This window comes from Pseudothauera rhizosphaerae (assembly GCF_004801305.1).
In the GTDB taxonomy this organism is placed as follows: Bacteria; Pseudomonadota; Gammaproteobacteria; order Burkholderiales; family Rhodocyclaceae; genus Pseudothauera; species Pseudothauera rhizosphaerae.
In genome coordinates this window covers 1-45287 of the sequence record NZ_SSOD01000024.1, presented here as the reverse complement: position 1 = coordinate 45287, position 45287 = coordinate 1, and the positions used below count along the sequence as shown (strand labels likewise).

General features: G+C 67.5%; 43 protein-coding genes and 2 pseudogenes. 18 read left to right on the top strand and 27 right to left on the bottom strand.

Annotated features, from left to right (window positions below; all coding sequences use genetic code 11):
* Positions 1 to 225 precede the first annotated feature (225 nt).
* The 10 genes and pseudogenes from E6O51_RS20905 to E6O51_RS20865 all read right to left on the bottom strand — a co-directional run.
* Entirely contained in the window at positions 226 to 510 is a 285-nt protein-coding gene (locus E6O51_RS20905) for a DUF3325 domain-containing protein (protein WP_136386970.1), read from the bottom strand.
* Entirely contained in the window at positions 507 to 2120 is a 1614-nt protein-coding gene (locus tag E6O51_RS20900) for a PepSY-associated TM helix domain-containing protein (protein WP_136386969.1), read from the bottom strand. Before E6O51_RS20900 ends, E6O51_RS20905 begins: the two co-directional genes overlap by 4 nt.
* Positions 2117 to 2425, bottom strand: a complete 309-nt coding sequence (locus E6O51_RS20895) for a DUF3649 domain-containing protein (RefSeq protein ID WP_136386968.1) — start codon at positions 2423 to 2425, stop codon at positions 2117 to 2119. The genes E6O51_RS20900 and E6O51_RS20895 overlap by 4 nt, the downstream gene beginning before the upstream one ends.
* Positions 2422 to 2598, bottom strand: coding sequence for a hypothetical protein (locus E6O51_RS21975; protein ID WP_168735358.1), 177 nt, complete (start codon positions 2596 to 2598; stop codon positions 2422 to 2424). The genes E6O51_RS20895 and E6O51_RS21975 overlap by 4 nt, the downstream gene beginning before the upstream one ends.
* 25 nt (positions 2599 to 2623) lie before the next feature.
* Positions 2624 to 5152 (bottom strand): TonB-dependent receptor, encoded by a 2529-nt coding sequence (locus E6O51_RS20890; RefSeq protein WP_168735357.1) that lies wholly within the window; start codon positions 5150 to 5152, stop codon positions 2624 to 2626.
* Between the two features lie 182 nt (positions 5153 to 5334).
* Positions 5335 to 6333, bottom strand: coding sequence for a FecR domain-containing protein (locus E6O51_RS20885; protein WP_136386966.1), 999 nt, complete (start codon positions 6331 to 6333; stop codon positions 5335 to 5337).
* Positions 6330 to 6863, bottom strand: a complete 534-nt coding sequence (locus E6O51_RS20880; RefSeq protein WP_136386965.1) for a sigma-70 family RNA polymerase sigma factor — start codon at positions 6861 to 6863, stop codon at positions 6330 to 6332. Before E6O51_RS20880 ends, E6O51_RS20885 begins: the two co-directional genes overlap by 4 nt.
* A 167-nt stretch (positions 6864 to 7030) precedes the next feature.
* The gene (gene ilvC / locus E6O51_RS20875) at positions 7031 to 8047 is read right to left on the bottom strand and encodes a ketol-acid reductoisomerase (protein WP_136386964.1); all 1017 of its coding nucleotides are present in this window, start codon (positions 8045 to 8047) and stop codon (positions 7031 to 7033) included.
* Positions 8048 to 8134: 87 nt separating this feature from the next.
* Positions 8135 to 8626, bottom strand: coding sequence for an acetolactate synthase small subunit (gene ilvN / locus E6O51_RS20870; RefSeq protein WP_136386963.1), 492 nt, complete (start codon positions 8624 to 8626; stop codon positions 8135 to 8137).
* A gap of 33 nt (positions 8627 to 8659) precedes the next feature.
* Positions 8660 to 10381: pseudogene (locus E6O51_RS20865) on the bottom strand (acetolactate synthase 3 catalytic subunit); the annotation flags it as partial.
* A 141-nt stretch (positions 10382 to 10522) separates the two neighbouring features.
* Here E6O51_RS20865 and E6O51_RS20860 point away from each other — a divergent pair.
* The 3 genes from E6O51_RS20860 (at position 10523) to pepN (ending at position 16555) form a co-directional block, all read left to right on the top strand.
* Complete coding sequence (locus E6O51_RS20860) at positions 10523 to 11038, top strand: RDD family protein (protein WP_136386961.1); 516 nt, start codon at positions 10523 to 10525, stop codon at positions 11036 to 11038.
* Positions 11039 to 11108: 70 nt separating this feature from the next.
* Positions 11109 to 13865 carry a cation-transporting P-type ATPase gene (locus E6O51_RS20855; RefSeq protein WP_136386960.1) on the top strand — a complete coding sequence of 919 codons (2757 nt, stop codon included), beginning with the start codon at positions 11109 to 11111 and terminating at the stop codon, positions 13863 to 13865.
* On the top strand, positions 13862 to 16555 hold the full coding sequence (gene pepN, locus E6O51_RS20850) for an aminopeptidase N (RefSeq protein WP_136386959.1): 2694 nt from the start codon (positions 13862 to 13864) through the stop codon (positions 16553 to 16555). The genes E6O51_RS20855 and pepN overlap by 4 nt, the downstream gene beginning before the upstream one ends.
* A 42-nt stretch (positions 16556 to 16597) precedes the next feature.
* Here the strand turns inward: pepN and E6O51_RS20845 are convergent, their stop codons facing one another.
* Positions 16598 to 17194, bottom strand: coding sequence for a Yip1 family protein (locus E6O51_RS20845; RefSeq protein ID WP_136386958.1), 597 nt, complete (start codon positions 17192 to 17194; stop codon positions 16598 to 16600).
* A 300-nt stretch (positions 17195 to 17494) separates the two neighbouring features.
* Here E6O51_RS20845 and E6O51_RS20840 point away from each other — a divergent pair, with 300 nt between their 5' ends.
* The 4 genes from E6O51_RS20840 to sugE all read left to right on the top strand — a co-directional run bounded on the left by E6O51_RS20840 (position 17495) and on the right by sugE (position 19698).
* Complete coding sequence (locus tag E6O51_RS20840; protein ID WP_136386957.1) at positions 17495 to 18043, top strand: cytochrome b; 549 nt, start codon at positions 17495 to 17497, stop codon at positions 18041 to 18043.
* 16 nt (positions 18044 to 18059) lie between these two features.
* Entirely contained in the window at positions 18060 to 18629 is a 570-nt protein-coding gene (locus tag E6O51_RS20835) for a YceI family protein (protein ID WP_136386956.1), read from the top strand.
* A 35-nt stretch (positions 18630 to 18664) separates the two neighbouring features.
* Positions 18665 to 19246, top strand: a complete 582-nt coding sequence (locus E6O51_RS20830; protein ID WP_136386955.1) for a YceI family protein — start codon at positions 18665 to 18667, stop codon at positions 19244 to 19246.
* A gap of 131 nt (positions 19247 to 19377) precedes the next feature.
* Entirely contained in the window at positions 19378 to 19698 is a 321-nt protein-coding gene (gene sugE / locus E6O51_RS20825; protein WP_136386954.1) for a quaternary ammonium compound efflux SMR transporter SugE, read from the top strand.
* Between the two features lie 82 nt (positions 19699 to 19780).
* On the opposite strand, the gene E6O51_RS20820 is transcribed toward sugE, so the two are convergent.
* From E6O51_RS20820 to E6O51_RS20785, 8 genes are all read right to left on the bottom strand, one after another.
* Positions 19781 to 20227: a CBS domain-containing protein gene (locus tag E6O51_RS20820; RefSeq protein WP_136386953.1), complete on the bottom strand. Its 447-nt coding sequence runs from the start codon at positions 20225 to 20227 to the stop codon at positions 19781 to 19783.
* Between the two features lie 181 nt (positions 20228 to 20408).
* The gene (gene panC / locus E6O51_RS20815; RefSeq protein ID WP_136386952.1) at positions 20409 to 21236 is read right to left on the bottom strand and encodes a pantoate--beta-alanine ligase; all 828 of its coding nucleotides are present in this window, start codon (positions 21234 to 21236) and stop codon (positions 20409 to 20411) included.
* A 20-nt stretch (positions 21237 to 21256) separates the two neighbouring features.
* Positions 21257 to 22072 carry a 3-methyl-2-oxobutanoate hydroxymethyltransferase gene (gene panB, locus E6O51_RS20810; protein ID WP_136386951.1) on the bottom strand — a complete coding sequence of 272 codons (816 nt, stop codon included), beginning with the start codon at positions 22070 to 22072 and terminating at the stop codon, positions 21257 to 21259.
* A gap of 169 nt (positions 22073 to 22241) precedes the next feature.
* Positions 22242 to 22880, bottom strand: a complete 639-nt coding sequence (locus E6O51_RS20805; protein ID WP_136386950.1) for a deoxynucleoside kinase — start codon at positions 22878 to 22880, stop codon at positions 22242 to 22244.
* Positions 22881 to 22895: 15 nt separating this feature from the next.
* Positions 22896 to 23279 carry a DMT family protein gene (locus E6O51_RS20800; protein ID WP_136386949.1) on the bottom strand — a complete coding sequence of 128 codons (384 nt, stop codon included), beginning with the start codon at positions 23277 to 23279 and terminating at the stop codon, positions 22896 to 22898.
* 33 nt (positions 23280 to 23312) lie between these two features.
* Positions 23313 to 23816, bottom strand: coding sequence for a 2-amino-4-hydroxy-6-hydroxymethyldihydropteridine diphosphokinase (folK, locus tag E6O51_RS20795; protein ID WP_136386948.1), 504 nt, complete (start codon positions 23814 to 23816; stop codon positions 23313 to 23315).
* Entirely contained in the window at positions 23813 to 25171 is a 1359-nt protein-coding gene (gene pcnB / locus E6O51_RS20790; protein ID WP_136386947.1) for a polynucleotide adenylyltransferase PcnB, read from the bottom strand. The genes folK and pcnB overlap by 4 nt, the downstream gene beginning before the upstream one ends.
* A 63-nt stretch (positions 25172 to 25234) precedes the next feature.
* Entirely contained in the window at positions 25235 to 26140 is a 906-nt protein-coding gene (locus tag E6O51_RS20785) for a LysR substrate-binding domain-containing protein (RefSeq protein WP_136386946.1), read from the bottom strand.
* A 205-nt stretch (positions 26141 to 26345) separates the two neighbouring features.
* Between E6O51_RS20785 and E6O51_RS20780 the strand changes: the two genes are divergently transcribed.
* Complete coding sequence (locus E6O51_RS20780; protein ID WP_136386945.1) at positions 26346 to 27512, top strand: mandelate racemase/muconate lactonizing enzyme family protein; 1167 nt, start codon at positions 26346 to 26348, stop codon at positions 27510 to 27512.
* Between the two features lie 49 nt (positions 27513 to 27561).
* Here the strand turns inward: E6O51_RS20780 and E6O51_RS20775 are convergent, their stop codons facing one another.
* The 3 genes from E6O51_RS20775 to E6O51_RS20765 all read right to left on the bottom strand — a co-directional run bounded on the left by E6O51_RS20775 (position 27562) and on the right by E6O51_RS20765 (position 29900).
* On the bottom strand, positions 27562 to 28725 hold the full coding sequence (locus E6O51_RS20775; protein ID WP_168735356.1) for a GGDEF domain-containing protein: 1164 nt from the start codon (positions 28723 to 28725) through the stop codon (positions 27562 to 27564).
* A 120-nt stretch (positions 28726 to 28845) separates the two neighbouring features.
* On the bottom strand, positions 28846 to 29172 hold the full coding sequence (locus E6O51_RS20770) for an AzlD domain-containing protein (RefSeq protein WP_136386943.1): 327 nt from the start codon (positions 29170 to 29172) through the stop codon (positions 28846 to 28848).
* Positions 29169 to 29900: an AzlC family ABC transporter permease gene (locus E6O51_RS20765; protein ID WP_136386942.1), complete on the bottom strand. Its 732-nt coding sequence runs from the start codon at positions 29898 to 29900 to the stop codon at positions 29169 to 29171. Before E6O51_RS20765 ends, E6O51_RS20770 begins: the two co-directional genes overlap by 4 nt.
* 229 nt (positions 29901 to 30129) lie before the next feature.
* Between E6O51_RS20765 and E6O51_RS20760 the strand changes: the two genes are divergently transcribed.
* Positions 30130 to 31134, top strand: coding sequence for a TRAP transporter substrate-binding protein (locus E6O51_RS20760; RefSeq protein WP_136386941.1), 1005 nt, complete (start codon positions 30130 to 30132; stop codon positions 31132 to 31134).
* Positions 31135 to 31152: 18 nt separating this feature from the next.
* On the opposite strand, the gene E6O51_RS20755 is transcribed toward E6O51_RS20760, so the two are convergent.
* The 3 genes from E6O51_RS20755 to E6O51_RS20745 all read right to left on the bottom strand — a co-directional run bounded on the left by E6O51_RS20755 (position 31153) and on the right by E6O51_RS20745 (position 34275).
* Positions 31153 to 31989 carry an ankyrin repeat domain-containing protein gene (locus E6O51_RS20755; protein ID WP_136386940.1) on the bottom strand — a complete coding sequence of 279 codons (837 nt, stop codon included), beginning with the start codon at positions 31987 to 31989 and terminating at the stop codon, positions 31153 to 31155.
* Complete coding sequence (locus E6O51_RS20750) at positions 31986 to 33671, bottom strand: nitroreductase family protein (protein WP_136386939.1); 1686 nt, start codon at positions 33669 to 33671, stop codon at positions 31986 to 31988. Before E6O51_RS20750 ends, E6O51_RS20755 begins: the two co-directional genes overlap by 4 nt.
* Positions 33672 to 33816: 145 nt before the next feature.
* Positions 33817 to 34275, bottom strand: coding sequence for an Lrp/AsnC family transcriptional regulator (locus E6O51_RS20745; protein WP_136386938.1), 459 nt, complete (start codon positions 34273 to 34275; stop codon positions 33817 to 33819).
* A gap of 431 nt (positions 34276 to 34706) precedes the next feature.
* On the opposite strand from E6O51_RS20745, the gene E6O51_RS20740 reads away from it, so the two are divergent.
* Both E6O51_RS20740 and E6O51_RS20735 read left to right on the top strand, forming a co-directional pair.
* The gene (locus E6O51_RS20740) at positions 34707 to 35735 is read left to right on the top strand and encodes a PLP-dependent cysteine synthase family protein (protein ID WP_211091480.1); all 1029 of its coding nucleotides are present in this window, start codon (positions 34707 to 34709) and stop codon (positions 35733 to 35735) included.
* Between the two features lie 172 nt (positions 35736 to 35907).
* Positions 35908 to 37041, top strand: a complete 1134-nt coding sequence (locus tag E6O51_RS20735; protein ID WP_136386937.1) for an ABC transporter substrate-binding protein — start codon at positions 35908 to 35910, stop codon at positions 37039 to 37041.
* Here the strand turns inward: E6O51_RS20735 and E6O51_RS20730 are convergent.
* Both E6O51_RS20730 and E6O51_RS20725 read right to left on the bottom strand, forming a co-directional pair.
* Positions 37038 to 37352 carry a hypothetical protein gene (locus E6O51_RS20730; protein WP_136386936.1) on the bottom strand — a complete coding sequence of 105 codons (315 nt, stop codon included), beginning with the start codon at positions 37350 to 37352 and terminating at the stop codon, positions 37038 to 37040. The two genes, E6O51_RS20735 and E6O51_RS20730, sit on opposite strands and share 4 nt — an antisense overlap.
* A gap of 3 nt (positions 37353 to 37355) precedes the next feature.
* Entirely contained in the window at positions 37356 to 37961 is a 606-nt protein-coding gene (locus tag E6O51_RS20725; RefSeq protein ID WP_136386935.1) for a cytochrome c oxidase subunit 3 family protein, read from the bottom strand.
* 390 nt (positions 37962 to 38351) lie between these two features.
* Between E6O51_RS20725 and E6O51_RS20720 the strand changes: the two genes are divergently transcribed.
* From E6O51_RS20720 to E6O51_RS22125, 7 genes and pseudogenes are all read left to right on the top strand, one after another.
* A complete protein-coding gene (locus tag E6O51_RS20720; RefSeq protein ID WP_136386934.1) occupies positions 38352 to 39782 on the top strand; it encodes an aminotransferase-like domain-containing protein in 1431 nt (476 codons plus the stop codon).
* A gap of 129 nt (positions 39783 to 39911) precedes the next feature.
* Positions 39912 to 41288 carry a cytochrome c oxidase accessory protein CcoG gene (gene ccoG, locus E6O51_RS20715; protein ID WP_136386933.1) on the top strand — a complete coding sequence of 459 codons (1377 nt, stop codon included), beginning with the start codon at positions 39912 to 39914 and terminating at the stop codon, positions 41286 to 41288.
* Between the two features lie 292 nt (positions 41289 to 41580).
* Positions 41581 to 42807 carry a glycosyltransferase family 4 protein gene (locus E6O51_RS20710; RefSeq protein WP_136386932.1) on the top strand — a complete coding sequence of 409 codons (1227 nt, stop codon included), beginning with the start codon at positions 41581 to 41583 and terminating at the stop codon, positions 42805 to 42807.
* A gap of 217 nt (positions 42808 to 43024) precedes the next feature.
* On the top strand, positions 43025 to 43348 hold the full coding sequence (locus tag E6O51_RS20705; RefSeq protein WP_136386931.1) for a hypothetical protein: 324 nt from the start codon (positions 43025 to 43027) through the stop codon (positions 43346 to 43348).
* Between the two features lie 62 nt (positions 43349 to 43410).
* A complete protein-coding gene (locus E6O51_RS20700; protein ID WP_136386930.1) occupies positions 43411 to 43917 on the top strand; it encodes a hypothetical protein in 507 nt (168 codons plus the stop codon).
* A 464-nt stretch (positions 43918 to 44381) separates the two neighbouring features.
* Entirely contained in the window at positions 44382 to 44609 is a 228-nt protein-coding gene (locus E6O51_RS20695) for a hypothetical protein (RefSeq protein ID WP_136386929.1), read from the top strand.
* An 8-nt stretch (positions 44610 to 44617) separates the two neighbouring features.
* Positions 44618 to 45287: pseudogene (locus E6O51_RS22125) on the top strand (hypothetical protein); the annotation flags it as partial.

The window sequence follows — 45287 nt, the reverse complement described above, 5'->3', positions numbered from 1 at the left end:
CAAAAACGGAGGGCAACAGCCCGAGGACGACCCGATCGGAAGCGAAAAACGCCATCAAAGTCGAAAGCCCGTCACTGATACGCGCTCGAAATCGGTCCGCGGGCATTTGTTCAGCACTTCCCTAGAGCGGTCCAGGCAGCCCCGGATGCGGGGGATCAATTGCTCTGGAACCTGCTCGAAGCGCGGCCCGGCAGATAAGAACAATCTGGCAAAGTGGAACTATAGTCAGCCCGATGTTCGCCGCCGCTGCCACAGAAGCGCCATGAAAACCATCGCCGCTGCCAGGCTGATATGGCCGAACCACGCGACGCTGCCGAAGCCCGCCCCCAGGAAGATGATCGCCACCGCCAACGCCGACGCGATGAGCAGGAAACCCATCGCCCACAGCAGGCGGCTTCGTGACGGAGACAAGGCCCGGCCACCAAACACTTCCTGCTGATGACGCGCCATCGACAGAGACAGGCAGGCGAATCCCGCCAGCGACAGCAGGAGGACGGCGGCATGGATCATGCCGGTTCCCCCGCCATCGGCCGCGCGCGCTGCCGGACGGCCCTTGGCTTGTGCAGCGCCGTTCTGCGCGCCAGGATCGCAGCGAGCGCCGCGAACGCCCAAATTGCAAGGTCGAAACCCGCGAATACCCAGTCACCGGCGGCAAGGCTGGCGGGCAGGCCGCGCGCCGTCGTCAGCATGTTCAGCAGGGGCAGCAGCGCCAGCGCGGCGGCGGTCGCCCACAGCAGTTCGATCCATGCCCGCCTGGGCGGCCGCAGGCTCGCAAAGGCCAGCGTCAGGCCCCACGCGATGAAGAACAGATGGATTTCCCAATCCGCGCGTCCCGTTAGGCTGGCGGGCAGCAGGCGGTTGCCCCACAGGAAGGCGGCCATGGCGAGCGGCAGGCCGGCGATGGTCGCGATGTTCAGCCGCTCGACCAGCCGGAAACTGAAATAGGGATGTTCGGGATCGGGGAGCTTGGCCCGGCGCTTGACCGTCCACAAGACCAGCCCCGTGCCCACCATCGCGGTGCCCGCCAGGCTCACCAGAAAATACAGCCAGCGCACCGTCGTGTCGGCGAAGCGGCCCAGATGCAGCGCAAACACCACGCCGCGCGTCTCCGCCGCCGGCCCCACGCGATCCTTGACCTGCAGCAGCTCGCCGCTTTTTCCGTCGAACATCAGATACTGCGGGCTGACGGAAATGCGGCCGCCGTCGCCGCGCACGACCATGACCCGCGCGCCCGCATCCCCCAGATTGCCGATCGCCACGCGACCGACGTTGTCGCGGCCCCATCGCTCTTGCGCCACGCGCACCATGTCTGCGACCGGTGCGAGTTCGGCCTGCTCGCCGCTCGGCTTGCCCGGCGGCGTGCGGACGTTCATCTCGGCGGTCAGTGCCTGGCGCTCGGCCGGCGTCTTGAAGGCGGCATCGCTTCCCCAGGGCATGTAGAGCAGCATTAGCGTAATCAGTCCGCTGTAGGTGATCATCAGGTGGAACGGCAGCCCGAGCACCGAGAGGGCGTTGTGTGCGTCCAGCCAGGCTCGCTGGCCCTTGCCCCAGCGGAAGGTGAAGAAGTCGGCGAAGATCTTCTTGTGGACGATCACGCCGCTGACGATGGCCACCAGCATGAACATGGCGCAGAAACCGGCCAGCCAGCGTCCCCACGGCACCGGCATGTAGTGGAACTGGAAGTGGAAGACGTAGAAGAAGTCGCCGCCGCGCGTCTCGCGCGCGTTCAGCCTTTCGCCGCTGGCCGGGTCCAGGACGGCGGTCTCCAGGCCGCGGCGGCCGGGAATCTTCGGGTTTTGCCAGGAGACGCTCACCACGTTGTTGCGCTCATCCGGCAGCCCGATGTTCCATTGCGGGCTGGCCGGGGCAAGCGACGCCAGCGTGCCGGCGACGCGCTGCGCCACCTCGGCGGCGTCGGGCACCGGGCTTCGTGCCGCCAGTTCAGGCCGCATCCACTGCGAGATCTCGTCCCTGAAGTAGCTCACCGTGCCGGTGAGGAACATGGCGTAGAGGATCCAGCCCACCAGCAGGCCCGTCCAGATGTGCAGGTCGGACATGGTCTGGCGCAGGCCCGGCACCTTCCGGGGCGTGGATTGCTTCGTGGGGCTCGACGCATTCATGCGGCACCGTGACCTTTCCACACCGTCCAGGCCGCCAGCAGCAGCGGCACGGCCACCACCACCAGCCCGGCCCAGGCGCGCGTGGCCGAGCGCACGGCGAACACCCAGATCACCGCCAGCGTGTAGATCACGAAGCTCAGCAGCAGGCCGGTGAACACCGCCTCGGTGCGGCTCATGGGCAGCGCCACGGCGGCCACGCTGGTCAGTGCCGCCAGCGCATAGCCGCCGAACACCGCGGCGGCGATGCGCGAGAGGAGCGGCCCCGCCGCGAGGGCCTGGCGCGCCTTGGCGAGGACGACGCTCACTTGTCGGGCGCCGCTGCCGGGCCCGCCGGGATCGGCTCCACGCCGCCCGGCGGGCGGTCGATGGGGCGCATGGCGCCGCCCTCGGCGGGCTGTTCGAGCCAGACCTGATGGGCAGGGGCAACCGAGGAGGCAAAGCCCAGGGCAACGACGATTGCAGACAGATGTTTTTGCATGACGCGATCTCCGGAACAGTGGAAATCAGAAATCAACGGTGGCCGACAGCCGGTAGGTGCGCGGATTGCTCCTCCAGAGGTTGCCGACCGTGTGCAGCACCTTCCAGTAGCTCTTGTCGAAGACGTTATCGACGCCGAAGCGGATGGCGACGGGCTTGGCGGCCAACGGCGACTGCCAGAGGTAGCGCGCGCCCAGATCGACCTGCGTCCACGACGGCACGGTCAGGTCCGGCCGGGCGTTGGAGACCACCACGTCGCTGGTGTAGGTGAGGCGCCCGGTCAGTGTCAGCCCCTCGGCGAACGGGGTGTCCCATTCGCCGCCGATCACCGCCCGCAGCCTTGGGACACCGGCGGCCCGCGCGCCGTCGAAGGTGCCGTTGGCGGTCTTGGTGCGGATGGCGTCGAGATAGGTGACGGCGCTCAGCAGCCGCACGCCCCGGGTCAGTTCGCCGTAGGCATTCAGTTCTACGCCGCGGTTCCTCTGCTCGCCATCGAGCGTCATCGTCGGCAGCCCTCCGGCGGTGCCGGGGACGGCCATGGTGCTCGGCTGGGCGATCTGGAACACCGCCAGGGTCGTCATCACCCGGCCCCAATCGACCTTGACGCCCGTCTCGTACTGCTTGCTCTTGTAGGGCGGAAACACTTCACCGGTATTGGTATAGCCGTTGCCGACGGCCGAGCCCGGCTCCAGATTCTCGATATAGCTGCCGTAGAGAGAGACGCGCTCCCACGGCTTGACGACCAGCGCGAACGACGGCGACCACGCTGAGGTGTCGACGGTCGCCGTCAAGGTTCTCTGGCCGAGGCCCGCCGATTTCACCCGCTGGCGGCGCACCCCGGCGGTGAACTGGATGCGGTCATCCAGCAAGGACATCGTGTCGGCGATGGCGATGCTCGACGCCGTGACCCGGCTCGTGTCCTCGAATTCCCCGGGATCGACCACCATTGGCGCTGCGGGGAAAACCGGGTCATAAATGGAGCCCACGGGGACGCGGGTGCCGACACCGGCGCAGGCCCGGCACGAGGTGGGGGTAGTGCCGAGCGTCCATTGGAGCCGCGACAACTGGAGGTTGAGTACGTGGGCCACGAGGCCGGTCGTCGCCGTGGCCCGCAGGCCGCCCTGCATCGACCGGACGTCGTAGCGGTCGCGGTATGCCTTCGCCCGCAGGCTGATCGCGCCGGCACTGTCGACCAGATCCAGCGCATCGGCATTGCCCTGGGCCTCGTACCGCTGCGCGCCGATGGCGGCATAGGCCGTCACGCGCTCCGAGAGATCGACTTCGCCCTGCACCATGCCCAGCGTGCCCTTGTGCTGCACCTTCCCCCACGATGGCGACAAGGGCGTGCTGTTGTCCGGCGCCTTCGGAACCGCGGCAAGACCGGCCACGGAGCCGATCCGGAGCACGCTGTTGGGCGCGTGGACTTCCGACGACTGGTGCGCCACGTCGGCTGACAGCCGGATGCGCTCGCCGCGGTAGTCGAGGTTGAGCGCCGCCGTGCGGAACTGCGCACGCTGGGTATCCACCGGCGTGTCGCCGTCGTCCAGGGAGCCGTTGAAGCGGATGCCGAGCGTCTTGTCGGCGCCCAGGCGCCGGCCGAGGTCGAGGTGGGCGCCGAACTGCGAGTCCGAGATGTAGCGGGTGGTCAACTGCGTCAGCGGCTCGTCGCCGGCCTTCTTGGTGACCAGATCGACGGTGCCGCCCAGCGCGCCCATCCTCGCCGTGGAGGCGCCCTTCAGCAGGGCGCTCGGCCCCCGCAGCACCTCGACGCGTTCGATGTAATCGGTGGAGGGGAACTGCATCGGGGCCATGCCCGGCAATCCGTTCAGGCTGTTGCTGGCGGTCAATGCCTGATTCATGAACCCGCGATAGGCCGAAAAGTCGTTGGTCGCGCCGCCCTTGCCGCCGGTGATGATCGAAGGTTCATTGGCCAGCACGTCGACCAGCGTGCGCGCCTGCTGGTCCTCTATCGTCTGGTTCGTGTAGCTGGTCATGCTGAACGGTGTGTCCATCACGTCCTTGTTGCCCAGCATGCCCAGGCGCCCGCCGCGCGCCACTTGGCCACCCGCGTAGGATGGCGGCAGATCATTCGGGCGCTCATCCGCCACACCCGTGGCGGTCACCGTCACCGGCGTCAGCGTCGCCTCTCCCGACACCGGCGCCGGCAGCTTGCGCAGGGTGTAGCCGCCGTCGCCACGGCTGACGGCTTCCAGGCCGTTGCCTTGCAGCAGCCGGGCGAAGCCTTCGGCAACGCCATAGCGGCCTTTCAGCCCTTCACTTTGCAGCCCCTGGGTGAGCGCGCCGTCTGCGGAGAGGTGGACGCCGGCCTGTGCGGCGTAGGCGCCGAGCACGGCGCTGAGGCGGCCGGGCGGAATGTCGATGCTGTGCGTCTGCGCTTCCTGGCTGGCCTGAACCGGCTGGGCGAAGGCCGCGCCAACTGGCAGCGTGGGCAGGAGGGCGGCGCAGGCCAGATGGAGGGCAAGCCGGGCCAACTGGGGAGCGGGCCGTCTTGTGGCGGCCATGAGGATGGGGCGGGAAAGGGGCGGATTGGGCATGCCGGTTCCTATTGCACAGTGGATGGAAAGAGAATCATTCCCATCTGCCGGGCGAGATCGAAAATTCGGAACCGAGAAACAAAAAAATTTTTTGCCGTCGGGCCGCCCCAAGGCAAAACAGCCCCCTCGGGGGGCAGCGAATCCGCGACAGCGGGTGAGCGTGGGGGTATTTTTGAGGCGGCTCAGCGCGCTTCCAGCGTGACCCACCAGGGCAGGGTTCTGCGGATGCGCAGGGGCAGCGCGGTGGCGAGCAGTTCCAGCGCGCGGTCGGTGTCGTGCAACGGGTAGGCGCCGACGACCTTGAGGTGGGCGACTGCGGGGGAGCAGCCGAGGTGGCCGCGGCGGTAGCGGCTGAGTTCGGCGAGGAATTCGGCGAGCGGCATTTCGTCGGCGATGAGCAGGCCGTCCTGCCATTGCGGTCGGGGCGGGACGAGGGGCTGGAGCGGGCCGGAGGCGTGGCGGGTGAAGCTGGCCTGCTGCCCGGCGGCAACACGCTGGGTGGCAGCGCCCGTGGCGGCGGGCTGGATTTCCACCGTGCCTTCGAAGACCGACAGGTGAATGTGCCTGTCGTTGTGTCGCACGGAGAAGTAGGTGCCGAGGGCAAGCAGGCGGCCGTGGGGGGTGTCAACTACCAGCGGGCGGCGGGCGGTGTCCGGCGCTGTGCGCACGAGCAGGGCGCCGCCGTGCAGGATGATGCGGCGCAGCTCCGCGTCGTAGTGCACGTCGACGGCGCTGTCGGTGTCCAGCCACAGGTGGCTGCCGTCGGCGAGCGTTTCGCTGAATTGCTCGCCGATGCCAGTGCGGTAGTCGGCACGCCATGCGGCCAGCGTGTGGCGTACCGGGGGCAGGCCGTGGATCAGCTTGCCGCCGAGCAGCAGAGCGAGGATCGCCCCCAGTGTGCCAAGGGTGCGACGCCGCATCCTGACCGTCTTGGTGGCGGTCTGGAGCGCGCTGGCGGCGGTGTGCTGGCCCATCGCCGTGCCCAGGGTGTCAAGGCGCTGGTTGATGCTTTCCACCCTGGCCCAAGCGCTGCGGTGCTCGACCCGGGCGTCGAGCCAGCTTTGCCAGTGCTGGCGCTGCCGCTCAGTGGCCGTGCCGGAGGAAAGCACAGCGAACCATTCTGCGGCCTGTTGCAGGCTGGCGTAGTCGGGCTTAGCTGTACCCGGATCGGGCGTGTTCATGCGTCCCGCGTGCCGGCAGGTTGTTCCACGGCGATGCAGTGGAGCATGGCCTGGCTCATGTATTTGGTGACCATGCGTTCACTGACCTTGAGACGCTGGGCGATTTCGGCGTAGCCCAGTCCTTCGATGCGGGCGAGGATGAAAGTGGTGCGCGGCTTGTCCGGTAGGGCGTCGATCATGGCGCAGATGTCGTACAGGGTTTCGAGCACAATGGCGCAGTGCTCGGCCGAGGGGGCGATATCCGGCGGCGCGCTGATGAGGGCCTCGGCCCAGGCGCGCTCGATGTCGATGCGTCGCCAGTGGTCGATGACGACGCAGTTAGCGATGCGGTTGAGGAAGGCACGCGGCTCGCGGATGGCCTGTAGCGAGTGAAGGGATTGGGCCATCAGGCGCACGAATACGTCCTGGGTCAGATCGGCAGCCTGCTCGGCGTTGCCCAGTTTCCCGCCCAACCGGGCCCGTAGCCAGCCGTGGTGGTCGGTGTACAGGCCGCGGATGATGTGTTGGTGCGGGGCATCTGTGTTGGCCATGGTTGCTGCGGTCGATCTAGATGATAACGATTACTAATTCTATCTCTTGATCAGGACCGCAGCCATGTCCATGATGCCCCGCTGTCCGTGGAGTCCGGGTTTGCCGGGCGAAAAAAAGCCGCGCAGGGCGGATGCCCGTGCGCGGCCTTGGTACGCAGGTAGAAGAATCAGTTCTTGGACTGGTCCACCAGCTTGTTCTTGCTGATCCACGGCATCATGCCGCGCAGTTGCGTGCCGACCTGCTCGATGGGGTGGGCGGCGGTGAGGCGGCGGCGGGCGGTCATGCTGGGATAGCCGGTGCGGCCTTCCAGGATGAACTGCTTGGCGTACTCGCCGGTCTGGATGCGCTTCAGCGCGTTCTTCATGGCGGCGCGGGAAGAATCGTTGATGACTTCCGGGCCGGTCACGTACTCGCCGTACTCCGCGTTGTTGGAGATGGAGTAGTTCATGTTGGCGATGCCGCCTTCGTACATCAGGTCCACGATCAGCTTGAGTTCGTGCAGACACTCGAAGTAGGCCATCTCGGGGGCGTAGCCGGCTTCCACCAGGGTCTCGAAGCCCGCCTTGACCAGCTCCACGGCGCCGCCGCACAGCACGGCCTGTTCGCCGAACAGGTCGGTCTCGGTCTCTTCACGGAAGTTGGTCTCGATGACGCCGCCCTTGGTGCCGCCGTTGGCCGCGGCGTAGGAGAGCGCGACGTCGCGCGCCTTGCCGGACTTGTCCTGATGGATGGCGATCAGCGAGGGCACGCCGCCGCCCTTGAGGTATTCGGAGCGCACGGTGTGGCCGGGGCCCTTGGGGGCGATCATGATCACGTCCAGGTCGGCGCGGGGCACCACCTGGTTGTAATGCACGTTGAAGCCGTGGGCGAAGGCCAGCGCGGCGCCCTTCTTGATGTTGGGCTCGACTTCTTCCTTGTACACCTGCGGGATGTTCTCGTCCGGCAGCAGGATCATCACGACGTCGGCGCCCTTGACCGCCTTGGCGATCTCCTCGACCTTCAGCCCGGCCGCTTCGGCCTTCTTCCACGAAGCGCCGTCCTTGCGCAGGCCGACGGTGACCTTCACGCCGGAATCCTTGAGGTTCTGCGCATGGGCGTGGCCCTGGGAGCCGTAGCCGACGATGGTGACCTTCTTGCCCTTGATCAGGGAGAGGTCGGCGTCCTTGTCGTAATAGACTTTCATGGTTTTCCTTTCAGTTTTCGGTGACGGAGCGAACCGGCGGCGGCAATGATAGCGGCCCGCCGCGCGGCGTAAAAGGCTGTTGGCGGTTCAGAGCTTGAGGATGCGGTCGCCGCGGCCGACGCCGCAGATGCCCGAACGCACGGTCTCGAGGATCAGCGTGTTGTCGATGGCGCCGATGAAGGCGTCGAGCTTGGCCTGGTTGCCGGTCAGCTCGACGACGTAGGAGGCCTCGGTGACGTCGATGATGCGGGCGCGGAAGATGTCGGCGGTGCGCTTGACCTCTTCCCGGTCCTTGCCGGTGGCGCGCAGCTTGATCAGCATGAGTTCGCGCTCGATGTGGGCGGCTTCCGAGATGTCCACCACCTTGACCACTTCCACCAGCTTGTTCAACTGCTTGGTGATCTGCTCGATGATGTCGTCCGAGCCGGTGGTGACGATGGTCATGCGCGACATGGAGGCGTCCTCGGTGGGCGCCACGGTGAGGGATTCGATGTTGTAGCCGCGCGCGGAAAAGAGGCCGGATACGCGCGACAGGGCGCCGGACTCGTTCTCGATCAGCAGGGAAATGACGTGACGCATGGTGTGCTCTTTCCTGGGTTCTGAAGGGTGCGGTTACAGGTCTTCGGCGGAGAGGATCATCTCGGTCAGACCCTTGCCCCCCTGAACCATCGGATAGACGTTTTCGGTCGGGTCCACCTGGAAGTCCAGAAAGACCAATTCATTCTTGTGCTTGGTGAAGGCTTCCCGCAGCGCCGGCTCCACGTCGGCGGGCTTGTCCACGCGGATGCCCACGTGGCCGTAGGCTTCGGCCAGCTTGGCGAAGTCGGGCAGGGAATCCATGTAGGACTCGGAGTAGCGCCCGCCGTGGAACAGCTCCTGCCACTGGCGCACCATGCCCAGGTAGCGGTTGTTGAGGTTGCAGATCTTGATGGGCAGGCGGAACTGCTTGCAGGTGGACAGTTCCTGGATGTTCATCTGGATGGACGCCTCGCCGGTCACGCAGGCCACGGTGGCGCCGGGGTTGGCGAGCTGGGCGCCCATGGCGTAGGGCATGCCCACGCCCATCGTGCCCAGGCCGCCGGAGTTGAGCCAGCGGCGCGGCTTGTCGAAGCGGTAGTACTGGGAGGCCCACATCTGGTGCTGGCCCACGTCGGAGGTGACGATGGCGTCGCCGCCGGTCACTTCCCACAGCTTCTGCACCACGAACTGGGGTTTGATGATCTCGTCGGAGTTCTTGTAGACCATACAGTTGCGGCTGCGCCATTCCTCGACCTGCTTCCACCACGCGGCCAGCGCCTCCGCGTTGGGGCGCGCCTTGCCGGCTTCGAGCTGGCGGATCATCTCGTCGAGCACTTCGCGCACGTCGCCGACGATGGGCACGTCCACCTTGACGCGCTTGGAGATTGACGAGGGGTCGATGTCCACGTGGATGATCTTGCGCGGCTCCTCGGCGAAGTGCGCCGGGCTGCCGATCACGCGGTCGTCGAAGCGGGCGCCCACGGCCAGCAGCACGTCGCTGTAGTGCATGGCCATGTTGGCTTCGTAAGTGCCGTGCATGCCGGGCATGCCCAGGTACTGGCGGTCGCTGGCCGGGTAGCCGCCCAGGCCCATCAGGGTGTTGGTGATGGGGAAGCCCAGCAGGCGGGTGAGCTTGGTGAGCTGCTCGGCCGCGTCGGACAGGATGACGCCGCCGCCGGTGTAGATCATCGGGCGCCTAGCTTCCAGCAGCAGTTGCACCGCCTTGCGGATCTGGCCCTGGTGGCCCTTGACCACCGGGTTGTACGAGCGCATCGAGATTTCCTGCGGATACTCGAACTCGCACTTGTGCATGCTGACATCCTTGGGGATGTCCACCAGCACCGGGCCGGGGCGGCCGGTGCGGGCGAGGTAGAAAGCCTTCTTGATGGTGGCGGCGATGTCGCGCACGTCCTTGACCAGGAAGTTGTGCTTCACGCAGGGGCGGGTGATGCCCACGGTGTCCACTTCCTGGAAGGCGTCCTGGCCGATGGCCGCGGTGGGCACCTGGCCGGAGATGATGACCAGCGGAATGGAGTCGCAGAACGCGGTGGCGATGCCGGTGACGGCGTTGGTGGCGCCCGGGCCCGAGGTCACCAGCGCCACGCCCACTTTCTGCGTGCTGCGGGCGTAGCCGTCGGCGGCGTGCACGGCGGCCTGTTCGTGGCGTACCAGCACGTGGCGGACCTGCTCCTGCTGGAAGAGGGCGTCGTAGATGAACAGTACCGCGCCGCCGGGATAGCCGAAGACGTGTTCGACCTTTTCTTCCTGCAGACACCTGATTACAATTTCCGCGCCCGTCAGCACCATCTCGCTTGCTCGCTCAGTATCACGTTCGAAAACGGGCGACGTTACCGCGCAGGCGGATTTTGGTCAAGGCTGCGCCCTGCCGCACCATGACATCCAGTTGAAGCGGGCGAGCGCCGCTCCCTGCCGCTCCGCCGTCCCAAGGATCATCCGATGACATCCAGTTCCGCGCGCCCCGACGCCCCTGCCGGGACGCCGTCCGCTGCCGCGTCCCCCGCCGTGCCCCGTCTCGTCGTGGAGCCCGCCGGGCTGCGCCGCCGCCTGGCCGCAATGCTCTACGAATCCCTGCTGCTGCTCGGCGTGCTCGCCCTGGTGTTCATGGTGCCGTGGCTGATCGTCGGGCAGGCCTTCGGTTTTGCGCCGCCGGGCGGCCTGGCGTGGCTGCACATCTTCGTTGCCCTGGGCGCCTACTTCATCTGGTACTGGCGGCGTGGCGGGCAGACGCTGGCCATGCAGACATGGCGGCTCGCCATCGTCGATGCGGCGAGCGGGCAGTTGCCCAGCCTGCCCCGGTGCCTGCTGCGCTACGCGCTCGCCTGGCCCTCGGTGCTGCTGTTCGGCGCCGGCCTGCTGTGGGCGCTCATCGACCGGGACCGCCAGTTCCTGCACGACCGCCTGGCCGGCACCTGCATCGTGCTGCTGCCGGGCAACGCGGGCGCGCCCAGATAAGGGAGCCGGGCGGCGCCTTGCCATGGGGCGGCGGTATCATGGGCCCATGCCGGTTTCGTCGCTTCCGACCATGAACGCTCCCGCCGCGGCGCCTCCGCCCGCCGTCAGCCATCACGCCGAATCCGCCGACAGCGTCCTGCGCGCCCAGGGCGTCGTCCGCCACCTCGGGCTGGATGCCGCGGAGGCCGCCGAACGCCTGCAGCGCCACGGGCGCAACACGCTGCCGCAGCCCCCGCGGCGCGGCCCGCTGCTGCGCTTCCTGCTGCAGTTCCACAACGTGCTGATCTACGTGCTGCTCGTCGCCGGCGTGGTCACGGCGCTACTGGGGCATCTGGTGGACAGCGGGGTGATCTTCGGCGTGGTGGTGATCAACGCCGTCATCGGTTTCATCCAGGAAGGCAAGGCCGAGCGCGCGCTGGACGCGATCCGCAACATGCTTTCGCTGCGCGCCCAGGTGCTGCGCGACGGCCGGCGCTGCGAGATCGACGCGGAGGAGCTGGTGCCGGGCGACATCGTCTACCTCGCTTCCGGCGACCGGGTGCCGGCCGATCTGCGCCTGGTGGAGGTGCGCAGCCTGCGCATCGAGGAGGCCGCGCTCACCGGCGAGTCGGTGGCGGTGGACAAGGGCGTCGCGCCGGTGGCGGCCGACGCGGTACTGGGCGACCGGGACTGCATGGCCTATTCCGGCACGCTGGTCACCTTCGGCCAGGGCACGGGCGTGGTGGTCGCCACCGGGGCGCACACGGAGATCGGCCGCATCAGCGCCATGCTGAGCGAGGTGCAGGAAATCACCACCCCACTGCTGCGCAACATGGCGCAGTTCGGGCGCTGGCTGACCTGGGTGATCCTGGCCGTGGCGGCCGCCGCCTTCGCCTTCGGCACGCTGGTGCGCGGCTATTCGGCGGGGGAGATGTTCCTTGCCGCGGTGGGCCTGGCGGTGGCCGCCATTCCCGAGGGCCTGCCGGCGATCATGACCATCACGCTGGCCATCGGCGTGCAGCGCATGGCCGGGCGCCGCGCCATCGTCCGCCGCCTGCCGGCGGTGGAGACCCTGGGTTCGGTGACGGTGATCTGCTCGGACAAGACGGGCACCCTGACCCGCAACGAGATGACGGCGCGGCGGGTGATCGCCGCCGGCCGGGTGTACGAGGTGGGCGGCGTGGGCTACGCGCCCCACGGCGGCTTTGCGCTGGAGCAGGGGGAGGTGGCGGTGGACGCCCATCCGCTGCTGGTGGACGTCGCCCGCTGCGCGCTGCTGTGCAACGACGCCGCGCTGCAGCGCGAAGGCGGCGCGTGGAAGGTGGCGGGCGACCCCACCGAAGGTGCGCTGATCACGCTGGCGCGCAAGGCCGGGCTGGAAGAGTCCTTCGAGCGCGAGGCGCGGCCGCGCACGGATGTGATCCCCTTCGAATCGGAACACCGCTTCATGGCCACCCTCAACCACGACCATGCGGGCCGCGGCGTGGTGTACCTGAAGGGGGCGCCGGAGCGGGTGCTGGAGCTGTGTTCGGCGGTACGCGGTGAAAAAGGCGACCAGCCCCTCGATCTTTCCTGGTGGCAGCCCCGCATGCACGCCGCCGCCGCTTCCGGCATGCGCCTGCTGGCGCTGGCCGTGCGCGAGGGCGAGGACGCGCTGAAGACGTTGACCTTCGCCGACGTGGAGCGCGGCGGCTTCACGCTGCTGGGCGTGCTGGGGCTGTCCGATCCGCCGCGGGAAGAGGCCGTCCGCGCGGTGGCGCGCTGCCTGGAGGCCGGCATCCAGGTCAAGATGATCACCGGCGACCACGTGGCCACGGCGCACGCCATCGGCGAACAACTGGGCCTCGCGGCCGAGCTGGATGCGATCACCGGCACCCAGATCGAGGCCATGAGCGATGCCGACCTGCGGCGCATCGTCGGCGATACCGAAATCTTTGCCCGCGCCAGCCCCGAGCACAAGCTGCGCCTGGTGCGGGCGCTGCAGGCCCGCGGCGAAGTGGTGGCCATGACCGGCGACGGGGTGAACGACGCCCCTGCGTTGAAGCGCGCGGACGTGGGCGTGGCCATGGGCTGCAACGGCACCGAGGCGGCCAAGGAAGCCGCCGAGATGGTGCTTGCCGACGACAATTTCGCCTCGGTGGCGGCGGCGGTGGAGGAGGGGCGCACGGTCTACGACAACCTGCGCAAGGCCATCGCCTTCATCCTGCCCACCAACATCGGCCAGGCGGGCATCCTGGTGGCCGCCATCCTGTTGGGCATGACCCTGCCCATGACGCCGGCGCAGATCCTGTGGGTGAACATGGTCACCGCGGTCACGCTCGCGCTGGCGCTGGCCTTCGAAGCGCCGGAGCGGGACATCATGAAACGCCCGCCGCGGGACCCGGCCGAACCGCTGCTGACGCGCTTCGTGGTCTGGCGCGTGGTCTTCGTCGGCGTGCTGCTGGTGGGTGGCGGGCTGGGCGCCTTCGTCTGGGAGGTGGGGCGCGGCGCCAGCCTGGAGTTCGCCCGCACCGCGGCGGTCAACGCGGTGATGGTGGGCGAGGCCTTCTACCTCTTCAACGTGCGCAGCTTCACCGATTCCATCCTCAATCGCGACGGTTTCCTCGGCAACCGCTACGTGCTGATCGCCATTGCGCTGATGCTCGCGTGCCAGGCATCGTTCACCTACCTGCCGGCCCTGCAGACCCTGTTCGGCACCGTGGGGCTGGATGTGGCCGCCTGGTCGCGTATCCTTGCCTTCGGCGTGCTGATGCTGCTTCTGGTGGAAGCGGAAAAGGCACTGATCAAGACCCTGAACCACGGCCCCGGCAACCGCGGGGGCGGCAACAACAGAAGATCTGCACAATGAGAACCGAACACGCCCCAACCATCCACCGCGCCGACTACGCCCCGCTGGCGTGGACGGTCGCCCGCATCGACCTGCATTTCGCCCTCGCTCCGCAGGCCACCGTGGTCACCAGCCGGCTCGCCTGCGTGCGCAACCCGGATGCCGCGCCCGGCCCCATCGTGCTGGACGGCGAGGAACTGGAAACCCTCGCCCTCACCGTGGACGGCCTCGATCCTGCGCCGGGCACGGTGCGCCGCACGGAGAGCCGCATCGAGATCGACGTGGCAGACCGGGACGAGGTGGCGCTGGAGATCGTCACCCGCATCAACCCCCAGGCCAACACCGCCCTGTCCGGCCTGTACCTGTCCCGCGGCGGCTACTTCACCCAGTGCGAGGCCGAAGGCTTCCGCCGCATCACCTGGTTCCCGGACCGCCCGGACGTGATGGCGCGCTTCACCGTCACGCTGGAGGGCGACAAGGCCGCCTGCCCGGTACTGCTCTCCAACGGCAACCTGGTGGAGGAGGGCGAGCTGCCCGACGGCCGCCACTATGCGCGCTGGGAAGACCCCTTCCCCAAGCCGTGTTACCTCTTCGCCCTGGTGGCCGCCGACCTGGTGGCCCTGGAGCGGCGCGAACTGACCGCCTCCGGGCGCGAGGTGCTGCTGCAGGTGTGGGTGGAAAAGGGCAACCTGGACCGCGCCGGGCACGCCATGGAATCCCTGGTGCATGCCATGCGCTGGGACGAGGAGACCTTCGGCCTGGAGCTCGACCTGGACCGCTTCATGATCGTCGCGGTGAGCGACTTCAACATGGGCGCGATGGAGAACAAGGGCCTCAACATCTTCAACGCCAAGTACGTGCTGGCCAAGCCCGACACCGCCACCGACGTGGATTACGAGCACATCGAGAGCGTCGTCGCCCACGAGTACTTCCACAACTGGACCGGCAACCGGGTGACCTGCCGCGACTGGTTCCAGCTCACCCTCAAGGAAGGGCTGACGGTGTTCCGCGACCAGCAGTTCTCCGCCGACATGCTGGCGTGTGCCGCGGGTGCGGAAGGCGGCTCGTCGGCGCGCGCGGTCAAGCGCATCGACGACGTGCGCGTGCTGCGCAGCGCCCAGTTCCCGGAGGACGCCGGTCCCATGGCCCACCCGATCCGCCCGGAGAGCTACCAGGAGATCAACAATTTCTACACCGCCACGGTGTACGAGAAGGGGGCCGAGGTCATCCGCATGCTGCACACCCTGCTGGGGCCGGAGGGCTTCCGCAACGGCATGGACCTCTACTTCAGCTACCACGACGGCCAGGCGGTGACCTGCGACGACTTCGTGAACGCCATGGCCGAAGCCAACGGCCGCGACCTGGACCAGTTCATGCGCTGGTACGGCCAGGCCGGCACGCCGCGCCTGCGGGCGCAGGGCGAGTGGAACGGGGCGGACGGCAGCTACACCCTGACGCTTTCCCAATCCACGCAGCCCACGCCGGGCCAGCCCGACAAGCTGCCCCTGGTGATCCCGGTGGCGGTGGGCCTGATCGGCCCGGACGGCGCCGACCTGCCGCTGCAACTGGAAGGCGAGCATCAGCCCGGCGCCACCACGCGGGTGCTGGAACTCGCCACCGAAACGCGGCAATGGCGCTTCACGAATCTTGCCGCCGAGCCGGCGCCTTCCCTGCTGCGGGGCTTCTCCGCGCCGGTGATCCTGGAACTGGACGAGGACGACGGGCGGCTCGCCTTCCGCATGGCCCATGACAGCGACGCCTGCAACCGCTGGGATGCCGCCCAGCGCTACGCGGAGCGTGTGCTGCTGCAACTCGCCGCAGATGCCGCGGCCGGCCGCGCACTGAAGGTGCCCGCGCCCTTCATCGACGCCTTTGGCAAGCTGCTGCGCAATGAACTGCTCGATCCGGCCTTCCGCGCCCAGGCCCTGGCACTGCCCGGCGAGGCCTATCTGCTCGAACGCATGGAACCGGCCGACCCCGCCGCACTGCGTGCCGCGCAACTCCACGTGGGCGCCGAACTGGGACGCGTGCTCGCCGCCGACTGGCTGGCGCTGGCCGAAAGCCTGGTGGAGCCGGGCGAGTATCGCTACCACCCCGCCGATGCGGGCGGCCGTGCGCTGGTCAACCTGGCCCTGCGCTATCTGTGCGCGGCCCGGGTCGATGCCGGCGTGGCTCTGGCCGCGGCGCGTTTCGACTCCGCCACCAACATGACCGACCGCTTCGGGGCGCTGGCCGCGTTGATGCACGGTGCCGTGCCGGCCGCAGAGGCGGCGCTGGCAGCCTTCTACCGGCGCTACCAGAACGACACGCTGGTGCTGGACAAGTGGTTCGCGCTGCAGGCCGGCGCCTGGCGGCGGGATGCTGCCGCTGCGCCGGTGCTCGCGCAGGTGCGGGAACTGCTCGCCGATCCGGCCTTCAGCCCGTCCAACCCGAACAAGGTGTATGCGCTGCTGGGCAGCTTCTTCCGCGCCAATCCGGGCGAATTTCACCTCGCCGATGGCAGCGGCTACGAGTTCTGGGCCGAGCAGGTGATCGCGCTGGACGCGGCCAACCCGCAGGTGGCGGCGCGCATGGCGCGCGCGCTGGAGAACTGGCGCCGCTTCACGCCGGCGCTGCAGGCGGCCATCCGCCCGCAGCTCGAACGGGTGCTGGCCGCCGACGGCCTGTCGCCGGACGTCACCGAGATCGTCGAGAAGGCGCTCGCCGCGTAAACGGCAATGACCCCCCGCCTGCGGCGCGGGCGGAGGAGGGGTTCAGCGCAGGCCGACCACCATGCTCAGCATCAGCACGAGCACCACCATCAGCGCCGCCCAGGCGATGATGCCGGCGCCGAGCACGAAGCTGCCCATCAGGCGGGACTTGTTCTCGTCGTCGATGCCGAACAGCGGCTTCACGCCGTGGTAGATCAACGCCGCCGAGGCCACCCAGGCCGCGGCCACGACGATGCCCGCCACCCAGGCCGAGGGGATGAACAGCGCCAGCGCGGAGAGCCACAGCGGAGTCGGCGCAACGGCCGCCAGCATGAAGGCGTCGTGGTAATCGGGCCGCAGGTCCACCACGTCGCCCATCTGCTGGATGATGGAACCCATCAGCGGCACCATCGCCAGTTGCGCGAGATAGAAGGCGACCACCACCGCCAGCATCTCGCCCGGCGTCATCTGCGGCACCAGCGCGGGGAAGATCTCTCCGGGCGTCACCACCATGGCGTAGACGAACATCGCCGGCGGAATCAGCGACATCGGCATCACGTACTGCAGGAACATCTTCTGCACCGAGGGATGGATGCGGATCAGTTCCGGCCAGCCGTCGGTGTAGGAGACCATCATCTTGGGAAGGTCCTGGAGGGTCATGGCATATCTCCTCGTCGGGGGGATCACATCGTTGTCGTGGGCCGGACACCGCCTGTACCTGGACACCATCCCCTGCCGGGGCGGATGCCCGCCGAGAGTCCGGGCGTCCGGCAAGCAATGAGACCGGCACCGCCGGCAAAGGTGCCCGGTGTGGCCGCGAAGTCCCGGGCCGTCATGGAGTGTGGGCTTGATATTGTTGCTCCACGAGCAACAGTAAATTGCGAACTGCCCTCTACTTAATCCCGGTGGTTCGAACTACAGTGGAACCTGAACGCCACCCAGGATTCCACGAGAACCCGTATGACGAAGGACACCCGCTACACCGCCACCGCGATCGCGCTGCACTGGCTGATGGCCGTGCTGCTGTTCGGCCTGTTCGCCGTCGGGGTGTACATGACCGAACTGCCCCTGTCGCCGCGCAAGCTGCAGATCTATTCGTGGCACAAGTGGGCGGGCGTGACCGCCTTCGTGCTGGTGCTGGTCCGCCTGGCCTGGCGGGCGGGCCACCGGCCGCCGCCGCTGCCGGACGGCATGTCGGCCCTGGAACGCCTGGGCGCCACCGCCGCCCATGGGCTGCTCTACCTGCTGATGCTCGCCATCCCCCTGTCGGGTTGGCTGATGAGTTCGGCCAAGGGCTTCCAGACCGTGTGGTTCGGCGTGCTGCCGATACCCGATCTGCTCGGCAAGAACGAGTTCCTCGGCGACCTGCTGCAGGGCGCGCACGTCTCGCTCAACTATCTGCTGTTGCTCGTCGTGCTGGTACACGCCGTGGCGGCGCTCAAACATCACCTCGTCAATCGCGACGACGTGCTGGTGCGCATGCTGCCCGCCGGCACCCCCAGGAACTGATCGAATGGAGAAACCGATGACCCGCAGCCTGTCCGTCCTGCTCGCTTCCCTGTCCCTCGCCACCTTTGCGGGCAGCGCCGTGGCCGCGAACTACGGGCAGGTGCTGGCCGAACGCAGCGCCGTGAGCTTCGTGTCCAAACAGATGGGCGTGGAGGTGGGCGGCAGCTTCGGCAAGTTCGACGCCAGCCTGCAGTTCGACCCCGCCAGTCCGGAGCAGGGCCGCGCCCGCCTGGAGATCGAACTGGCGAGCATCGATGCGGGCTCCAAGGACGCCAACGACGAGGTGGTCGGCAAGGCGTGGTTCAACGTCAAGGAACATCCGCGCGCCACCTTCGAGTCCACCGCGGTGAAGGCCCTGGGCGGCAACCGCTTCGAGGTCACCGGCCAGCTCACCATCAAGGGCCGCACCCGGCCGGCCACCGCACCCTTCACCTTCCGCGAGGATGGCGGCAACGGCGTGTTCGAGGGAGAGTTCACCCTCAAGCGCCTCGATTTCGCTATCGGCGAAGGCATGTGGTCCGACGTCGGCGTGGTCGCCGACGAGGTCAAGGTCCGTTTCAACGTGGTCGCCGCCGCCGCGCGCTGACAGCTACTTTCCCCCAACCCGAGGAGATTCATCGCATGAACAAACGATTCGCCCTGTTCGCTTCCGCCGCCACCCTCGCTGCCGCCCTCGCCGCGCCGGCCCTGGCTGCGCCCGAGACCTACGTCATCGACAACACGCATACCTTCCCGCGCTTCGAGTACAGCCATTTCGGCTTCTCGAACCAGATCCATCGCTTCAACACCACCAAGGGCACCATCGTGTGGGACCGTGAAGCGCGCACCGGTGCGGTGGACATCACCATAGACACCACCTCGGTGGATACGGGCTACGCGCTGTTCGACGAGCATATCCAGGGCGAGGATTTCCTCGATACCGCCAACCATCCGACCATCACCTACAAGTCCACCGCGGTGCGCTTCGACGGCGACAAGCCGGTGGCCATCGACGGCGAGCTGACTATCAAGGGCGTCACCCGCCCGGTCACGCTGACGCTGACCTCCTTCCATTCGATGCCGCACCCGATGGCGCGCAAGCCGGCGCTGGGCGCCAACGCCGTGGCGCAGATCAAGCGTTCCGAGTTCAACGCGGGCAAATTCGCGCCCAACGTGAGCGACGAGGTGACGCTGTCCATCGCGGTGGAAGCGATCCAGCAGTAAGATTCCGTCAGCGGACCTGCCCGCCGGCCGGGGACACCCATCCGGCGGCGGGCTCTCTCTCAGGAAGTGAGGACGACCTCACCTCTCCGTTTCAATCGGGGACGGCCCCGTCTGTTCGAGAGGTGTTCATCATGAACTGGGTCATTCTCATCGTTGCGGGTCTGTTCGAGATCGGCTGGGCAGTCGGGCTCAAATATACCGAGGGTTTTACCCGTCCCTGGCCGACGGCCGGAACGGTATTTGCGATGATCGTCAGCCTCGGCCTGCTCGGCGTCGCCATGAAATCCCTTCCGGTGGGCACCGCCTACGCCATCTGGGTGGGCGTGGGAACGGTCGGTACGGCCGTGCTCGGCATCGCCCTGCTGGGGGAAGCGGCGAATCTTCTACGGCTGCTGAGTCTCGGGTTGATCGTCACGGGCATCGTCGGTCTCAAGCTCGCAACGCCGGCGTGACCGGCAATGCCCGAGCGGGTCGAAGGCCAATGAAAACGCCAGCCCCCGCGGGGCTGGCGTCAGCGCATGAGTGCCTGCAAGCTCAGGTGGCAATGTCGCCCGCGATGTAGTTCGACAGGTGGGAGATCGTGCGGCGCTGCAGGTCGATGATGGACTTCACCACGTCGCCGATGGTGATGATGCCGGCGAGCCGGCCGTTCTCCATCACCGGCAGGTGGCGGAAGCGCTTGTCGGTCATGATGTTCATGACCTCGTCCACGGTCTGCTCGGGGCCGACCGTCGCCGGCGCGGGGGTCATCAGGTCGCCCACACTCACCTCGGCCGAGCGCAGCCCTTTCAGCACCACCTTGCGGGCGTAGTCGCGCTCGGTGAAGATGCCCACCAGCCGTTCCCCGTCGGTCACCAGCACGGCGCCGATGTTGTATTCGGCCATCAGTGCCAGCGCCTCGAACACGGTGACCCCCGGGGCCACGCAATGGACCTTGTGGCCCTTGATGTCCAGAACCTGCCGAACCGTCATCGTGCTCATCGTTCCTTCCTCCTCTTGTCGTCGGTGCCGTTCGCCCGCTGTGTGGTTTTCATTCTTGCAATAGGACGAGGCGGGCGCGGACGCAAGCGCTGGAAACCCCAATGTCCGCGGCCTGCGCAACAGGTTACCGCATGAGATTGAGACATCCCTGCTCCGCAGGTGGTTCGACCGATGCGGACCCTCAGATTTCCAGGTTGTCGATCAGCCGCGTCCTGCCCAGGCGCGCGGCGCCCAACACCACCAGGGGCGCATCCTCGTGGCCGGGCGGCTGCAGGTCGGCGCGGCGGCGGATGCTGACGTAGTCCGGCTGCCAGCCGTGGGCGGCGAGTTCGGCCGTGGCGAAGGCTTCCAGCTTCAGCCAGTCGCGCTCGCCGGCCCGCACTGCGTCGCGGATGCGGGCGATCTGCCGGTACAGGCGCGGCGCTTCGGCACGTTCTTCCGCCGACAGGTAGCCGTTGCGCGAGGACAGGGCCAGGCCGTCCTCGGCGCGGGCGGTCTCGCCCGGCACGATGGTGATGGGCAGGGCGAATTCCCGCACCATGTTGCGGATCACCATGAGCTGCTGGTAGTCCTTCTTGCCGAACAGGGCGGCGGCCGGCTGAACGATGTTGAAGAGTTTCAGCACCACCGTCGCCACGCCGCGGAAGTGGCCCGGGCGGGCCGTGCCGTCCAGCATGTCCACGTGGGCCGGGGCGGGCTCCACGTGGTAGGTCTGGGGCGTGGGGTACATCTCCTTCTCGTCGGGTGCGAACAGGTGGTCCACGCCGGCCGCTTCCAGCCTGGCGCAGTCGTCCCGGAAGGTACGCGGGTATTTGTCGAAATCCTCGCCGGCGCCGAACTGCAGGCGGTTGACGAAGATGCTGGCGACCACGCAGTCGCCGTGGGCGCGCGCCTGCTGCATCAGTCCGATGTGGCCGGCGTGCAGGTTGCCCATGGTCGGGACGAAGACGACGCGGCCCGCGCCGGCCAGGGCGGCGCGCAGGCCGGCGATGGTGGGATGGATCTGCATGATGGACGGGATGGGGGGGCTCAGTAGCAGTGTTCCGGCGCCGGGAAGCTGCCGTCCTTGACCGCGGCCACGTAACGCGCCACGGCTTCCTCGATGCTGGCCGCGCCTTCCATGAAGTTCTTCACGAAGCGCGCCGTCTTGCCGGGATAGACGCCCAGCAGGTCGTGCAGCACCAGCACCTGGCCGTCGCAGTCGGGGCCCGCGCCGATGCCTATGGTGGCCATGGTGGAGAGCGCGGCGGTGACCTCCTTGGCTACCGTGGCCGGCACCATTTCCATCACCATCAGTGCCGCGCCGGCCTGTTCCAGGGCCAGGGCGTCGGCCTTCAGGCGCGCCGCGCCTTCCTCGCTGCGGCCCTGCACGCGGTAGCCGCCGAGCTGGTGCACCGACTGGGGTGTGAGGCCGATGTGGGCGCACACGGGCACGCCGCGCTCGACGAGGAAATGCACGGTCTCGGCCATGAAGGCGCCGCCTTCCAGCTTGACCATCTGCGCGCCGGCGGCCATCAGGCGGGCGGCGTTGCGCATGGCCTGGGCGGGGCTCTCGTGATAGCTGCCGAAGGGCAGGTCGGCGACGATGAAGGGGCGGCTACAGCCGCGCACCACCGACTCGGTGTGGTAGACCATGTGCTCCATGGTGACCGGCAGCGTGGATTTCTGCCCCTGCAGCACGTTGCCGAGGGAATCGCCGATCAGGATGACGTCAATGCCGGTGCGTTCTTCCAGCGCCGCGAAGCTGGCGTCGTAACCGGTGAGCACGGCGATCTTGCGCCCTTCGGCGCGCATCTTGCCCAGTTCGAAGAGGGTGACCGGGCGGGTGTCCTGGAGGTAGCTCATCGACGCTCTCCCATGGGGGTGCGAAAGCAAAGGACGGGAGTTTTCCCCATCCTGGTGCATTGCACAAGCTTGTTTGCGCCAAAAATGCTGAATACCGTTCGGGCTGAGCTTGTCGAAGCCCGATTGTAACTATCGCCCTTCGACAGGCTCAGGGCGAACGGTTGCGGTGCTAGCCGGCGTAGGCGAAGAACTCGCGGTAGCTGCGCATGCTGCGCAGGCGGTCGAGCAGCAGCTCGAAGTCGTCCTCGTGGTCCACCGGGTTCAGCACCTCGGCATCCACGATGAAGAGCGGTGCGGCATCGTACTGGTAGAAGAAGCGTGCGAAGCGTTCGGCCACGCGTTGCACGTAGCTTTCGGAGATGCGCCGTTCGGCGTCCATCCCGCGGCGGCGGATGCGCTCCATCAGCGTCTCGGGGCGAGCCTGCAGGTAGATCACCAGGTCGGGCCTGGGGGGCGCGGGCGGCATCATGGCGTCGTAGATGCGCTGGTAGATGGCCAGTTCGTCGTCTGCCAGGTTCAGGGCGGCGAACAGCGGGTCCTTCTGCAGGATGAAGTCGGACACTACGCGGCGGTTCGGGTCGCCGCCGGCGAATGCAGCGAGCTGGTCGACGCGCTGGAACAGGAAGGACAACTGCGTGGCCAGCGCCCAGCGCTCCATGCCCTGGTAGAAGCGCCCGAGGAAGGGGTTGGCCTCGGGATGTTCAAGCAGCGTCTCGGCCGGCAGGCGTTCGGCGAGGCGGCGGGCGAGCGAGCTCTTGCCGGCGCCGATGGGGCCTTCGACGACGATGTAGCGGGCCTTGTCGAGCATGGGGCGGCGGGGTTCCTAGCTGCGGAAGATGAAGTACACCGCGCCAAGCATACACAAGCCGGCCCAAAGATAGTCAAGCTTGACCGGCTGCTTCATGTACAGCACGACGAAGGGCACGAACACCAGCAGGGTGATGACCTCCTGCATGATCTTCAACTGCGGCAGGGTGAGGGCGGTGGCGCCGATGCGGTTGGCCGGCACCTGCAGCAGGTACTCGAAGAAGGCGATGCCCCAACTGATGGCCGCGGCGACGAACCAGGCCTTGGACTGCAGCCCTTTCAGGTGGCCGTACCAGGCGAAGGTCATGAACACGTTGGAGAGCGTGAGCAGGAAGGCGGTCTGCACCCACACCGGGACGTTGTGTACGGTGGCGGGGAGGGTGTGCAGCCAGGCGGGCATGGTCGGGACTCCTCGAGAGGAGAACGGGTCGGGTCAGAGTCGGGAAATGGTCTGGTCGGCCACGCCGGGCAGCAGCGCGGCCACCGGGCCGTGGCCGGGGATCACCGCCTGGGGGGCGATCTCCGCCAGGGGCAGCAGCACGAAGGCGCGCCGGTGCATGCGCGGATGGGGCACGTGGAGCTGGGGCAGGTGGATTTCGGCGTCGCCGTAGAGCAGCAGGTCCAAGTCCAGCGTGCGCGGCGCCTGGTGGTAGTCGCGCGTGCGCCCGGCGGCCTCCTCTATGGCGAGCAGCGCGGCGAGGAGATCGGCGGCGGGTAGCGTGGTGTCCACGCCGATCACCGCGTTGATGTAATCCGGCTGGCCGCTGACACCCACCGGGGCGCTGCGGTACAGCGCGGAACGGGCGGTTACGCGGGTGCCGGGCAGCGCGGCGATGCGCGTACAGGCGAATTCGAAGGCGGCGGCCGGTTCGCCCAGGTTGGCACCGAAGGCGATGTAGGCACGCACCGGGCCGGAGCCCGGAGGGGAAGGGGTCATGATGCGTCGGCGGTTTCGGCCGCGCCGGCGCCGGCCGGCTTGCGGCGCCGGCGGCGGCGCTTCTTGGCCGGGGCCTCGCTGCCGGCGGGAGCGGCGTTCAGCAGGGCTTCGCGCTCGTCGGGGCCGGCGTGGGCGAAGCGGTCCCACCAGTCCGGCAGTTCCATGGGAATCTCGCCGGACAGGGCGCGCAGGCGCAGGAAGTCCCAGCCGGCGCGGAAGCGGGGCTGCTCAATGAGGCGGTAGGGGGTCTTGCCGCTGCGCCGGTCGAAGCGCGGCTGCAGCGCCCAGATGTCCTTGATGTCGCCGACGATGCGCCGCGTGATGGCGAGCTTGCCGGCCTGGGCGTCGAGCACCTCGTCCATGGCCGAGAACAGGGCTGGCTGGGTGTGTTCGCCTTCGGCCTTCCTGGCCTCCCAGTTGGCCAGCACTTCGTGCCACAGCAGGGTCGCGAACAGGAAGCCGGGCGAGACCGGCTTGTCGGCACGAACGCGCTCGTCGGTGTTCTCCAGCGACAGCCACACGAAGCGCTCGCCCAGGGGCTGTTCCAGGATCACGTCCAGCAGCGGCAGCAGGCCGTGGTGCAGGCCTTCCTCGCGCAACTGCTTCAGGCAGCCCACCGCGTAGCCGGAGAACAGCAGCTTGAGCATCTCGTCGAACAGGCGCGCCGCGGGCACGTTTTCCAGCAGCAAGGCCATCTCGCGGATGGGCTTGCGCGCAGCCGGATCGATGACCAGCCCGAGCTTGGCGCCCAGGCGCACCGCGCGCAGCATGCGCACCGGGTCTTCCCGGTAGCGCGTGCGCGGGTCGCCGATCATGCGCAGGGTCTTCTGCTGCACGTCGGCCACGCCGTGGTGGTAGTCCACGATGGTCTCGGTTTCGGGGTCGTAGTACAGGGCGTTGACGGTGAAGTCGCGCCGCGTGGCGTCCTCGGCCATGGTGCCGAACACGTTGTCCCGCAGCACGCGGCCGTGTTCATCGGTCTCGGCGCTGTCGGCGTCCTGGCTGGCGCGGAAGGTGGAGACCTCGATGGTCTCCGGCCCGCTCATCACGTGCACGATCTTGAAGCGGCGGCCGATGATGCGCGAGCGGCGGAAGAGCGCCCGGACTTCCTCGGGCGTGGCGCTGGTGGCCACGTCGTAATCCTTGGGCGGATGGCCGATCAGCAGGTCGCGCACCGCGCCGCCCACCACGTAGGCCTTGTGGCCGCTTTCCTGCAGCACCTTGCACACCTTGCGCGCGGCGGGCGAGACCTGCCCGCGGCGGATGCCGTGGCGGGCGACGGGGATCAGTGCGGGTTCGGCGGCGGGGGCGTCCGCGGCGCGGCGGAAAACCTTGCGCAGCAATTTGCGGATCATCGATGGGGCGGTTCAGCGTGCGACATAAGCGCGCAATCATAACTCATCATGGGCGTTGCCGATTCAGCTTCCATCGCCCGCGGGACGTTCGAAGGCGTCGAGCAGGGCGTCGATGAAGGCGCGCACCCGGGCGGGCAGGTTGCGCCGTGCCGGATAAACCGCGTAGAGGTCGGCCGGCGGCAGCGTCCACTCGGGCAGCACGGTCTGCAGGCGGCCGCTGTGCAGGTACTTGGCCAGGTCCCATTCGGAGCGGATCAGGATGCCGTGCCCGTCCAGCGCCCAGCCCAGCACCACGTCGCCGTCGTTGCTGGCCAGCGCGCCGCGCACCTTCACGGTTTCCGCCTGCCGCCCGCGGGTAAGCCGCCAGGTGCCCCAGGCTTCGTCGTTCTGCCGGTGCAGGATGCAGGCATGGCGGGCCAGTTCCGCCGGACTGCGCGGCGTGCCGTGGGCCGCCAGGTAGGCGGGCGAGGCGCACAGGAAGCGGCGGTTGGACATCAGCTTGCGCGCGGCGAGCCGGCTGTCCGGCAGTTCGCCGAAGCGGATGCCCAGGTCGAAGCCGCTCGCCACCAGGTCCAGGGGTGTGTCCGTGAGCTGCAGGTGTACCTCCACTTCCGGGTGGCGGCGGGCGAAGGCCGAGACGATGGGGGCGATGGTGGTGCGGCCGAAGCCCAGCGTGGCATTGATGCGCAGCAGGCCCTTGGGGGAGGCGCGCCGTTTGCCGAGGGAAAGTTCCAGTTCCTCGATGTCCGCCAGGATGCGGCGGGCGTGTTCCAGGTAGAGCTCGCCCTCGTCGGTCAGGCTCATGCGCCGCGTGCTGCGGTTGAGCAGGCGCACGCCCAGGCGCTGCTCCATCTGCGCCAGGCGCTTGCTGGCGGCCGGCGGAGTCAGGTTGAGTTCCCGCGCGGCGGCGGTGAAGGAGCCCTTGTCGGCCAGCAGGGCGAAGAAGGCGAGTTCGGAGGCCGCGTCCATTATTAACTTTTTCGACTGAATGATTTGAATATGAGTAGATTCTACGCTTTAAGGAATCCAATAAGCTTCGCCCTGTCCGTTGGCCCCGTAGGAGCGGCCTTGGCTGCGATGCCGTGTCATTTGCACCCGGAACCGCCGCATCGCGGCCAAGGCCGCTCCTACAGGGGACGCTTTCAGATCGTTCCGTTCAGGAGGAGGAAACCCCATGAAAATCGTCGACATCCGCGAAGTCACCAAACCCATCAAATCCAGCATCCGCAACGCCTACATCGATTTCAGCAAGATGACGCTGAGCCTGGTGGCCGTGGTCACCGACGTGATCCGCGACGGCAAGCCGGTGATCGGCTACGGCTTCAACTCCAATGGCCGTTACGGCCAGGGCAGCCTGATCCGCGAGCGCTTCCGCCCGCGGGTGCTGGAGGCCGCGCCGGAATCCCTGCTCGACGAGGCCGGCGACAACCTCGACCCGCACAAGGTCTGGGCAACGATGATGACCAACGAGAAGCCCGGCGGCCACGGCGAGCGCTCGGTGGCCGTGGGCACCATCGACATGGCGGTGTGGGACGCCGTCGCCAAGATCGCCGGCAAGCCGCTCTACCAGTTGCTGGCCGAACGCTACGGCAGCGGTACGCCCGAGCGCCGCATCTTCGTCTATGCGGCGGGCGGCTACTACCATTCGGGGCAGGACCTGGAAGCGCTCAAGGACGAGATGCGCGGCTATCTGGATCGCGGCTACAGGGTGGTGAAGAAGAAGATCGGCGGTGCGCCGCTGGCCGAGGATCTACGCCGCATCGAGGCCATCCTGTCCATCCTGCCCGCCGGCTGCAAGCTGGCGGTGGACGCCAACGGCCGCTTCGATCTGCCCACCGCCATCGAATATGCGAAGGCTCTGAGCCAGTACGACCTCTTCTGGTACGAGGAAGCCGGCGATCCGCTCGACTACGCCCTGCAGGCCGAACTGGCGAACCATTACGAGGGTTCGATGGCCACCGGCGAAAACCTCTTCTCCATGCAGGACGCCCGCAACCTCATCCGCTACGGCGGCATGCGGGCCGACCGGGACTGGCTGCAGTTCGACTGCGCGCTCTCGTACGGCCTGGTGGAGTACCTGCGCACGCTGGACATGCTGAAGGAGCACGGCTGGTCGCCCAAACGCTGCATCCCCCATGGCGGCCACCAGATGTCGCTCGCCATCGCCGCCGGCCTGGGCCTGGGCGGCAACGAATCCTACCCCGACTTGTTCCAGCCCTACGGCGGCTTCCCGGACGGCGTGAAGGTGGTGGACAGCCACATCGAGATGCCGGAACTGCCGGGCATCGGCTTCGAAGGCAAGGCCGACCTGATCGCGGAGATGCGGGCACTGGCGGGTTGAGCGCGGCACGGCGGCGGGAGGGATTCCGGCCGCCATGTTTCCGAAGCGTTCAGGCGGTTTCCGCGATGTCTCCGCTTCCGCTCCAGGCCGCGATGCGGTTGCGGCCTTCGCGCTTGGCCCGGTAGAGCTCCCGGTCGGCCAGGGCGATGGCTTGGGCGGGGGTTTTCGGCTCGCGGCCGTCCAGGGTGACGACGCCCAGGCTTACCGTGACGTGGGGCGCGGTGGCGGCGCTGCGGTGAGCGATGCCCAGGGCTTCCACGCCGGTGCGTATCTGCTCCGCCACCTGCAGGGCGCCCCGGTGGTCGGTCTCGGTCAGGATGGCGGCGAACTCCTCCCCGCCGTAGCGGGCCGCCAGATCGGAGCGGCGGCTCAGCATGGCCTGGAAGACTTCGGCCACCCGCTTCAGGCATTCGTCCCCGGCCAGATGGCCGTAGGTGTCGTTGTAGGCCTTGAAGTGATCCACGTCCATCAGCAGCAGGGAGAGCGGCTCTCCCGTGCGCTGCAGGCGCACTGCTTCCCGCTCCAGCAGGTCGTCGAAGCGGCGGCGGTTGGCGATGCCGGTCAGGCCGTCCGTGTTGGCCAGGTTGGCCTGCCGGTCGTGGGATTGCTGCAGGGCTTCCAGCAGGTCGGTGCGCTCGAAGGTCATTTGCCAGGCGTTGCGCAGGGAACCGTTGAATTCCTTGGCGACGCGCGCGATGAGCACGAACATGATGCTGCTGAAGATGGCCAGCACGGTGCCCGTCGTGTCGCCCTTGAGGGCCAGCGCCCCGATCAGCGGCACCATGGCCGGCAGCGAAAAGGCGTAGAAGGCGACGGGGAAGGCGGCCAGCGTGAGGGCGCCGCCCATGGTCATGGCCTGGATCGAGGTGATGATGACCACCAGGGATTCCGGTGAGGCGTTGTTCAGCACCCCCAGCCCGGCGCATCCCCAGATCAGGCCGGACAGGCCCGTGGTGGCGGCGAAACGGTGGGCCTCGGCGGCCCGGTAGCCGTCCCGTGCGATCCGCGCCTGGCAGCGCCGCACCAGCCAGACCCGGATGGCGATGACCAGGAAGACGGCGGCGACCCATGCAAAGGCCAACGTCTGATGCGCGGTGCCGGCCAGGGATGCCCCGACCAGCAGGCTGGCGGCGCCGCTGCCGACGAGAGGAATCGCCGAGCGGTCCACCAGATGCCGGAACAACGCGGCATCGATGCGGTGTTCATCATTCACCGGAGGGGATGTCATGCGGAAAAGGTATTCCACGCGGAGACGCCGGGCATTGTAGCGCAAAGGGCGCGCTACCCTTGCCGGGACGAGCTGCTGCGGGATTGCCGGCGTCCGGCATTCTCCTCATCCACCCAGCCATTGCAGCAGCCACAGCGCACCCATGCCGGCGACGATGGTGGCCATCACCGAGCGGCTGGCCAGCGCCACCGCGATGGCCACGAGGCCGGCCCACAGGCGGGCGTTGTCCGCGGTGAGCAGCACGCTGCCGTCGCGCACCAGCAGTTCGGGCGCGATCAGCGCGGCGAGCACCGCCGCCGGCACGTAGGCCAGCACCGCATGCAGGCCCTCGCCGCGCGGTAGCCAGCGCTCGCCGGCGATGAAGGACAGGCGGATCAGGAAGGTTGCCAGCCCGGACACGAAGAGGGTGAGCGGCAGCCCCAGGTCGTTCATGGCGTTTGCTCCACGGCCGCGCGGCCGGCGTCCAGCCTCCGGGCCGCCAGCCCGGCGGCGATGCCCGCCGCGGCCGCGGCGAGTATCCACAGTTTGTGGGGCAGCGGCTGGGCGAGCACCGCCACCGCCGCGGCCACCAGTGCCGCCACCAGTTCGCTGCGGCGGTGGACGGCCAGCACCAGCAGCGCGATGAAGGTCAGCGCGATGGAGAAATCCAGCGACCAGCCCGGCGGGATCGCCGCGCCGACCAGCACGCCGCCCACGGTGGCGATCTGCCAGCCGGTCCACAGGGTGAAGCCGGTGCCGAACAGGAACCAGTGCCGGTAGGCGCCCGGCGGCCCGTCGCGGAAGCGCACCAGGGCGGCGGCGTAGGCCTCGTCGGTGAGCAGGTAGGCGAGCACGAGCTTCCAGCGCCAGGGCAGGCCGCGCAGCCATTCGGCCACGCTGGCGCTGTAGAGCGCGTGGCGCAGGTTCACCACGGCCACGGTGGTGCAGATCACCGCCGGCGGGGTCGGCGCCCCCCACAACTGGGCGAACACCACCTGGGAGGCGCCGCCGAAGACGATGGACGACATGGCCACCACCGCCCATGCCGGGAGTCCCGCGGCCAGGCCGAGCACGCCGAACATCAGCCCGAAGGGCACCACGCCGAGGAGAAGCGGCAGTTCGGCGCGCATGCCGGCAAGGAATTCGTCGCGCGCGGTCGGGGAAGAGGGGGTGGAGGTCATCGATGCTGCCAGGGAGCGCTGGGTCGAAAGTGCGGATTATCGCCCAGCGCGGCGCGTGGTCTACCCGCAGCTCCCCCTGTGGGAGCGGGCTTGCCCGCGATGGGGCGTCCATTTGCACGCGGAACCGCTCCATCGCGGGCAAGCCCGCTCCCACGCTCAGGCACTGGCGCTGCCGGGTCACGCTGCTAGATTGAACACAGAGGGGAGGCCGAGCACGGAGGACCGGATCATGCGACGACTTCTCTATCTGTTCATGGCAGCCATGCTGCCGATACCGGGCGCCCTGGCGCAGGGCGCGGACCCGGTGGTGATCCGCTTCAGCCACGTGGTGGCGCCGGACGCGCCCAAGGGCCGGGCGGCGGAGCATTTCGCCCGCCTGGCCGCCGAGCGCAGCGGGGGGCGGGTGCGGGTCGAGGTGTACCCCAACAGCCGGCTTTTTGGCGACAAGGACGAAATGGCCGCGCTGCAGGCGGGCCTCGTGGAGATGCTGGCGCCCTCCCTGTCCAAGATAAAGGTGCTGCGCAGCACCGAGTTCGAGCTCTTCGACCTGCCCTATCTGTTCGCCGACGTGGCCGCGGTGCATCGCATCACCCAGGGGCCGATCGGCCGCGAACTGCTCGACGGCATGCGTGCCCAGGGCGCCGTCGGCCTGGCTTTCTGGGACAACGGCTTCAAGCAGATGAGCGCCAACAGGCCGCTGCGCCGTCCGCAGGACGTGCGCGGCCTGAAGATGCGCATCCAGCCCTCCAAGGTGCTGGAAACGCAGATGACCACCCTGGGCGCCTCGCCGGTGGTGATGGCGTTCAGCGAAGTGTTCACCTCGCTCAAGGTGGGTGCGGTCAACGGCACCGAAAACCCGGTTTCCAATTTCTACACCCAGAACATGCACCACGCGCAGAGCCACCTGACGCTGACCGATCACGGCTGGCTGGGGTATGCGGTACTCGTGAACCGTACTTTCTGGGAGGGCCTGCCGGCCGACCTGCGCAACGTGCTGGAAGAGGCGATGGGGGAGGCGACCGTCTTCGCCAACCGGGCCGCGCTGGAGGGCAACGCCGCGGCGCTGGCGGCGCTCGAAGCCTCGGGCCAGGCGGAGGTCGTCGGGCTCAGCGCGGAGGACAGGCGCGCCTGGCGCGAGGCCCTGGCCCCCGTGCACGAGGAGGCGCGCCGCCGCATTCCGGCCGAGTTGATCGAGCGCGTGTACAGGGAAGCCGGCTACGCGCCGTCCCCGTGAGCGCGGGCGGCCCGCCCCTCAGCGCGCGGTGTGGCGCAGCAGCTTGAGGCACTCGCGCGTGGCGGCGAGGTCCGCCGCGCGCGCGTCGTCGAAGTTGGTCAGCAACGGATCGGCGCCGCATTCGAGCAGCAGCGCCAGCGTGTCCGCCTTGCCGGCCGAGGCGCAGTACATCAGGCAGGTGGCGCCCATGTCGTTGCGGTTGTCCACGTCGATGCCGGCCGCGACCAGGTGGCACACGGCGTCCGCGGAGCCGCCCACGCAGGCCAGCCACAGGGCGTTGTTGCCGTCCATGTTGCGCCGGGCGACGGATACGCCCAGTTGCACCAGTTCGTCCACCAGGTCGGCACGGCCGACGAGGGCCGCGCGCATCAGCGGCGTGAGGCCGTGGGCGCGGGGGGCATCCAGGTCGTCCAGGTCGAAGCCGTATTCGACGAGGAAGGCGACGAGCGAGGCGCCGGCGGCTTCCGCGCGGCAGGGGGCGTGGCCTTGTCCGGCGAGGGGGGTGATGGCGGCGGCCAGCGCGTCGTAGCCGCCATCCACGCTCCAGACCTCGGCGAAGCGGAAGTCGGCGAAGGTCTGCGCCCAGGTGCGGCTGGCGTTGCCGTGGTAGCAGTAGATCAGCACCGGCGTGTCCTTGGTCAGGCGCCGGGCGGCGGCGGGAAAGCCGGCGTCGGAGAGGTGTTCGGCGCCTTCGACGTGGCCCTGCGCGTAGCTGCGCGCGTCGCGCACGTCGAACAGCGCCAGCGTGGGCAGGGCGCCGCTGCGCCAGCGCGCGAGCATGTCGGCGGCGTCCGCGGGGGCGATGCGGCGCTGGCTGCGGTCGGTGACGTGGGCGGCGGTGGTGGCGGTGGTCATGGGCGATGGTCCTCGGCAAGGCGTTCGGGCGGGTAGGGCGGCGTGGTTTCGATGCGGGGGTCGTCGAGAGCGCGCCCGACGGTGAAGTGGTAGAGGGGGCGATAGCCGCTGTCGGCGAGGCCGGCGCTTTCCAGCACGGGGTCGTCGAAGAAGCAGCCGATGCCGGTGCCGCGCAGATCCAGCGACTCGGCGGCCAGATACAGGCGCTGGCCGGCCTGCCCGGCGGCGCGGTGCAGATCGCGGTAACTGGCCGGATCGGCGGCGAGGGCTTCGTCCAGCGCGGCGAGAAAGCCGAAGGCGATGCAGGCGTTGGCGGCGATGTCCTGGTGGCAGTGCAGGCTGCGCACCAGGCGGCGCAGGGGCTGCGGTTCCAGGGTTTGCAGGGCGATGAGCCTGGTGCCGGGCAGGGCCGGCGCGGTGTCCGCCAGGCGCGCGGTGAGGGCGCCGTCCGGCCCATCGGGCAGCAGGTAGAGCCCCGGCGCGAGGCCGGCTACACGTTGGACGTAGACGAGGACGTCGAGGGGCGGCAGCCCGTCGCCGTCGGCATGGCCCGCGGCGGCGAGCAGGCGGATGAGTCCGTCGGTGCTCATCTCGTGCTCGGCGTCGAAGCGCTGGGCGCTGCGGCGGCGCAGGATCAGGTCGATGGCGCGCGGGCCGTGGGCGCCGGCCGGAGCCGCGGCGGGCGCGGTCCCGGTTTGCGGCGCGGCAGGGGCGGGGCGGTCGTCCCGCCGCGTCGCTGCGGCCACCTCCTGGACGATGGGCCAGCGGTAGTGGGGGCGCGGGTCGATCTCGCTCGCGCGCCCGGACCAGTGCGCGCGGGCGGCCGCCTCGCGCAGGCGCTGCGGATCGACGGCCGGCGGCGGGGCCGGCCAGCCCACGGCGAGCAGGATTTCGGGTTCTTCCAGCTCCGTTTCGGCGGCGCGGCGCGCGGTATAGTCCGCCGCCCGGTCCAGGCCCAGCCGCGCGGCGAGGGTAGCGTGGCCCACGTGGCGCTGTTCGTCGAGCCGCCAGCCCAGCAGTGCCGCGGCCAGTTTCAGCGCGCCCTGCCCGTGGCCCACGTCGAGCTGGCAGTAGCGGAAGGCACGCTCGCCGTACTTCCAGGCTTCGCGCCACATCACGCTGCTGAGGGCGAGCAGCAGTGCGGCGGGTTCATCGGCGGCGGGCGCCGGGTCGGCGGCGCGCAGTTCGAGGGCATGGTCGTCCGGGCGGTAGTGGTGCACGCCGTCGGTCAGACCGGCGATGCCGCGGCTGATCACCCAGGCTTCCACCGGGTGCAGATTGCCGCTGGACGGATTGGCGCGCACGGCCCAGCGCTCGGGGCCGAAGGACTTCCACGCGGTGACGCCGAAGGCCAGTTGCAGCAGCGCGCCCAGGCTGGCGCGGTCCGGGGCGAGGGCGGGCGCCGGCTCGCCGAGGGCCGCCCAGGAACGGGCGAGGGCGGCGGCCAGCCCGTCGGGCGCGGCCTGCGGGTGCAGCAGCAGGGTGTCGATGAGGGGCAGGGCCGTCACCGGCGCGTCGGCGTAACGGCGGAAAGGCGCCGGCTGGGCGTCCCAGTCCAGCGTTGCCGGGCCGGGCGCGTAGCGGTCGAAGCAGTGCGCGGTGCGGCGGTGGTAGATGCGCACGACGTCCGCCGCGGGCAGCGGTGCCGCGGCGGAGGTGTCGGGCGGAGCGGAATTGTCCATGGATTGCTCCGAGCAAGACCAATACCAGTTTGCCCCGTCTGCAAAATCAATGGCTTGCAGGCTGTGTACGGGACTCGCGGCGTCGGATGTCGGTGGTTGGCCGGTAGCGCTGTGGGGTGTGCGACATGCGCCAATCTGCGTCCATTCAGTATGGAATGGGCAGCGCGGTGGTGTACTTCATCTGTTCCATGGCGAAGTTGGACGAGATGTCGGACAACCCGTCGGTGGACTCGATCAGCTTCTTGTAGAAGCGGTCGTAGGCGGCGATGTCGCTGACCACCACGCGCAGCAGGTAGTCCCATTCGCCGGACATGCGGTAGAACTCGACCACCTCCTCGAACTGCACCACGGTGGCGGCGAAGCGTTCGAGCCAGGCGCTCTCGTGGCGCGCGGTCTTCAGATGCACGAACACGGAGAGCCCCAGCCCCAGGCGCACCGGGTCCAGCAGCGCCACCCTGGCCCGGATGTAGCCGTCCTCTTCGAGCTTCTTGACCCGCTTCCAGCATGGCGTGGTGGACAGGCTGACGGCTTCGGCCAGGTCCTTGAGGGGCATGGAGGCGTCGCGCTGGAGCAGGGTGAGGATGTGGCGGTCGAAACGGTCCATGGCGTTTTCCATTTCAGAGTAGAAAATTTTTCTGGATTCTAGGCGATGAAGGTCAATAAATAGAATTCCGTTTGCGCGTCCAGGGCTAGGATTTCCCTATCGCAAAGCCCTTCCTGCCCACCGCCATGAACGCCCCCGCATCCGTCCGGTTCGCCCCCGCAGCTCCGCTCCATTTCCTCCCCGCCGCGCCGCGATACTGTTCATATGAGTCAACCGTGCTGCGGGTGTCGCTGTGCTCCCTCCCCCCTTGCGGGGGAGGGCCGGGGAGAGGGGGCGCCCCGCAGGGGCGGCAGCGTGCCATTCCGGCGGCGGCTTTCCCCCTCTCCCCCAACCCCTCTCCCGCGAGGGGAGAGGGGAGAAAAGATCATGCCGTTCACCTGACTGAACCGTATTGCCCCCCGCACCGGGAAGACGGTGCCGGCAAGGACTGGGTGCGCACCGCCGTCAGGCACCTGACCGGCGACCAGTTGCGCGCCGCCGACACCCCCCTGCTGAAGCTGGAAGTGCCGGGCCTGGACGGCATCGACCTCTACCTCAAGGACGAGAGCGTGCAGCCCACCGGCAGCCTCAAGCACCGCCTGGCCCGTTCGCTCTTCATGCACGCCATCTGCAGCGGCCGCATCCGCGAGGGGACGACCGTGGTGGAAGCCTCCTCCGGCAGCACCGCGGTGTCGGAGGCGTACTTCGCCCGCCTGCTGGGCCTGCCCTTCGTGGCCGTGGTGCCGGTGGGCACGGCGCCGCGCAAGATCGAACAGATCCGCCTGCACGGCGGCGCCTGCCATTTCGTGGACGACACCACGCAAATCTACGCCGAGGCCCGGCGCCTGGCGCGGGAACGCGGCGGCCACTACATGGACCAGTTCACCTACGCCGAGCAGGCCACCGACTGGCGCGGGCCCGACAGCATCGCCGCGGGCATCTTCCGCCAAATGGCCGACGAGCCCCATCCCGAGCCGGCCGCCATCGTCATGAGCGCGGGTACGGGCGGCACCGCCTCCACCATCGGGCGCTACATCCGCTACAAGGGCCACGACACGCGTCTGGTGGTGGCGGACCCGGATCATTCGGTGTTCTACGACAGCTTCCGGCGCGGCGACCGCAGCCTGCGCGGCGAGCACGGCAGCCGCATCGAGGGCATCGGCCGGCCCCGGGTGGAGCCGTCCTTCCTCGCCGAAGTGGTGGACGGCATGATCAAGGTGCCGGACGCGGCCTCCATCGCCGCCCTGCGCTGGCTGGAACGGCTCACCGGCCGCCGGGCGGGCGGCTCCACCGGCACCAACCTGTGGGGGGCGCTGCAGATTGCCGGGCAGATGCAGGCCCGCGGCGAGCGCGGCTCCATCGTCACCGTCCTGTGCGACGGGGGCGAGCGTTACCCGGACACCTACTGGAACGACGAGTGGGTGGCCCGGCACATCGGCGATATGGCGCCGTATCTGCGCCGTATCGAACCGCTGCTGTAGGCCGGCCGCGTAACGCGGCCGCAATGGCCTTCATACACACTGCATGGTGGTGCTGCCGTGCAGTGCCAAGCACATATTGCGGACATCCGCAATTGCGCAGTGCACAATAGCGCTCAATAATTCCATCTTCATTCGCCGCGCATGGGCGCGGGTCTCGTTGGGGATATCGGCCATGCTACGTGTATTTCGCTCTTTCGCCGTTGTCGCGGGCCTCGCGGCCGCGGGCCTGCCTTTCGGCGCGGCTGCCGACGGGCGGGAGATCGTAATCGGGCAGGTGGCGCCGTTTTCCGGTTCGCAGGCGGTGACCGGGCGCGCCATCCATGCCGGCGTCAAACTCTACATCGACCACGTCAACGCCCAAGGCGGCGTGCGCGGCGCTAAAGTCCGCCTCGTCACCCGGGACGACGCGCAGAAGGCGGACAAGACCGTGGCGCTGGTGCGGGAACTGATCGAACAGGAATCCCCGGTGGCGCTGATCGGCACGGTCGGCACCACCAACGTGGAAGCGCTGATCGCCGACGGCGTGCTGCACAAGACCGGGGTGCCGCTGGTGGGCGCGGTGTCCGGCGCCTCCACCGCCATCTCCGGCAGCAACGTGTTCGTCATCAAGGCGAGCTACCACGAGGAGGTGAACCGCCTGTTTACCAACCTGGCCGGCCTGAACATCAAGCGCGTCGGGCTGGTGTACCAGGACGACGCGTTGGGCCAGGACGTCATCGACGGCGCCGAGATCGCCGCCAAGCGGCATGGCATCGAACTGACCGCCCGCGCAGGCTATCCGCGCAACACGGTGGAGGTGGAAGCCACGGTGGAGGCAATGCTGAAGGCCGACCCGCAGGTGGTGTTCCTGGGCGCCACCACGCTGGCGGCCATCGAGTTCGTGCGCCAGTACCGCGCCGCCGGCGGCACGGCGACGCTGTACGGCATGTCCATCATCGACACCCGCCAACTCCTCGACAAGCTCGGGCCGGTGGGCGCGCGCGGTTTCGCCTTCTCGGTGGTGCTGCCGCTGGAGACCCAGCGCACCATCGCGGTGAACCTGGAATACCTGCGTCTGCGCGAGAAGAGCGACGACCCGGACCTGTCCGGGCGCTCCATCGAAGGCTTCATCGCCGCCAAGACGCTGGTGCATGCACTGCAGAACGCCGGCAGCACGCCGACCGCGGCCACGGTGGTGAGGAGCCTGCACGGCATCCGCCGGGTGGACCTGGGCGGCTACACGCTGGACTTCGCCCAGAAGGGCCGCTCCGGCTCCAGCTACGTGGATTTCGCCATGCTGGGCGAAGGCGGGCGGGTGGTGCACTAAAGCGTCGCCCAGCGCGCGAACTCGCCGCCGAAGAAGGCGATCCCCACCAGCGCCAGCGGCGCGAAGGCGACGAAGGCGCGCAGCAGCCAGCGGATGAAGGGGTGGGCCAGCGGCGCTTCGATGAAGTGCCGCGCCACCAGCGTGCCTTTCAGCCAGATCAGCAGCGCCACCGCGGGCGGCAGCCAGTCCGAGCCGTGGAACCAGGCCCCCAGTGCGAGGCTGAGCAGGGTCAGCGCGACCAGCGCCAGCCAGGCGGCGAACAGCGGCGCCAGCGCGGAAGAGGGATGCCGTGCGGGATGTTCCGGGTTCATGGTTTACGCCAGCACGTAGAAGAACGAGAAGATCACCAGCCAGATGATGTCGGTGGCGTGCCAGTAGCTTGCCAGCGCCTCCAGGCCGCCGTGGCCGTCCGCGGTGTAGGCGCCCGTCGCATGCCGCGCCAGTACCCACAGCATGCCCAGGATGCCCCAGAAGGCATGCACCAGGTGGGTCAGGGTGAGGTAGTAATACACCGTGAAGAAGATGCCCGCCCCGCCGGTGATGCCGTGCGCCATGTTCCAGCGGAACTCCAGGTACTTCGCCAGCGGGTAGCCGAGTGCGGTGACGATCCCCGCGGCCAGCCAGGCGATCGATTGGCGCCGCCGGCCGGCGCGCAGCGTGGCGACCGAGCAGGCGATGAAGAGGCTGCTGGTGACCATGACCAGGGTGATCGCCGTGCCGGCCAGCGTGTTGAGCCGGCCCGCGCCCGCTTCGAAGTCGGCGGGGAAATGCGCCCGGGCGACGAAATAGACGATGAACAGCACCAGGAACTCGACGAATTCGCAGGTGATGCCGGCCCAGATGCCGTGATTGCCGGGAATCCGCCCGCGCGCGGCGGGTGGGGACTGCGGTTCGGCGGCGGGCAGGGCGAGGGTGCTCATGGGGACCCCATGACGAATGGCGAGGCGGCCATGCTGCCGCAATCCATGGGGGCAGCACAGGCGCAGAACGGGCGATTTCCGATCCGCACAGTCTGCCGGGCGGGCGGCGCCCGCGCCTTGCTGCGGCTCAAGAACGGGCGGGGCGGCAATACGGTTCAATCAAGCAAATCGCATCGAACTCCCGCCCCCTCTCCCCTTGTGGGAGAGGGCCGGGGAGAGGGCGCCCCGCAGGGGCGTAAGGCCGTTCGTGGCGGCCTGGCTGACGCAGCCCCCCTCTCCCCAACCCCTCTCCCGCGAGGGGAGAGGGGCTTTGCCAGGCTTGACTGAACCGTATTGGGGCCCGGCGGCCTTTGCTAGACTGGCCGCCCGTCCTTGCGCCGCCGTTCCCCGATGACGCTCTACCAGCAGATCGCCGAGCAGACCGGCCAGTTGATCGCCGCCGGCGTGCTGCGCCCCGGCGACCGGCTGCCCTCGGTGCGCCGCGCCTGCCGCAGCCACGGGGTGAGCGCGGTCACCGTGATGCAGGCCTACTACCTGCTGGAAAGCCGCGGGCTGATCGAGGCGCGCCCCAAGTCCGGCTACTTCGTGCGCGCCCGGCTGGGGCAGCGTCTGCCGGAACCGCGCATGCCGCGCCCGGCGGCGGGCAGCGCGCCGCTGCAGGTGAGCGACTTCATCTTCCAGATACTGGAAAGCGTCAAGGACCGCAGCGTGGTGCCGCTGGGCTCCAGCTTTCCGGCGCCGGAACTGTTCCCCTTCCCGCAGCTCGGGCGTTTCCTCGCCGCGGCCGCGCGCCGGCTGGACCCGCGCGACACGGTGGCCGACCTGCCGCCGGGCCGGGCCGAACTGCGCCGGCAGATCGCCCTGCGCTACCACGCGCGCGGTGCGGCGGTGGCTCCGGAGGAGATCGTCGTCACCTCCGGCGCCATGGAAGCGCTCAACCTCTGCCTGCAGGCGGTGACCCGGCCGGGGGACGTGATCGCGGTGGAGTCGCCCACCTTCTACGCCGGCCTGCAGGCGAGCGAGCGGCTCGGCCTCCAGGTCATCGAGATTCCCTCCCATCCGCGCGAAGGGGTGAGCGTGGAGGCGCTGGAAGAGGCGCTGCGCGTGCATCCGGTGAAGGCCTGCCTGTTCATGCTCAACTTCGCCAACCCCACTGGCGCGCTGGTGCCGGCCGCGCGGCGCGAGGCGCTGGTGGCGCTGCTGCGCCGCCACCGGGTGCCGCTGATCGAGGACGACGTGTATGCCGAACTGTTCTTCGGCGCCGAGCCGCCGCCCTGCACCCGCGCGCTGGATGCGGATGGGCTGGTGATGCACGTGTCCTCCTTCTCCAAGTGCCTGGCGCCGGGCTTCCGCGTCGGCTGGGTGGCCGGCGGGCGTTTCGCGCCGCAGATCGTGCGCCAGAAGCTCACCACCAGCCTGGCGACCACGGTGGTGGTGCAGGACGCGCTGGCCGCCTACCTGCGGCACGGCGGCTACGACCGCCACCTGCGCCGGCTGCGCCACGAACTTGCCCGGGGCGAGGTGGCGCTGGTGGATGCGGTGGAGCGCCATTTCCCGCCCGGCACCCGGCTCGCGCGCCCGGCGGGCGGCTATTTCCTGTGGCTGGAACTGCCGCCCGGCGCCGACGCGCTGGCCCTGCACCAGGCGGCGCTGGCGCGCGGCATCAGCCTCGCGCCGGGGCCGATCTTCTCCGCGCAGCGGGAGTTCGGCCGCTGCATCCGGCTCAACTTCGGCCATCCGCAACCCGACGGGCCGGACCGGGCAATCGCCGCGCTGGCGGCGCTGCTGCGCGAACAACTCGCCGCTGGCGGTGGGGCGTGAGCGCCGCATCTGTTCCTATGGAAAATCGCACCGGCTGAATCTGCTCCCATCTGCGCCCGGGTGGTGTACTGCGCCGCGTCCAAGTCACAGATGGCCGGCCCGTTTGCGATGCCGGCGGAGGAGCGGAGCGTGGGAAGCGCGGCGAGCAAGGTTCATGAGGCCCGGATCGAACTGTACCGGCGGAAAGGCAAGATCCACGCGCGGGCCGCGTCCGGGCGCTGGAACACCCTGCGCTGGGCCATGGTGTGGTTCACCCAGATCGTGTTCTACGGTGGCTGCTGGCTCACCTGGGAGCGCGGCGGGGAGGCGCGGCAGGCGGTGCTGTTCGACATCGCCCAGCGCAAGTTCCACTTCTTCGGCCTCACCCTGTGGCCGCAGGATGCGCTGCTGCTGGCGATCGCCCTGGTCGTGGCAGCCGCCGCGCTGTTCCTGGCCACCGCCCTGGCCGGCCGCGTGTTCTGCGGCTTCGCCTGTCCGCAGACGGTGTACACCGCGATCTTCGCCTGGGTGGAAGCACGCGTGGAAGGCGACCACCTCGCCCGCGCCCGGCTCGACGCCGCGCCACTCACGGCGCGCAAGGCGGCGCTGCGCCTGGCCAAGCACGGTCTGTGGGCGCTGATCGCGGCGTGGACGGCGATCAGCTTCGTCGGCTACTTCACCCCCATCCGCGAACTGCTGCCGCGCCTGGCCGCCTGGCAGACCGGGCCGTGGGAGAGCTTCTGGCTGCTGTTCTACGCAGCCTTCACCTACGTGCAGGCCGGCCTGGCGCGGGAGGCGGTGTGCCAGCACATGTGCCCGTATTCGCGCTTCCAGGGCGTGATGGTGGATCGGCATACCCGCAACGTGGGCTACGACGCCGCGCGCGGCGAACCGCGCCGGGCCGGGCGGCGCGACGGCGCCTGCGTGGATTGCGGCATCTGCGTGCAGGTGTGCCCCACCGGCATCGACATCCGCGACGGCCTGCAGTACCCGTGCATCAACTGCGGGCTGTGCGCGGATGCCTGCGACACGGTGATGGCGAAGATCGGCGCGCCCCGCGGCCTGGTGCGCTTCGCCACGGAGGCGGAACTGGCCGGCGAGCCCGCACCGGCCGGGATGCGCCCGCGGGTGTGGGTGTATGCCGCCCTCGCCGCCGCCTTTACGGCCGCCGGCCTGTGGCTGCTCGCCGAGCGCCCGCTGCTGCGCGTGGACGTGCTGCGCGACCGGGGCGCGCTGCTGCGCGAAACCCGGGACGGGCGGATCGAGAACGACTACACGCTGAAGCTGATCAACCTGGCCGAAGCGCCGCGGCGTTTCGCGGTGGAGGTGGAGGGCCTGCCGGGCGCCCACATCGCCGGCACGCACATCTTCGACGCCGCGGCGGGCAGCGTGACCCCGGTGCGGGTCGCGGTGTCCATGCCGGCGGGCAGCGGCCTGTCCGGCGTGCAGCCGATCCGCTTCGCTGTACGCGCCGAGGGCGACGCGGATACGCGGGCGGTGGAGCCGAGCACCTTCATCCTGCCCTGAGCCGGGCTGGCGGCTCTGCGGGCTTCATCGTGACGTCAGGGCAATCGCATGAAATCCCTTGCCGCCGTGGGAGCGGGCTTGCCCGCGATGCGGCGTTCGTTTTCCCACAGGCCGCATCGCGGGCAAGCCCGCTCCTACCATGCCATGGGCAGGTGTTTGCAGACGGGAAAATTCAGCGCTCAGGCATTTATGCGATTGCCCTGATCGTGACGTAATGCGCGGTGGATTTATTTGGCAGGCATGTTAATGTCGCACGGTTATCCCAAAGTCGTTGCGAAGCAACCGGCCGCCCGTGCGCATCCTCCTCCTCCACCAGAACTTCCCCGGCCAGTTCCGCCATCTCGCGCACGCATGGTCCCGGCGCCCGGACTGCGAAGTCGTCGGCCTGGGGCGCGACACCGCCCCGGGCATGCCCGGCGTGCGCTGGTACACCTACCGCCTCCACCGCCCGCCGGGGCAGGCGCAGCACCCCTACCTGCGCCAGATGGAAAGCGCCGTCCTCCACGGCCAGGCCGTCGCCCGGGCGCTACAGCGCCTGCGCCAGCGCGGCTTCATCCCGGACGTGGTCATCGCCCACCCCGGCTGGGGTGAAACCCTCTACCTGCGCGACGTCTTCCCCCATGCCCGCCTCATCCACCTCTGCGAGTGGTACTACGGCGCCACCGGCACCGATGCCGGCTTCGACCCCGAATTCCCCGCCACCGCGGACGACTTCGCCCGCATGCGCACCTGGAACGCCCTGCATGCCCTCAACCTCACCCACTGCGACGCGGGGGTGAGCCCCACCGCTTGGCAGCGCAGCCGCCACCCCGCCGCCTTCCAGCCGGCCATCCAGGTCATCCACGAAGGCATCGAAACCCCCCTGCTGCGCCCGGACCCCGCCGCCACCCTCACCACCCCCTCCGGCACCGTGCTCAAGGCGGGCGACCCGGTCATCACCTACGTCGCCCGCAACCTGGAACCCTACCGCGGCTTCCACCGCTTCATGCGCGCCCTGCAGACCGTGCAGCGCCGCCACCGCACCTGCCACGCCGTCATCGTCGGCGGAGACGACGTCAGCTACGGCGAGCGCCCCCCCGACGCCCCCAACTGGCGCGAGAAAATGCTGCGCGAAGTCACCCTGGACCCGGCACGCACCCACTTCACCGGCCGGCTGCCCCACGCCGAATACCGCAAGGTGCTGCAAGTCTCCGCCGCCCACGTCTATCTCACCTACCCCTTCGTGCTCTCCTGGTCGCTGCTGGAAGCCATGGCCAGCGGCTGCCTCATCATCGGCTCGCGCACCGCGCCGGTGGAGGAAGTGATACGGGATGGCGAAAACGGCGTGCTGGTGGATTTCTTCGATACGGAGGGGCTGGCGGAGCGGATATGCGAAGCGCTGGAAGGTGGTGAGCGCTACGCGGCAGTCCGTCGCGTTGCGCGCGAAACCGTCAGTCGGAGATATGCGGTGGATAGGGGGTTGGCTGGATACGCCGAGTTGGTGGGTATGCAGGCGCAGGAGGTGTGTCTTGCTGATTGACCGCGGCCGGGCTGCGGGAAGGCAGTTCCGCCCACCGCAGTGCTTCGGTCCTGCTGGGCTGGCCGGTGCGGAGTTTTGTCGTGTGGAATTTCTCGGGTCAATGTCAGTTGAGATTTCGAGAGTTCAAATGACGCTGACTCGTAATTGCTATATGGGGTGTGCCGGTGAGTGAAGAACGATCAAAAATGCAAGTTAAGACTCATTGGAAATTAGAGCAATGAAAGAGAAAGTCCTATCAAGATTGATTCATATTTTTGCAATCGTTGGGATATCTAGTTATCTGCTTGCTCATGGCAGCTATCTCGACAATGAAAGCAAGAGCATAGCTAATCATTTATTTGGAATTTCATTTGGCGTTGTATCCCTATCATTGTGGTTAAAGGCGATATCAAGCTCATTTCTCTTGGAGGGACTATGCAGTAGCTCTGCTCGGAATTTGGAGGATTTTTTTGTATTTTTCTATCCGTTGCTTACAAAAGAGGCGCGCGTAAGATGGAAAAACAAAATAAATGCCAAGAAAACCTTTGATCAAGATAGTTAGAAATGGAGGTTATTGACGTATTAATGATAATAAGGATGATGAATATGGAGATTAATAGGTCTGTGAAAAAAGAAATTTTGAATATGGCGTTTTTGGAGCCTTCTTTATTGGTGTGGATTTTATTTTCTGAAGTCATCGCTTTGTTGATAAGGTTTGATCTCGGGTTTTTGAGTATTTTTGATTCTATATATCGCTATGTGGGTTTTATTGTACCGGTTGTAAGGTATGCGAATCCCTCAAATAGCTTTATTGGGATAGATGCTATTTATCATTATTCCATTATGTGGCTATTTTCGCCGTTGCTGTTCTTATGGTTTCTTGTTTGCAGGCGTGATTCTTGTTGGAATTTAATTTTTCCCAGGGATGGTGGAAGTGGCCCAACTAAAGCTGGCTTGTTCTTTATGGTAGTAATTGCTGTCGGGATAGTTTTTCTTCCTGTTTGGGAGGGAGGGCCAGCGAAGTATATTTTATTTTCGATCTTCTCTTTTGCCTTGCTGTCTGCATTTCTTACATGGATTTTTGTTTTGACAATTTCAGCATTGATTATCAATTTTTTTGTTGATCGGTGATTTACATGGGGAGGGTATGTGTTCAAATTAATGTTGGCTGAAAGATTCGGCTTGTTATTTTTGGGTTCAATTTTGGTTTTGTTCTGCGGCATTGCAGTCCATGTTGTTGCTGTGATGACTGTCGGTCCTGTTCTATGTTTTTCATGGTTTCGTCATGAGTAACGGAATTTCGCTGTCAAGCCGCTCGGGTCAGTGTCATTTGAGGTTCTAAGAGTTCAAATGACACTGACCCGTTTTTGTTTTGCGGGTAGGCATGCGCCGCCGCCTGTGCAGCCTGGGTGACGTGAGGTTCATCACGGATATGTCATCCAGGCATGATGAAAGGCTTTCTGGTGTAAGCTAAATTGCATGGTTGAATTTTGAGGCTATAGGGAAAACCACTCGGGCTTGTGCCATTTGGGTTTCTAAGAGTTCAAATGACACCGACTCGTTATTTTTATTGACGCTGAAAAATAGGAGCTTTTATGGATGGGTATGATCTCAGTCTTGTTAGTAAGATTGCTGCGGCTCCGGTAATTATTCATCTCATTTCTAATTCATTTGTCTTGATTTTCAAGAAGCCTTCTATGGATAGTAAGGAATCACCTGTGCTTGCTAGGATAAATAATGCAGTTGCTAAGTTTTCATTTTTCCCGGCAGTTCTTGGTGGGGCTGTTTTGATTTTTGTTAACGCATTCGCTCTTTTCAAGTGAGGTGAGTCATGAGTTGGTCCGATACTCTTTCTTTGATCGATACTGCTGATAATGTGGCTCAGAGTACAAGTAGCGCAGAATATTTTGTGAATCTCTCTGGTGCAGCAGCGGCGGTGAGTACGTTAGGCAATTTAATTGTTACATCTCCAGGAGCCGCAATTGCGTTGAACGCAGAATGGGCGATGGTCAGCGCTCAGAAGATTCTCAGCGACATGCAGAATGGTAGGGATGTTTCGCTGGGCGATGTGTTGGGTGTTATTGGTGGTGTCTCTGCAGTGGCAGCAGCCGTTGGTTTTCAGCTATCACCTGCTGGCCGTATCGCGAACATTGCTAAAGCAGTCGGTACGTTGGCAACTGCTCTCAGTTTGACTGACAAGTACTTTGGCTCCAATGAGGCACATGCAGCGGAGATTAATAATCCCTGGAATTCCGCCCGCGCCTGGCAACCCGTCCGAGTCGACCCGCTGGTCCTTGACCTTGACGGCGACGGCATCGAAACGCGCGGCATCGACGGCACGATCCTCTTCGACCATGACGGCGACGGCATCCGTACCGGCACGGGCTGGGTGAAGGCCGACGACGCGCTGCTCGTGCTCGACCGCAACGGCAACGGCAGCATCGATTCCGGCGCCGAACTCTTCGGCGTCGATACCGTGCTCTCCAACGGCACCAAAGCCG

Excerpts from the sequence above, each read along its gene's own strand:
- E6O51_RS20905 (WP_136386970.1), bottom strand. The coding sequence starts at position 510 with ATGATCCATGCCGCCGTCCTCCTGCTGTCGCTGGCGGGATTCGCCTGC.
- E6O51_RS20900 (WP_136386969.1), bottom strand. The coding sequence starts at position 2,120 with ATGAATGCGTCGAGCCCCACGAAGCAATCCACGCCCCGGAAGGTGCCG.
- E6O51_RS21975 (WP_168735358.1), bottom strand. The coding sequence starts at position 2,598 with ATGCAAAAACATCTGTCTGCAATCGTCGTTGCCCTGGGCTTTGCCTCC.
- E6O51_RS20890 (WP_168735357.1), bottom strand. The coding sequence starts at position 5,152 with ATGCCCAATCCGCCCCTTTCCCGCCCCATCCTCATGGCCGCCACAAGA.
- E6O51_RS20885 (WP_136386966.1), bottom strand. The coding sequence starts at position 6,333 with ATGAACACGCCCGATCCGGGTACAGCTAAGCCCGACTACGCCAGCCTG.
- E6O51_RS20880 (WP_136386965.1), bottom strand. The coding sequence starts at position 6,863 with ATGGCCAACACAGATGCCCCGCACCAACACATCATCCGCGGCCTGTAC.
- ilvC (WP_136386964.1), bottom strand. The coding sequence starts at position 8,047 with ATGAAAGTCTATTACGACAAGGACGCCGACCTCTCCCTGATCAAGGGC.
- ilvN (WP_136386963.1), bottom strand. The coding sequence starts at position 8,626 with ATGCGTCACGTCATTTCCCTGCTGATCGAGAACGAGTCCGGCGCCCTG.
- E6O51_RS20860 (WP_136386961.1), top strand. The coding sequence starts at position 10,523 with ATGACATCCAGTTCCGCGCGCCCCGACGCCCCTGCCGGGACGCCGTCC.
- E6O51_RS20855 (WP_136386960.1), top strand. The coding sequence starts at position 11,109 with ATGAACGCTCCCGCCGCGGCGCCTCCGCCCGCCGTCAGCCATCACGCC.
- pepN (WP_136386959.1), top strand. The coding sequence starts at position 13,862 with ATGAGAACCGAACACGCCCCAACCATCCACCGCGCCGACTACGCCCCG.
- E6O51_RS20845 (WP_136386958.1), bottom strand. The coding sequence starts at position 17,194 with ATGACCCTCCAGGACCTTCCCAAGATGATGGTCTCCTACACCGACGGC.
- E6O51_RS20840 (WP_136386957.1), top strand. The coding sequence starts at position 17,495 with ATGACGAAGGACACCCGCTACACCGCCACCGCGATCGCGCTGCACTGG.
- E6O51_RS20835 (WP_136386956.1), top strand. The coding sequence starts at position 18,060 with ATGACCCGCAGCCTGTCCGTCCTGCTCGCTTCCCTGTCCCTCGCCACC.
- E6O51_RS20830 (WP_136386955.1), top strand. The coding sequence starts at position 18,665 with ATGAACAAACGATTCGCCCTGTTCGCTTCCGCCGCCACCCTCGCTGCC.
- sugE (WP_136386954.1), top strand. The coding sequence starts at position 19,378 with ATGAACTGGGTCATTCTCATCGTTGCGGGTCTGTTCGAGATCGGCTGG.
- E6O51_RS20820 (WP_136386953.1), bottom strand. The coding sequence starts at position 20,227 with ATGAGCACGATGACGGTTCGGCAGGTTCTGGACATCAAGGGCCACAAG.
- panC (WP_136386952.1), bottom strand. The coding sequence starts at position 21,236 with ATGCAGATCCATCCCACCATCGCCGGCCTGCGCGCCGCCCTGGCCGGC.
- panB (WP_136386951.1), bottom strand. The coding sequence starts at position 22,072 with ATGAGCTACCTCCAGGACACCCGCCCGGTCACCCTCTTCGAACTGGGC.
- E6O51_RS20805 (WP_136386950.1), bottom strand. The coding sequence starts at position 22,880 with ATGCTCGACAAGGCCCGCTACATCGTCGTCGAAGGCCCCATCGGCGCC.
- E6O51_RS20800 (WP_136386949.1), bottom strand. The coding sequence starts at position 23,279 with ATGCCCGCCTGGCTGCACACCCTCCCCGCCACCGTACACAACGTCCCG.
- folK (WP_136386948.1), bottom strand. The coding sequence starts at position 23,816 with ATGACCCCTTCCCCTCCGGGCTCCGGCCCGGTGCGTGCCTACATCGCC.
- pcnB (WP_136386947.1), bottom strand. The coding sequence starts at position 25,171 with ATGATCCGCAAATTGCTGCGCAAGGTTTTCCGCCGCGCCGCGGACGCC.
- E6O51_RS20785 (WP_136386946.1), bottom strand. The coding sequence starts at position 26,140 with ATGGACGCGGCCTCCGAACTCGCCTTCTTCGCCCTGCTGGCCGACAAG.
- E6O51_RS20780 (WP_136386945.1), top strand. The coding sequence starts at position 26,346 with ATGAAAATCGTCGACATCCGCGAAGTCACCAAACCCATCAAATCCAGC.
- E6O51_RS20770 (WP_136386943.1), bottom strand. The coding sequence starts at position 29,172 with ATGAACGACCTGGGGCTGCCGCTCACCCTCTTCGTGTCCGGGCTGGCA.
- E6O51_RS20765 (WP_136386942.1), bottom strand. The coding sequence starts at position 29,900 with ATGACCTCCACCCCCTCTTCCCCGACCGCGCGCGACGAATTCCTTGCC.
- E6O51_RS20760 (WP_136386941.1), top strand. The coding sequence starts at position 30,130 with ATGCGACGACTTCTCTATCTGTTCATGGCAGCCATGCTGCCGATACCG.
- E6O51_RS20755 (WP_136386940.1), bottom strand. The coding sequence starts at position 31,989 with ATGACCACCGCCACCACCGCCGCCCACGTCACCGACCGCAGCCAGCGC.
- E6O51_RS20750 (WP_136386939.1), bottom strand. The coding sequence starts at position 33,671 with ATGGACAATTCCGCTCCGCCCGACACCTCCGCCGCGGCACCGCTGCCC.
- E6O51_RS20745 (WP_136386938.1), bottom strand. The coding sequence starts at position 34,275 with ATGGACCGTTTCGACCGCCACATCCTCACCCTGCTCCAGCGCGACGCC.
- E6O51_RS20735 (WP_136386937.1), top strand. The coding sequence starts at position 35,908 with ATGCTACGTGTATTTCGCTCTTTCGCCGTTGTCGCGGGCCTCGCGGCC.
- E6O51_RS20730 (WP_136386936.1), bottom strand. The coding sequence starts at position 37,352 with ATGAACCCGGAACATCCCGCACGGCATCCCTCTTCCGCGCTGGCGCCG.
- E6O51_RS20725 (WP_136386935.1), bottom strand. The coding sequence starts at position 37,961 with ATGAGCACCCTCGCCCTGCCCGCCGCCGAACCGCAGTCCCCACCCGCC.
- E6O51_RS20720 (WP_136386934.1), top strand. The coding sequence starts at position 38,352 with ATGACGCTCTACCAGCAGATCGCCGAGCAGACCGGCCAGTTGATCGCC.
- E6O51_RS20705 (WP_136386931.1), top strand. The coding sequence starts at position 43,025 with ATGAAAGAGAAAGTCCTATCAAGATTGATTCATATTTTTGCAATCGTT.
- E6O51_RS20695 (WP_136386929.1), top strand. The coding sequence starts at position 44,382 with ATGGATGGGTATGATCTCAGTCTTGTTAGTAAGATTGCTGCGGCTCCG.